The following is a 56,218-nucleotide window of genomic DNA, read 5'->3' as shown; positions in this document are numbered from 1 at the left end:
TCGGACATCGTTCTGCCCCTTCAAATGTGAGCTGCAGGCGACCGCCCGGGCGGCCGGGCCCTGCCGCGTACGGCCGGGGCGCCTGCGGAATTCAGCCGGCGAACGAACGCGACAGCTCGACCAGCTTGTCGAGCCGCTGCCGCGCGGCGCCGGATTCGATCGCTTCGCGCGCCCGCTCCACGCCGTCGCGCAGGCTGTCGGCCACGCCGGACACGTAAAGGCTGGCGCCGGCATTGAGCAGCACCACATCGCGCGCCGGCGGATGGCTGCCGTCGAGCGCGGCCAGCAGCATGTCGCGCGAGGCCTGCACGTCGGCCACGCGCAGCGTGTCCAGCGCATGCACCGCCAGACCGAAGTCGGAGGGGTGCACGGTGTATTCCTTCACCTCGCCGTCGCGCAGTTCGCCGACGAAGGTGTCGCCGCTGATCGACAGCTCGTCCAGCCCGTCGCGGCCATGCACCACCATCACGTTGCGCGAACCCAGTTCCTTCAGTACGCGCGCCAGGATGCCCACCAGATCGGCGTGAAACACGCCCATGACCTGGTTGGCGGCACCGGCCGGATTGGTCAGCGGACCGAGAATGTTGAACATGGTGCGCACGCCCAGTTCGCGGCGCACCGGCGCGGCGTGCTTCATCGCGCTGTGGTGGTTGGGCGCGAACATGAAGCCCACACCCACCTGTTCGATGCACTGCGCGACCTGGGGCGGCGTCAGGTTCAGCGTGACGCCCAGCGCCTCCAGCACGTCGGCAGAACCGCTCTGCGACGAACTGGCGCGCCCGCCGTGCTTGGCGACGCGCGCGCCGGCCGCCGCAGCGACGAACATCGACGCGGTGGAAATGTTGAAGGTGTGGGCGCCGTCACCGCCGGTGCCGCAGGTATCGACCAGGGTGGCGGTGTTATCCACCGGCACCTTCATCGACAGCTCGCGCATCACCATGGCGGCGGCGGCGATCTCGCCTACGGTTTCCTTCTTGACCCGCAGGCCGATCAGGATGGCGGCGATCAGCGGTGCCGACACCTCGCCGGTCATGATCTGGCGCATCAGCGCGGTCATTTCATCGCGGAAGATTTCGCGATGCTCGATCACGCGCTCGAGCGCCTGTTTCGGGGTGAAGCTGGTCATCGCCTGCCCTCCTCGCTCAAGGCTTGCGGAACTCGTCCAGGAAGTTCTTCAGCATCTGGTGGCCGTGCTCGGTCAGGATGGATTCCGGATGGAACTGCACCCCTTCGATGGCCAGCGTCCTGTGCCGCAGGCCCATGATTTCGCCATCGTCGGTCCACGCGGTCACTTCCAGACAGTCCGGCAGCGTGTCGCGCGACACTGCCAGCGAGTGGTAGCGGATGGCAGTGAACGGATTCGGCAGACCACGGAACATGCCCTTGTCGGCATGGTGGATGGCCGCGGTCTTGCCGTGCATCACCACCTTGGCATGCACCACGTCGCCGCCGAAGGCCGCGCCGATGCTCTGGTGGCCCAGGCAGACGCCGAGGATGGGGTACTTGCCGGCGAAGCTCTTGATCAGCGGCACCGACACGCCGGCCTCGTTTGGCGAACAGGGGCCGGGCGACACCACGATGTGGTCCGGCTTCAGCGCGTCGATCTGGTCCAGCGTGATTTCGTCGTTGCGGAACACCCGCACGTCCTCACCCAGCTCGCCGAAGTACTGCACGAGGTTGTAGGTGAAAGAATCGTAATTATCGATCATCAACAGCATGTCATTTCCCCTGCCCTGCAGTGCCCGCTTCAAGTCCGGCTTCGGCCAGTTCCGCGGCGCGCAGTACCGCGCGCGCCTTGTTCAGCGTTTCCTGCCATTCGCCTTCGGGCGTCGAATCCATCACCACGCCGCCGCCGGCCTGTGCGTGCAGCAGGCCGTCCTTGATTACCGCGGTGCGCAGCGCGATCGCGACATCCATGCCGCCGTTGAAACCGAGGTAGCCGACCGCGCCGGAGTAGATGCCGCGCTTGACCGGTTCCAGCTCGTCGATGATTTCCATCGCGCGCACCTTGGGCGCACCGCTGACGGTGCCGGCCGGGAAGGTGGCACGCAGCACGTCCATCGCGGTCAGACCCGGCTTGAGCACGCCTTCGACGTTGCTCACGATGTGCATCACGTGCGAGTACTTCTCGACCACCATGCGGTCGGTCACTTCGACCGAACCGATGGTGGCGACCCGGCCCAGATCGTTGCGGCCCAGATCGACCAGCATGATGTGCTCGGCGCGTTCCTTCTCGTCCGACAGCAGGTCTTCGGCCAGCGCACGGTCTTCTTCGGCATTGGCACCGCGCTTGCGGGTGCCGGCGATCGGCCGCACCGTCACCTTGTCGCCTTCGAGGCGGGCCAGGATTTCCGGGCTGGCGCCGACGATGTGGGTGTCGCCGAGATTGAAGAAGTACATGTAGGGCGACGGGTTCAGCGCACGCAGCGCGCGGTACACCGCCATCGGCGTGGTCGCCAGCGGCTTGCTCATGCGCTGTGACGGCACCACCTGCATGATGTCGCCGTCGAAAATGTAGGTCTTGGCCTTCTCGACCGCGGCGCAGTAGGCGTCGTGGCCGAAACCGGATTCCGCCGGCACCGACGGGCCGCGTGGCGTGTCCGGCGCCTCGAGCGGCGCCTTCAGCTGCGCGCTCAGCGCGTCCAGCCGCGCCTCGGCCGCCTGCAGCGCGCCCGGCTGGGCCGGATCGGCATAGACGATGAAGGTGAGCCGGCCCGACAGATTGTCGAACACCGCCAGTTCGTCCGACAGCAGCAGATGAATGTCCGGCACGCCCAGCGGGTCGGCCTTGTTCCAGCCCGCAGCCAGGCGGCGTTCCACGTAGCGCACCACGTCGTAACCGAAATAGCCGACCAGCCCGCCGGAAAAACGCGGCAGGCCCGGCAGGTCGGGCACGCGGTAACGGCCGAGGAAGGCCTGCACGAAGGCCAGCGGATCGCTGCTTTCCGCGGTTTCGATCACTGCGTCGTCGCGCAGCACCTCGATGCGCTCGCGGCGCACGACGATGCGGGTCTGCGCCGGCAGGCCGAGGATGGAGTAACGGCCCCAGCGTTCGCCGCCCTGCACCGATTCCAGCAGGTAGGAATACGGCGCGTCGGCCAGCTTCAGATAGGCGGACAGCGGGGTGTCGAGATCGGCCAGTGCCTGACGCGACACCGGAATGCGGTTGTAGCCGGCGCGTGCGAGCGCCTCGAATTGATCTTGATTCATGGACAGACCGGAGAGCGGGGATTGAACGGGCGCCGCGGATCTACCGCGCACGCCTGACCGGGAGCAGGCTCAGGCGCCGCGCCACAGGTACCCGTGCAGGGGCGCGCGGGCGCGGCTGCGGGCGGGTGTCTCCTTGGAAGTCAGGCTGTCCATTCAGATGTCGGTCGGAAGTGCGACCCGTTCGAGCAGGTCGGGGAGCGACGATAGTAGCCCATCGCAATCTTTTGCGTCCAGCACGCGCCCTTCGCTGTAGCCCCAGGGCACGCCCAGCACCGGCACGCCGGCATTGCGGGCGCAGTCGATGTCGTTGTACGAGTCGCCCACGTGCAGCAATGCGGATGGCTGCACGCCCAGTTCGCGCGCGGCGTGCAGCAGCGGCGCCGGGTCCGGCTTCTTCTGCGGCAGGGTGTCGCCGCTCACCACGCTGGCGAAGTGATGGCGCATGTCCATCTGTTCCAGCAGCGGCAGCGTGAAGTCGGCCGCCTTGTTGGTGACGCAGGCGAGGCGGAAGCCGGCCGCGCGAAGCGCTGACAGCGTGTCGTGCGCGCCCGGATACGGGGCCGCGCGCTCGCCGTTGCGCGCCCGGTAGCAGCGCTTGAACACCGCGATCGCCTGCTGCAGCAGCGCGGCGTTCTGCGCCCGCCCGCCGAGGCAGCGCTCGACCAGATTGGGAATGCCGCGGCCGACGAATACCCGCACCTCGTCGTCGCTGCGTGGCGGCATGCCCAGTTCGGCCGCCATGTCCTGCGCGGCGGCAGCCAGGTCTGGCACGGTGTCCAGCAGCGTGCCGTCGAGGTCGAAGCTGATGGCCGCGACCGTGAAGCGCTGCGTCATGCTCAGACCGCTTCCAGCTGGGTGCGCAGCGCGGCGATCACGCTGTCGTAACGGTGCGGGTCGCTGTCCTTGCCGGCACCGAACACCGCCGAACCGGCGACGAAGGTGTCGGCGCCGGCGCGGGCGATTTCGGCGATGTTGTCGATCTTCACGCCGCCGTCGATTTCCAGCCGGATGTGGCGGCCGGTGCGCGCCACGTATTCGTCCAGCCGGGCGCGCACCGCGCGCAGCTTGTCGAGCGAGGACGGAATGAAGCTCTGCCCGCCGAAGCCCGGGTTCACCGACATCAGCAGCACCACGTCGAGGCGGTCCATCACGTGATCGAGGTAGTGCAGCGGCGTGGCCGGATTGAACACCAGACCGGCCTGGCAGCCATGGTCGCGGATCAGCGACAGCGTGCGGTCGATGTGCTCCGACGCTTCCGGGTGGAAGGTGATCACGTTGGCGCCGGCCTTGGCGAAGTCCGGAATGATGCGGTCCACCGGCTTCACCATCAGGTGCACGTCGATCACCGCGTCGGTGTGCGGACGCAGCGCCTGGCACACCAGCGGGCCGATGGTCAGGTTGGGCACGTAATGGTTGTCCATCACGTCGAAATGGATCCAGTCGGCGCCGGAGGCGATCACGTTGCGCACCTCCTGTCCGAGTGCGGCGAAGTCGGCCGACAGGATGCTGGGGGCGATCAGGTAATCCAGATTGGTGGTGCTCACGGTACGGCTCCGTATTCTCGAAGCCGCGATTGTACCGGTGGCCGGACGGCGTCCGCCGCTTGCCGCGTCACCGCAGTTCGGTTAAATAGCGGTCATGGCCGAATCGAAAAAATACGAAGTGACGGTGAGCGTGCAGGCGCGCTACGTCGAAGACCAGTCCGCCCCGGAGGACAGCCGTTTCGTGTTCGCCTATACGGTCACCATCGTCAACACCGGCAGCGTGCCGGCGCAGCTGATTAGCCGGCACTGGATCATCCGCGACGCGCAGAACGCCGAACAGCAGGTGCGCGGCCTCGGCGTGGTCGGCCAGCAGCCGCTGCTGAAGACCGGCGAGCGCTTCGAATACACCAGCGGCTGCGCACTGAACACGCCGGTCGGCACCATGCGCGGCAGCTACCAGATGGTGGCCGAGGACGGCACCCAGTTCGAGGCGGACATTCCCGAATTCACGCTGGCCATGCCGCGCGTGCTGCACTGAGCACGCGGGCGACATGTCGCTCGCATCCTCCTACACACGGCTCGCCCCGCTGTACGACACGGTGGTCGCGGCCGCCTCGCGCGGAGCGCGGCGTGACAGCCTCGCCCACCTGCCGCGCACGCCGGCCGACGTGCTGCTGACCGGCGTCGGCACCGGCCTCGACCTGCCCTTCCTGCCGCCCGATCACCGCTACACCGGCCTCGATTTCAATGCCGCCATGCTGGCGCGCAGCCTGCCGCGCGCCTCCGGCCTGGACTACACGGCGGTGCGCGGCGACGCCATGCGCCTGCCTTTCGCCGACGCCTCCTTCGACTGCGTAGTGCTGCACCTCATCGTCGCCGTGGTGCCGGACGGTGCCGCCTGCCTGCGCGAAGCGGCCCGGGTGCTGCGTCCGGGCGGCGCCGCGCTGGTGCTGGACAAATTCCTGTCGCGCAACCGCCCTGCCCCACTGCGCCGGCTGCTGTCGCCACTGGCCGGGCGCATCGCCACCCGGCTCGACGTGGTGTTCGAGGAGGCGGCGGCCAGCCTGCCGTTCGCGGTGGTGAGCGACCAAGCCGCGGCTTTCGGCGGCTGGTTCAGGCAGATCCGGCTGCTGCGGACCTGAGCCGGCAAGGCAGCAAGCGCGGCGAGGGCGCCGCTCCCACAAGTACTGGCAGCGCCCGGCACAGATTCCCGTGGGAGCGGCGCCCTCGCCGCGATGCGGCAGTGACCCCGCACTGCCTCGGAACATGCCGCACCCGCGGCATCACCGTCAGCGGACAGCCGCTCAGCCGACCAGCCGCGCCACCCACGGCCGGCCGACCGGGCTGGTGAGCACCAGGAACAGCACGACGTTCAGCACCACGGTGACCCAGAACACGCGGCGGAAGGAGGCCTTCACCGACTTGTGGCGCAGGAACTGCTGCGCCAGCAGCGCGCCCGGCCAGCCACCGACCACCGCCATCAGATGCAGCCGCGGTTCGGGCACGCGCATGGCACCGGTCTGCGCCTGCTGCTTGTCGATCGCGTACAGCGCGAAGGTGACCAGGCTCACCGTCAGATAGAGCAGGAACCAGCCGTGCGGCGCCTGCCACAGCACGCTCACGACCACCATCAGCAGCAGGAAGACCGGAATCAGGAACAGCGTGGCGCCGCCCCACTGCGCCGCGGCCGGCGCCTCACGAACCTCCACGCGACCGGTTTTCAGTGCCGCACCGGCCAGCGTCACCCGCTGCGCGCAGGGCCGGCCCTTGCGGTCGCGGCCCGGCTCAAAGGACACCCGGTCGCCCTCGGCCGGCCGCCGGCCTTCGACGTCGAAGGCGCTGACATGCACGAACACGTCCTCGCCGCCCTCATCCGGCGTGATGAAGCCGAATCCCTTGTCGTCCTTCCACGAACGCAGCCGTCCGTCCTTGCGCATGCCTGTCCTCCGAATGAACTGCCGGAATTGCCCTGCCGGTGTCGGCAGAAAATCAGGCCGCGGACGATATCACCGCCGGCGCCCGGCCTGTTCGACGATGTGGTCCGGCCACTCGAAGGCGTCGCAGCGCGGGCAGTCGAGCAGCGCGCCGAGATGGGCGGCGCGCCCTGCTTCGCTGGTCACCCAGGGCCGGTTGATGAAGGGCGGCAGATGGCGCACGTGCTGCCGGTGGCCGCAGGCCAGCCGGGCCACCCAGTGGCCCTCCTCGTCGGTCAGATAGCCGGTGATCGGCTGCTTCACGGCGCCGGCTGCGCGCGCACCGCGCCCAGCCACGGCTCGAAGCGGCGTCCCCACGCCACCTCGGCTTCGAACGATGCGTCACCGCTCTCCAGCTTCGCGCGGTCCAGACCGTCGAAACCGCCGCGCAGCGCATGCGGCACCGAAATGTCGCCCACCGCAAGCGCGCTCAGCGTGCCGGACATGACCGTGCGCTCCGGCAGGCGGTTGACCCAGGGCCGCACCCGGCCCTGCACGATGGCGTAACGCTGCACCTCCGGATAGCGCTGCCTCAGCGCCGTGGCATCGCGCCCCGCGTCGACAGCGAACAGCCTGGACGCACGCGCGCGCTCGAACGCCAGCCCCTCCTGCGCCGACTTCAGGTCACGCGCGTCCTGTTCGCGCTGCCCGTCGCGCGCCAGCACCTCGTCGACCCGCGCCTGCGCCCGCGCCACTTCACGCGCCCATGTCGGCCCCGCCAGCTCCAGCACGACGAACACCTCGCGCTCCGGATACAGGGCCTCGGCACCGCGCGACAGGTCGAAGCCCAGATTGCGCAGCTTGGCCTCGTCCAGCCACTCGGCACCGCCATAGAACTGTTCGGCGCGGTGGCTCACCCGCCAGTTCAGCGCCAGCGAGAGGCCGCCGCGTTCGCCGTCCACCTCGAAGGCATAGGGCAGCCGCAGTTCGCGCTGGCTGAGCGTGAGCCGGCTGGTCGGCTCGCCCGAGCGGTTCCACGCCACCCCCGCCAGCACGACCGCATTCACCGCGACGATGAGCGCGACACCGCCCATGACCAGCCTGCGCTGCAGCCGGTGCGGTCGTGCCGGGTCGGGCGCGGGCGTCGCACGGCGATCGCTCACCGGCGCCTGCATGCCCACGCCGGCCGCGCGCAGCCGCTTCAGCACGAAAATGACCAGCAGCGCGACCAGGCCGAGCAGCAGGAAAAACAGGAACTTAGGCATCAGCTGCCACCACCAGTCGAACAGCTTGGTGTAGAGGAAGATGACGAAGAAGGTGACCGCGGTATGGCTCACCTCGGGCCAGCCGCGGCGGGTGCCCAGCCAGGCCAGCAGACCGCCGGCCACGAAGCCGGCGATCTGATAGACACCTTCGACCGCGCTGGCCGGAAGCGGCAGATAGCTCGCCCGCCCCCAGTTCGCCAGCACCAGCATGGGCAGGAAGAGCGCCAGCAGCGCCACGACGCGCCAGGTGGCGTCGAAACCCGGATGACGACGGTGATCGACGAAGAAGGGCACACAGAACATGGCCAGCGCGGCCGGCAGGAAATGCTCCGGGCGCTCGCCCAGATCCAGCCAGTACAGGCCGCTCCAGGTGCCGACCCGCGCCGCAATGAAGGCGGCGATGCAGATCAGGCCGGCCACCAGCAGCAGGCGCAGTTCGCAGGTGTAGGCCAGCAACAGCGCGAATGCCGCCCACGGCAGCAGCGCCTTGTCCGACGGCGTGATGTTGAAGCTGGCGCCGAGCAGGCTGAGGTTCAGCACGAAGCAGACGAAGGCCACCAGCGCGGCCAGCTTGGTGAAGTAACCGGCGCTGTCGCGGCGATGCAGCCAGGCGGTGAGGCCCAGCGTGGCGAGCGACGAGGCGGCCAACACGGCCACCTGCAGCGCTTCGGACAGCTGCGGCCAGAACTGGCGGAACAGGAAGAACACGCTCGCCGCCAGCGCGAGCGCGCCGAGAAAGGAGGCGATGCGCAGCCCGAGGGTGAGCTGCCGGTCGCGCTGCGTGGTGTCGACGTCGGGCCGCGCCGCCAGCTGCGCCAGCAGCGCCTCGTGATGCGCGGCCACCGCCGCCGCGTCGGCGCCGCCCAGCCCTTCGGCCGCCAGCCGCATCTGCTCGCGCCGCCAGGCGTGGATGTCGTCGGCGCGCTGCTGCGCTTCGGCGCGCGTCAGTTCGGCACTCATCGAAGGGCTTCCGGATGTCATCGCCGCATGATGCCATGCCGGCGCGACGTGATCGGCCGGCGGTGCATCGGGCACAATCCGTCCATGGATCAAGCCCCCGTACCGCTCGTGCGCGGCAGCCTGCGCGCACTCAAGATCATCCTGCTCACCTTCACCGGCATCGGGCGCACCCGCATGATCAACCGCACCACCGAAGGGCTGGGCCCGCAGCACTTTCTGCTCGGCGGGCTGTTCGCGGCCATCCTGGTGAATGTGGCACTGGTCAGCCTGGTGCTGTGGGCGACCGGCTGACCGCGCGGACGCCCTACTCGCCCTGGTAGCCCACCAGCACCACGTCGGCCCCGGCTTCGCGCAGCGGCACCAGCGCCTGATAGGCCGGCGAGTCGTGCCAGGCTCGTGCGCCCGCCGCATCGGCGAAGCGCAGCACCACGGTGTCGGTGCGCGGCCAGTCGCCGGCCAGCACCGCATCCACCCGGCCGCGCATCACCAGCTCGCCGCCGAAAGGCGCCAGCGTGGCGCCGACCCGGGCGCGGTAATCCGCCCAGCGCGCGGCATTTATCACCCGGATGTGGCCGATCACGAAATAGCTCATGTCGCCGCCAGCCGCCAGAGCGTGGTCACTTCCTTCGAGCGCGCCGGGTACAGCGGGTCGCTGCGGTCCATCGCCTTCGGGTGACGGGGGCGCGCGTCGAGCCGGCCGACGACCTTCAGACCGGCGGCGGCGATCAGGCCCGCCAGTTCGTCCGGCGCACGCAGGCCGAGGTGTTCGGCGAAATCGGACAGGATGAGCCAGCCCTCGCCGCCGGGCGCCAGATGCGCCGTCAGGCCGGCGAGAAAGCCGCGCAGCATGCGGCTGTCCGGGTCATACACCGCGTACTCCAGCGGCGAACTCGGCCGTCCCGGCAGCCAAGGCGGGTTGCACACCACCAGCGGCGCGCGGCGAGCCGGAAACAGATCGGCCTCGATCACCTCGACCTGCGCCGCGATGCCCAGCCGCTCGACGTTGTCACGCGCGCAGGCCAGCGCACGCATGTCCTGGTCGGTCGCCACCACCCGCGCGATGCCGCGCTTCGCCAGCACCGCCGACAGCACGCCCGTGCCGGTGCCGATGTCGAACGCGGTCGAGTCGGTCTTGAGCGCCGTCGGCAGCGGCGCCTTCGCCACCAGATCGACATATTCGCCGCGCACCGGCGAAAACACCCCGTAATGCGGATGGATGCGCGCGCCCAGCGCCGGAATCTCGACGCCATTGCGTCGCCACTCATAGGCACCGATCAGCCCCAGCAGCTCGCGCAGCGACATGACATAGGCCTCGGCCGCCTCGCCATGGGCCTGACTGCAGGCCGCCGTCACGTCCGGCGCGCGGCGCAGCGGAATCACGTGACCGGCATCCACCGGTATCAGCAGCATGCCCAGCGTGCGCGCCCGCTGCGACTGCGCCAGCCGGTGCTGGTTGAACGCATCGCGCGGCGTCGCCGCCGGCTTGCGCGGCTTGCGATCCACCCGCCGCGCCATCGCCTGCAACAGCTGCCGCGCGTTCTGGAAGTCACCGCGCCACAGCAGCGCCGTGCCTTCGCTGGCGAGGCGGAAAGCCTGATCAGCCGTCATCGTGTCGTCGGCGACGACGACCTTCTTCGGCGGAGGGACGCCGGCTTCGGATTGCCAGTGCAGGTCGTGCCCGGCATCGCCGGCGGGCAGAACGGGTCGTGAATCAGTCAAGGTTCGGATACCGGGTCAATCTGATTTGCATATATATAAGCGAAGGAGACGATCACCCGCAGGTCATCAGACGGGCGCACCGGCTTCGCGCGTCCAGTTTTCCACCACCAGCCCCGGGTAATCCGCGAAATCCGCTTCGTTATTGGTAACCAGAATGGCGTCGACGCTTACGGCATGCGCCGCAATCATCCGGTCGAGCGCGTTGCGCCGACGGTCGCGAACGGCAGCCCGCAAGGCGCCGAAGGACTGCGCGGCCGGAATGTCGAAGGGCAACACCGGAATGCGCTGAACCAGCGCCTCCAGCACGCTCTCGTCCCGCGCCCGGGTCTCCTCGCGCATTTCAAGACCGGCGCGCAACTCGGCATAGGTCACGACCGACATGACCGCGTCGCCCTCGCGCAACGATTCGAGCCGTGCAATCACCTGGGGCGGCGCCTGCTTCATGAGGTAGATGCAGATATTGGTATCGAGCATCCACGCCATAACCTAGGCGCCCTCCCTGGAAGTACCGGCAGCGCCCCAGTCCCGCTCCAGCTCCTCGTGGAATTCTCGCCCTTCGGACATGAAATCCGGACTGAACATCGCGAAAATCTCGCCCACACCGGCAAGGCTCTTGCGCTGCGCCGGCCGCACTACCAGCGTATTCCCCACCCGCTCGATCTCCACCTCTTCCGACACCCCGGCAATGGCCAGTTCCTTCGGAATGCGCACGGCGAGCGAGTTACCGCTTTTGAAGATTCGGGTTCGCATGGGATGGAAAATTGCTTAGGTGTACATACAGGATATACACCGAAAACCTGCGTCGCAACGTATTGATCTTCTTAGCGCAACAGAAGGGAATACCCGCGGGCAGCGAGCACGCCGCCCTGAACGCCCTTCCTTGGACTGCCGCAACGATAGTCGGAGGGTGCTTCTGGCTACCCCCCCCTCTCAGCTTGTGTCGTCCTTAACTCACGAAACGGAACGTCCCGGTACGCCGCTGCGCAGGGACTGCATCGACACGACGCTTGCCCGGCTCCTTCACAGCCAAGCCCCCTTAAGTACTTGATGACCGAACACCATCATCCAGATGGCCAAGAGGTTCTTTCATGTCATGAAGCTAACATCTCTACGCATATGGCAAGCCTCATGGGGATAGATGCGGGTGGCGAGAACGGTTCATATGTACTGCCTTTCATGCAGGCTCGGAATTTGAGCCCGGCGCATACAACAATGCACTCCACTCACCCGTCCGATGGTCTGACATGAACCGGCAGCCGACTCATCTCGAATACTGGGGCAAAGCGAAGCCCGACAACGACGGCCCTGCTTTCCATCGGCTGGCTTACCACTCACTCGATGTCGCTGCGGTCGGCGTCGCGTTTCTCGACCGTTCGCCAGCGATCTGTGCGTTCTTCATGAATGCCCTGCAGATCGAATCGAAATCGGCGCTTCAGTCATGGTTCGGCTTCTTTCTCGCGTTACATGACCTTGGCAAGTTCTCCGAAGCCTTCCAGAGCCAGCGTCCCGATATTTTCGCGGAGCTGAGACAGCGACAGCCCGATCCCGGAAAGCCTTATGGCCTGCGCCACGACACCCTCGGCTGGATGATCTGGGAGCAGTACCTTGCAGATATTGCCATTGAGAACCAGTGGTTCGGCGAAGACGGTGAATCGCTCATGGACGGAGTAGCCTGGTGGGTACGGGCATGTACCGGTCATCATGGCCAGCCACCGATCAGCACCAGCGCCGGGCATTGGCGACAGCACTTCAGCACGCCCCATGACGCCCAAGCCATCAAGACCTTCATAGACGAGCTGTTCGTCCTGTTCCCGCCCGAGGTATTGCGAACAGTGCCGGAGGGGATGGGCGCAGAGCGCCTCGACACGGTCAGCCGCCAACTTTCCTGGTGGATCGCCGGCCTTGCCGTCATGTGCGACTGGATCGGCTCGAACACAGACTTCTTTCCGTACTGCACCGAGCACTACGATCTCGGAAAGTACTGGATCGATGCGCAAACACTGGCTGACAGCGCGCTGACAGCAGCCGGCGTCCTGCCCCCCCCTCACACCGAGCAGTCGTTTTACGAGCTGTTCCCCGACATCCCTGCGCCCTCACCGCTGCAGGCCTGGGCGATCAAAGCGACGATTTCACCCACCTCTCAGATTCATCTGCTCGAAGACGTGACGGGTGCCGGCAAGACAGAGGCGGCCGTCACACTGACCCAGCGCATGATTGCCGGTGGCTGCGCGGACGGCTTTTTCATCGCCCTTCCGACTATGGCGACCGCGAATGCAATGTATGAGCGCATTGCCGAGGTGTATCGCAAGCTGTTTGACGGCGACCCGAGCCTCGTACTGGCGCATGGGCAGCGCAACCTGGTCGAAGCTTTCGCGGATTCGGTACTGCCCGCCACTCATGACGAAGGCGACCGCTCACAACTCGATGACACCGCGAGCGCCCGCTGCAGCGCATGGCTGGCCGATCACAACAAGCGCGCGCTGCTGGCACAGGCTGGCGTCGGCACGATAGACCAGATCCTGTTGAGCGTGCTCTACAGCAAGCATCAGTCGCTGCGCCTGCTGGGCATGCTGCGCAAGGTGTTGATCATCGACGAGGTGCATGCTTGCGACGACTACATGCAGCGGGTACTGGAAACAGTGCTCGAGTTTCATGCCCGCGCTGGCGGCAGCGTCGTGCTGTTGTCGGCCACGCTGCCGCAGCATATGAAAGATGCGCTGTTCGACGCCTTCGCCCGTGGGCGCGGCGCTCCTCTGCCCGTAGCGAGGTCTTCACTCGATTTTCCGCTCGTGACGTCCTGGCACGAGACCCTGTCCGAGCCGTCCCTGCAGGCAATCGAAGCGCGCAAAGCCGTGTGCCGTTCGGTCGATGTGCATTACGTATCGGACGAACAGACCGTCATTGCGTCGATCCGCGGGGCACTCGCCGCCGGCCGTTGCGTATGCTGGATGCGCAATACCGTCGCCGACGCGCTGGCGGCCTGCGCGCAGTTCGAACACGAACTCGACGCCGAACACCTCATCCTGTTTCACGCGCGTTTTACGCTGCGCGACCGGCTCGATACCGAACAGCGCATCCTCAAGCACTTCGGCAAATCCAGCACGCCGGAAGAACGCGCAGGGCGTCTCGTCATCGCGACCCAGGTAGCGGAACAGAGCCTGGACGCGGACTGGGATTTCGTCGTCACTGACCTCGCTCCCATTGACCGGCTGATACAGCGCGCCGGGCGTCTGCAGCGCCACCCTCGTGACACATCCGGCCAGCGCCACGCCGACCCCGCCGCACCGGACGAGCGCGGACGCCCATGCCTGTGGGTATTCGGTCCCGAGTGGACCGAAACACCGGCCCCAAAATGGTTCAAGACCTTCCTGCCGAAGGCAGCTGGCGTGTACCCGAATCACGCTCAGCTATGGCTTACCGCCAAAGCTTTGCAGTCCGGCGGTTTCACGATGCCGAGTGACGCACGCGCGCTCATCGAAGGCGTATTCAGTGAATACGGCGAGCTGCCTGAAGGCCTGCAGGCGAATGCAGGAAAAGCCGAAGGTGATAGCTACGCGAACATCAGCATCGCCATGCAGAACACCCTCAAACCGGCGGCGGGCTATGTGCGCGATGCCATCGACTGGTGGAGCGAGGCCAGCACCCCATCGCGTCTTGGCGAAGCGACGATGACCGTCGTACTCGCCCGCTGGGAGGGTGATCGGCTGCGGCCTTGGGTCGATCACGAAACCCTTCGCCACGCATGGACCTACAGCACGGTGAAGGTTGCCGAACGCCAGATCGCGGAGCGGGTGCCCGAGTCCGACCCCGTTCGCGAACAGGCAGTGCTGGATGCGATGGAGTGCCTTCCGGGCAAGGGAAATTGGTCCGTCGTCATGGTGATGAGCCCTGCGGGTACAGCTTGGCAAGGGCAGGCCGTGGCGAAAGGTATCGACAACAAGCCGGCGCTCATCAGGACATGGATCTATGACGATCGTCACGGCTTGCGGCAGCAGGACACGAGCACTCAACTCGATATGGAGTCGGCATGAATCTTCTGCACGATCAGTGGATACCCGTCCGGCGGCGCGCCGGCCAGCGCGACTGGATCTCACCACCACAGCTTTCCAACCCGGACATCGTCGCTTTTGCCGCCGACCGCCCGGACTTCAATGGCGCGCTCGCCCAGTTCGCGATCGGACTGCTGCAGAGCACCACTCCAGCCGACACCCCCGCCGAGTGGCGACGGCTGCTGACGACGCCCCCTGCAGAGCAGGAACTGTCTGCCTGGTTCGCACCGGTTGCCGAGGCCTTCCTGTTCGAAGGCGATGGTCCGCGCTTCATGCAGGACCTCACGCTGAGCGCCGACGAAGCAACGCTCAACCCCGTTGCTGCGCTGTTCATCGATTCGCCGGGCGAGAACGCGCTGCGCAACAACAGCGACCACTTCATCAAGCGGGGCCGGATCGACAGTCTGTGCCCGGCGTGCGCGGCCACGGCATTGTTCACGCTGCAGACGAATGCACCGGCAGGTGGCGTGGGCTACCGGACCGGGCTTCGTGGCGGCGGCCCGCTGACCACGCTGCTGCTCAGGCAGAAGCCGCAAAGCCTGTGGCAAGACCTCTGGCTCAACGTACTGGAAGGCCCCTTGCATCGTGCTCACAGCGGCGACGCGGAGAAAGCCGCGCTGCATTTCAGGTTCCCTTGGCTCAGGCCCATTGATCAGTTGCAGACCGGTGAGGCCATCAGCCCCGCCCAGGTTCACCCCGACCACGTGTTCTGGGCCATGCCCCGGCGCATCCGTCTGGATGTCGATGACGTGCATGCGGGCGAGTGCGACGTGTGCGGTCGGCATTCCAACACGCTGATCAGGCAGTTCATCGCGAAGAACTACGGCCTGAACTACAAGGGTGCATGGGATCACCCCCTCTCCCCGTACTACGAAGCGAAGGGCGACTGGCTGCCACTGCATCCGCAGCCGGGCGGCCTCGGCTACCGGCACTGGCTGGCCTGGTTGCTGGGCGCGGATGACACAAAGAGCAGACAGCGCCCCTCGCGCGTGGTGACCCATGCACTGAATGAACGGAAGCGTCAGATGGGCGGTGCGCTGCGCCTGTGGGCGTTCGGCTACGACATGGACAACATGAAGGCCCGCTGCTGGTACGACTCCAGCCTGCCGCTCTACGGCCTCGACGAATGCGAAGCGGATGCCCTGCGCACCGTGTCGTCCTGCGTATCAAGCTGGCTCTCCGGTGCGCAGAGCGCAGCGACCAGTCTTCGCGGTGCGGTGAAGGATGCCTGGTTCGGCGGCGACGCACGGGGCGATTTCAGTTCGGTCGATGCCGAGTTCTGGGGGCGCACCGAGGCGTCGTTCTATCAGTTGCTCAGGCAAAGCCTTGAAGCGCTGCGTGCCGATCCGCTGGCTGACGTCGACGAGTTGGCGGTTCGCCAGACCTGGCATGCCGCCCTCGTCCGCACTGCACTAGACCTGTTCGATCACGCGTTTGTCGGCACCGGCCCGATCGAACGGCAGACGCCGCATCGCATCGCGGAAGCGCGGCGGAAGCTGCTCAACAACCTGTACGGCAACAAGATGCGCGAGGCGCTGCGGCTGCCCTCGCCCGAAAAACCTGCAACCCGGCGAACGCGTGCTGCGTCCGCTCAAGCTTGAGGAGCTGCGCATGTCAGATCGATTTTCGCGTGACAACGCTATCGGCAAGGTTCTGCTGAACTGGTGGCAGGGGCTGGCTGACGACCGCGCGAGCCGCGCCGTCCTGCGCCGTGCCGGCAACACGACGGCGGTCGTGCTCAGCGCCCCCTATCAACACCTGTTCCGCCGTCTGTCCGCAGCCGGATGGAAGGAGGACGGCGCATCCCCAGCGAACGACCGCCTCGCAGCAGCCATTGGCCTGCTGGTACACGTCGAACAGGACGGCCCTCTTTCCCCGGCCAAGGCCATGAGCCACAAGGCATCAGGCGAAGAGCAGCCGGCAGTGAGCGAACTTCGCTTCATGCGTCTGCTTGAAAGCGACAGCCCCGACAGCTTGCTCACTGGCTTGCGCCGAGTACTGCCGCTGATGGAACAGCGCGTCGACGTGATCGAACTCGTCAATGACGTGCTGTTCTGGGGCGACAAAGTGAAGAAGAAATGGGCCTACGACTACGAATGGCCCGCTCGTACCTGAACCCTCAGACCACGCACACCCCTTGCCGCACCGATTCGACCAGGAGAACACCATGTCCCGTTTCGCCCAGTTGCACATCCTGACCAGCTATCCGCCCTCCAATCTGAACCGTGACGACACCGGCCGACCGAAAACCGCGCTGATGGGGGATGCCTTGCGCCTGCGCATCTCCTCGCAGAGCCAGAAGCGTGCATGGCGAACCTCCGATATTTTCGAATCCGCACTGGCGGGGCATATCGGAACGCGCACCAAGGACATCGGCAAGCAGATACACGCCGATCTCATCGCCGCCGGTGTCGCCGACAAACCTGCCCGGGAATGGGCACGCCAGATCGCAGGGCAGTTCGGAAAGCTCAAGTCGGACAAGAAATCCGACAAGGATGAAGACCTGCAGATCGAACAACTTGCCCACTTCGGCCCGGAAGAGATCGCGTCGATCAACGAACTCGCAAGCGCATGTGCCGCCCGCAACGCAGGCCCTACCGATGATGAGCTGAAGTTGCTGCGCCTGCCGCGCAAGGCCGCAGACATCGCGATGTTCGGCCGCATGCTGGCAGACAGTCCGGCCTACAACGTCGAAGCCGCCGTACAGGTTGCTCACGCCATCACCGTGCACAAGAGCGCCGTCGAGGACGACTACTTCAGTGCCGTAGATGACCTCAACGACGGTCAGAGCGACCGTGGGGCGGCACACATCGGAGAGCGCAGCTTCGGCGCCGGCCTCTTCTACATCTATGTGTGCATCGATCGGGAGTTGCTTAAGGAGAACCTCGGCGGCGACGAAGCACTGACCGGCAAGGCAATCGAAGCGCTGGTCCATGCCGTCACCAAAGTGTCGCCCACTGGCATGCAGAACAGTCACGCTTCACGCGCCTATGCCAGTTACGTTCTCGTCGAGAAGGGCGACCAGCAGCCGCGCTCGCTGGCGCAATCATTCCTGAAGCCGGTGCAGCCCCGCAACGATGGCGACATGCTGACGCTCGCAGTCAAGGCGCTCGAACAGCGGCGGGAGAATTTCGACAAGGTCTACGGTGCTTGCTCGGACGCGCACTACGCGATCAACGTGGAAACCGGCGAGGGCACTCTGGACGCCCTGGTTCAGTTCGTCCGGAGCTGACGCCATGCGTTTCCTGATCTTTCAGCTGCAGGCTCCGCTCGCGTCTTGGGGCGATACGGCAGTCGGTGAGTATCGACCGAGCCGGGACTACCCGGGGTTGTCGGCGCTGGTCGGGTTGCTCGGGGCGGCCCTCGGCATTCGAAGAGATGACGAGGCTGCCCACGCGGCGCTGCGCGACCACTACGCCTACACCGTCGGCATCCAGTCACCCGGCGATCTGCTGCGCGACTTTCACACGGCGCAAGTACCGAGTCAGGCAACGTTGAAGAAGCGCCCACATGCATCACGTCGCGACGAGCTCGTCATACCCGGCCACGATCTGAATACCATCCTTTCCACGCGCGACTACCGTCAGGGTGCTGCATGTGTGGTCGCCGTCGAGGCCGGCGAAACGGCCGGCTACTCGCTCGAGCAGCTGGCTCACGCGCTGCGCCGGCCGCGTTTCACGCTGTATCTCGGCCGCAAAAGTTGTCCGCCTGGCGCCCCGCTGTTCCCGCAGGTGATCGAAGCGGCTGATGCCGAAAGCGCTTTCGAGACGTATCTTGACCGGCTCCGCGCTGAACTCGCGCACCAAAGTCCGACACCGGATCGCCCGCTGTTTGAGCAGCCTCCGCCGCTCACCCGCCTTGCCTGGGGCGCCAATGCGACCGTCGGCCGGGCGCCGGACCTCACCACGACGCGCAAGGACCACCCGCTCAGACGCAAGGGCTGGATGTTCGGTGATCGCACCGAATATGTCGCACTGATTTCGCAGGAGGGCTGACCGTGTACTTCAGTCTCGTTACGCCCGAACCAGGCCTTGAGCGCGACGCCGCTCACGAATGGCTTCAGGGCGCATACAGCGAACATCAACTGCTGTGGCGGTTCTTTCCGTCACCACCCGGTACCCGGCGCGATTTCCTGTTCCGGCGCAGGGATGTCGATGGCGTACCCCGCTTCTATGTCGTATCCGAACGCAAGCCGGAAGTCCCCCACTCCGCGTGGCACGTACAGACACGCAGCTATGTGCCGGATCTCGCCGAAGGGACGCGCCTGAACTTCGACTTGCGCGCCAACCCGGTGATTGCGCGCGGCACCGAGGGTCGCGGCAAACGGCACGATGTGGTGATGGACCAGAAAAAGCGTCTGCTTGCGGCCAGAGGTCTCACCGACTGGGCAGCCTGGACACCGGGGCGCAAGACGGCAAACGGCGAGCACGATCCCCGCCCCGAACTGGCGGAACTGGTTGCGGGCTCCTGCACGGCTTGGCTGGAAGCCAGAGCGGAGCGGCATGGTTTCAAGCTCGACTCCGCATCGCTGCGCGTTGAGGGCTATATGCAGCACGGCGGCAAAAAGGATCGGCTGCGCTTCAGTACGGTGGACTTCAATGGAACCTTGGTCGTCACCCATCGAGAACGCTTCGCCCAAGCACTTCAACGCGGTATCGGTCGGGCCAAGGCCTTTGGATGCGGGCTGCTGTTGGTCCGTCGCGAGGATTGATCTGCTCTTTCATCTGAGGGCACGAATCAATTCGGCGCTGCACGCGGAGACCGTCGCCATCCGCGACCTTCGCGAGGGCGCCGGCGAACTCGACGAGGATCAGCCATAACGATGCTGCCAACGCTCAAACCCATTCCGATCAAGGAAAGGCTGTCCATCGTTTTCGTCGAGAAGGGGGAAATCGACGTGGTGGATGGCGCCTTTGTGGTGGTCGATCAGCAGGGCTTTCGCGTCCGTGCCGTGCTCACGCACATCCCGGTCGGCGGCGTTGCCTGCATCATGCTGGAACCGGGTACCCGGGTTTCGCACCGAGCCGCCGCACTGGCTGCACGCGTCGGAACGCTGCTGGTCTGGGTCGGCGAAGCAGGGGTTCGCCTCTACTCGTCGGGTCAGCCCGGCGGCGCGCGCGCCGACCGCCTGCTCTATCAGGCGAAGCTTGCGCTGGATGAGAACCTGCGCCTGAAAGTAGTACGGAAGATGTATGCCCTTCGTTTCGGCGAAGAGCCGCCCGCTCGTCGCAGCGTCGAACAGTTGCGCGGCATCGAGGGCGCGCGAGTGCGACGCACCTATCAGTTACTGGCGCAGAAGTTCGGTGTGCAGTGGAAAGGCCGTGACTACAACCCGGAGGATTGGGACGTATCCGACCTGCCCAATCGCTGTCTATCATCCGCCACCGCGGCCCTTTATGGAGTTACCGAAGCCGCCGTGCTGGCGGCGGGCTACGCACCCGCGGTCGGATTCATCCATACCGGAAAGCCGCTATCGTTCGTCTATGACGTAGCTGACATCTACAAATTCGACACCGTCGTGCCGGTCGCATTCAAGATCGCGGCGAGCAACCCACCCAATCCCGAACGCGCCGTGAGGCTCGCCTGTCGGGACATCTTCCGGCAGAGCCGCCTGCTCGAGCGCATCATCCCGGACATCGAAGACATGCTGGCCGCGGCCGATCTGCCGCGCCCACCTGAGCCCGAAGGACTGGTGGGCCCCGCCATCACCAACCCGGACAGCCTCGGCGATGCTGGTCATCGTAGTTGAGAACGCGCCGCCGAGATTGCGCGGGAGACTTGCAATCTGGCTACTCGAAGTGCGTGCGGGCGTCTACGTGGGCAACTACTCGCGCAAGCTCCGAGAGCACATCTGGGAGCAAGTCGAATCGGGCATCGAGGATGGCAACGCGGTACTCGCCTGGACGAGCAACAACGAAGCCGGTTTCGACTTTCAGACGCTCGGCGCAAACCGCCGCGAGCCCGTGGAATGGGATGGAGTGAAGCTCGTGAGCTTCTTTCCTCCTGCGCAAGACGACTCCGGTCTTTAACAACCAGAACAAATACCCCTGGCATGTATTTTTGCCGGTAGATTTTTTGCACTCGAAATTTCCATGGTTTTTCATGGAGATGGAGATAGTCCGTTCCCCGCATGCGCGGGGATGAACCGGCGGCATGCTGGAGGCCCGGCTTTTCGAGCCTCCGTTCCCCGCATGCGCGGGGATGAACCGGCGGCTGAGATCGAGGGCCGCATCACGCAAGACCGTTCCCCGCATGCGCGGGGATGAACCGCTGGAACACCTGCAGCCGCCTCCGGTCGCCGACCGTTCCCCGCATGCGCGGGGATGAACCGACGTATCCCGCTGCGCAGGACACAGCCCGGAACCGTTCCCCGCATGCGCGGGGATGAACCGCAGTTTCCGTCTTTCACTCGCTTTACCATTTCCCGTTCCCCGCATGCGCGGGGATGAACCGGTAGTCGCTTCTCTGATGGCGGTTTTCATATCCCGTTCCCCGCATGCGCGGGGATGAACCGGCGTCGTGGCTTAACGAGCAGCCGCGCGGCTCCCGTTCCCCGCATGCGCGGGGATGAACCGATTCGTAATGACCTTGCGCCCCTTTTCCAGCGCCGTTCCCCGCATGCGCGGGGATGAACCGGTCGCGCATGCGCCGGCTCCTTCTCGCAAGGTCCGTTCCCCGCATGCGCGGGGATGAACCGGCTCCTGCACCCTCGCGGAGGACGGCGAATCGCCGTTCCCCGCATGCGCGGGGATGAACCGTGATGCGCGATACGCGCGGGTTTGTCTGGACGCCCGTTCCCCGCATGCGCGGGGATGAACCGCATGACCAGCGACACCAGCAGGTAGGGGTTGACCGTTCCCCGCATGCGCGGGGATGAACCGCTACCGGGTCGTCTTTGCCTTTAACTAGGAATCCGTTCCCCGCATGCGCGGGGATGAACCGCCTGCGCCACCATGGCAGCGGCGGCGGCGGGCCCGTTCCCCGCATGCGCGGGGATGAACCGACGGCCTGTTCTGCCGCGCCGGCTGTCAGCGGCCGTTCCCCGCATGCGCGGGGATGAACCGCCGGGATGATCGAGCGCACTGGCGACTATCGGCCGTTCCCCGCATGCGCGGGGATGAACCGGGTTACACCATGGCTAAACTGTCCGCTGTCCTCCGTTCCCCGCATGCGCGGGGATGAACCGCTCACCCAGCCTTCGCGGATCGATTCCAGCCGCCGTTCCCCGCATGCGCGGGGATGAACCGGCTACGTGTGCATCGTCAAGGAAGCGACACGCCCGTTCCCCGCATGCGCGGGGATGAACCGGTACATACCGCTTGGGATTTGGGCGTCTCCGACCGTTCCCCGCATGCGCGGGGATGAACCGCGGCGCCGGCCATCTGCCCGGCGCCAGCCGTACCGTTCCCCGCATGCGCGGGGATGAACCGCCTGATGACCAGCAATGGGAGTGCCGAATCCGCCGTTCCCCGCATGCGCGGGGATGAACCGGTCGGAGTGTTTCCGACCGTTCTTTGCGTCGACCGTTCCCCGCATGCGCGGGGATGAACCGTTAGGACTTCAATCCACCAACCAATTGAATTCCCGTTCCCCGCATGCGCGGGGATGAACCGTAAACAGGGGGTCTCTGCCAAGAAGCACATCGACCGTTCCCCGCATGCGCGGGGATGAACCGCGGGCGGAATCGTTCGCGGCCGACTTCACGGCCCGTTCCCCGCATGCGCGGGGATGAACCGCATCAGACAAAGCCCCTAGGCTGCCGCAGTGCCCGTTCCCCGCATGCGCGGGGATGAACCGCGATTCCTGCCACGCCTTTCCGGCGTCCGCGTCCGTTCCCCGCATGCGCGGGGATGAACCGGCTGCGAACGCTGCGGCAGCGAAGCTCAACGCCCGTTCCCCGCATGCGCGGGGATGAACCTTCAGGCCCAACATACTTCAATTCTTGTCTTGGACCGTTCCCCGCATGCGCGGGGATGAACCGCGTCCGTGCCCTGGGAGGTGTAGCAGGTACAACCGTTCCCCGCATGCGCGGGGATGAACCGTTCCTGAACGGTCCGCATCTGTGCCCCCTTGGCCGTTCCCCGCATGCGCGGGGATGAACCGCTGCCGATCTTCTCCAGCAGCGGGCCCATCGACCGTTCCCCGCATGCGCGGGGATGAACCGTAGCCAAGTGCAAACAGAGTGACGAGACCGGCCCGTTCCCCGCATGCGCGGGGATGAACCGCTGCTCGGGATGTCGGTATAGGACTGGAACATCCGTTCCCCGCATGCGCGGGGATGAACCGAACCATCCGCCCGGAATACTGCGCCGCATATCCCGTTCCCCGCATGCGCGGGGATGAACCGGATCAGACGGAGCCGGCTGCGACTGCTGCTCCCCGTTCCCCGCATGCGCGGGGATGAACCGTATCGCCGTAGTCCTCGACGTGCGAGAACGGACCGTTCCCCGCATGCGCGGGGATGAACCTTGGGACGGCGCCATTCGTTCTGTCACCTGCGCCCGTTCCCCGCATGCGCGGGGATGAACCTCGTTATCGTGATCACGTCGCTTTTCCTCGCGCCCGTTCCCCGCATGCGCGGGGATGAACCGGCTCCTGCACTCTCGACGAGGACGGCGAATCGCCGTTCCCCGCATGCGCGGGGATGAACCGGCGCCGATGATGGTCGTGCAGCCCACGCTCGACCGTTCCCCGCATGCGCGGGGATGAACCGCTCAAGGGGTCGGCGCGTCGAATCGCGATCAGCCGTTCCCCGCATGCGCGGGGATGAACCGATGGCGCCGGGCTGGGCGTCGCAATCAGAGTGCCGTTCCCCGCATGCGCGGGGATGAACCGTAGTCGCCCAGCATTTCGATGCGGCGCTCGTCCCCGTTCCCCGCATGCGCGGGGATGAACCGGGCCTGTTCCAGTCGGCCGAGAAAATCGCCGCCCGTTCCCCGCATGCGCGGGGATGAACCGTGTCGTTCCCTTTGATGCAATTCCGGATAGCGCCGTTCCCCGCATGCGCGGGGATGAACCGCCGATGCGGTCGGCGCCTTGCTTGGCGTTGAGCCCGTTCCCCGCATGCGCGGGGATGAACCGATTTTTCGGCCTCGGCCGACTGGCTCCCAAGTCCGTTCCCCGCATGCGCGGGGATGAACCGGGATACCTGCCTAAGCCTGCGGTCACGGTACTCCGTTCCCCGCATGCGCGGGGATGAACCGTCGCAGGCGAGGCCCAGCAGGTGGGCGCTGGTCCGTTCCCCGCATGCGCGGGGATGAACCGACGCCGGCCGAGCAGACGGAGGGCCTGCAGCACCGTTCCCCGCATGCGCGGGGATGAACCGTGACATGGGCAAGCGTCTGCCGCCGCGCCGCACCGTTCCCCGCATGCGCGGGGATGAACCGCGCCGCCTACATGTGGGACGCCGACCCTGCCACCGTTCCCCGCATGCGCGGGGATGAACCGGTTTCCGCCGGCTGGTCCTGGCCATCCACGGCCCGTTCCCCGCATGCGCGGGGATGAACCGATTCATACGGCGTGGGATTTGGGCGTCTCCGACCGTTCCCCGCATGCGCGGGGATGAACCGGCAGCGAGCGATGCCGGACTGTTCGCACGGGCCCGTTCCCCGCATGCGCGGGGATGAACCGGCGCCTTACATCGGCGTCAAGGGTGCGTTCGACCGTTCCCCGCATGCGCGGGGATGAACCGCCGGACAATAACACTGTGGCTCGTCATCGTCCCCGTTCCCCGCATGCGCGGGGATGAACCGCGACCGTTGGCCCACTCGTAGGCCCAAGAACCCCGTTCCCCGCATGCGCGGGGATGAACCGCCTGCTGTGGTATCGGCAGACCCAAATGACGACCGTTCCCCGCATGCGCGGGGATGAACCGGCGATGGGACGCGGTGTGCATGCGCGGGAGACCCGTTCCCCGCATGCGCGGGGATGAACCGGTTGATCGCGTTGCCCGTTGCGATGTTGCTGCCCGTTCCCCGCATGCGCGGGGATGAACCGTGCGGCGCCGATCCGGTACGGGAACGGGAACGCCGTTCCCCGCATGCGCGGGGATGAACCGCATCTGGTCTTTGTTGCCAGTGCCCAGGCCAACCGTTCCCCGCATGCGCGGGGATGAACCGCACGGATGCGCTGGCGGGCGAGCGCCCGGGTACCGTTCCCCGCATGCGCGGGGATGAACCGTCAGTGCCGCTGTCGTGCTGTCCTCATTGGCTCCGTTCCCCGCATGCGCGGGGATGAACCGTACGAACGCGCCAAGGCCGACCCGGTGAAGATCCGTTCCCCGCATGCGCGGGGATGAACCGAGATCCGCACGCGCCGGCGCATCGCTACGTCGCCGTTCCCCGCATGCGCGGGGATGAACCGTATTGCGAATACCTCGAAGACGACCTGGCCGCCCGTTCCCCGCATGCGCGGGGATGAACCGCAACTTTCGACGCTCTGCACCGAGGCGATTGCCCGTTCCCCGCATGCGCGGGGATGAACCGGCCGCTCCCAGGTCGTAAGCACGGATGTTGCGCCGTTCCCCGCATGCGCGGGGATGAACCGGGTTTCATCATGGCTAAACTGTCTGCTGTTCTCCGTTCCCCGCATGCGCGGGGATGAACCGCCTGTCTGGAATACCGCCGACCAGCGGCCGGCGCCGTTCCCCGCATGCGCGGGGATGAACCGCTTGAGCGCGACAGGCAGCGCGACTTGGAAGACCGTTCCCCGCATGCGCGGGGATGAACCGGATTCCGCCCGGGCGAACAGGCCGGCCGCATCCCGTTCCCCGCATGCGCGGGGATGAACCGGCGGTCGATCCGTCGATCATCGTCACCAGCCCCCGTTCCCCGCATGCGCGGGGATGAACCGGACTGGGGTTCGGCCGCCATCGATGCGAAATACCGTTCCCCGCATGCGCGGGGATGAACCGCATCCAACGTGGGGCCTAACCCGTCATATATGGACTCCCCCCAAAATCAAGACTGACCGATAGTCTGGTTTTCCCGGGTAGATCACTTGCAGTCGTATATCCGGCATCCGTAGTAGGTTCTGAGTGACCCGTGCCGACATGGAATCTGCGCGGGGCGCGCCAATCGATACAAACGGCACGCGTTTCGCTGCCGGAAGAGTTATCGGCGTTCGTCCCCGTGGGTGTGACCCGGTTGGCCATGATGGGCGATCTGTCTCGTGGCAAGCGGTGGCGGGAGGGGGTGACTCTGCTCAGGCAGCCACGGCGAACGAAGCCCGGTCTGCCTTTCTTGCCAGCCGGGGTTGGGGTTCACCGTAGGCGGTGGCATCGCGCAGCACGCTGTAGCAGATGCGTGCGAGCTTGTTGGCCAGCGCGCACGCGGCCTTGTTGTGGTGGGTACGCGCCTGGATGTTCACCGCCCACTGGCGTAGCGCGTCCAGCTGCCGGTCGGTCCTGGCGGCGAGCGTGGCGGCTCTGAGGCAGGCGCGCGCGCCGTGCGTGAGCAGCATGCGCAGATACTTGTCGCCCTGCTTCGAGATGCGCCCGAGCTTGCGGGTCGATCCCGACGAGTGTTCGCGTGGCGTGAGCCCGAACCAGCTCGCGAAGTGGCGGGCATCCCTGAAGTGACTGACCGAGCCGCCGGTGGCCGCGACCATCGCGGTGGAGGTGAGCAGCCCGATGCCGGGAATGGTGAGCAGCCGGGTGCAGGCTGCGCTCTGCCGCGCGAGCTGCGACAGTTCCTGTTCCAGTCGCGCGATGCGTGCTTCGAGCAGACGGATCTCGTCAAGCAGCAGTTTCATCGATTCGCGGATGAGCGCCGGCAGGGCGCTGTCCGGGTCGGCCAGCAGCCGGCCCATCGTCTCCAGCCCGGTACGGGCGCCGACCGGCACGATGAGGCCGAACTCCCGGCAGAAGCCTCGCAGCGCATTGATGCGCGAAGTGCGCGTGCTCATCCACAGCGAACGGATGCGGTGCAGGCCCTGCAGCGCCTGCTGCTCGACCGACTTCACACGAACGGGAGTGATGTCGGCATTGCGGGCGGCTTCGAGCAGTGCATGCGCGTCCGCAGCGTCGGTCTTGTTGCGCCGGACGTAGGCGCGCACATAGGCCGCGGGCAGCAGGCGAACCTCGATGCCGCGCGCCCCGAGCCAGCGCGCCCAGTGGTGCGCCGAGCCGCAGGCTTCCATGATGACGAGCGAGAAGGCGCGGTTGTTGAAGAAGGCTTCGAACTGGCGACGGGTCAGCCGATGAGATTCGACCGGTTTCCAATCGTCATGGGCAACGACAAGTTGAAATACACTCTTGGCCAGATCCACTGCAACGGTCGTAGCATTCATGAATGGACTCCTCCGTGTGAAGGCCGATCCCCGTTTCCGCGAGCACCGGCTGCGCGCATTGGGCGCGCAAAGAACGGGGGAGTCCATCCCATCATTCAACCCGTTCCCCGCATGCGCGGGGATGAACCGCCGGAGCCGGCCGCTATCCAGGGGCCGGAGGTCCGTTCCCCGCATGCGCGGGGATGAACCGTGCGACGGCAACCACGGCGGGCCACGGTGCGCCCGTTCCCCGCATGCGCGGGGATGAACCGGATCAGGAGGACGACTACATCGACGCGGCAGCCCCGTTCCCCGCATGCGCGGGGATGAACCGCCGTTGCCGTTGCTGCTGGCTGCTGACTGCGCCCGTTCCCCGCATGCGCGGGGATGAACCGCGCGTCGCCGGTGAAGAGGAAGTTGCACGACTCCGTTCCCCGCATGCGCGGGGATGAACCGGGTTCAGGTCGTCATTCCACCTTCGCTTGACTCCGTTCCCCGCATGCGCGGGGATGAACCGACCATCAGCGAAATGCGCGCGCAGGGCTACGACCCGTTCCCCGCATGCGCGGGGATGAACCGGCCGCCGTCGTCGGTCTGTCCGCCACGCTGCCCCGTTCCCCGCATGCGCGGGGATGAACCGCATTCGCGCCGCCGTGCTCGCCGAGCGCGACGAGTGGCGCACCGTTCCCCGCATGCGCGGGGATGAACCGTCATCGCCAGCGTTCAGTTCGAGATTGTTGATCCGTTCCCCGCATGCGCGGGGATGAACCGGCCATTCGCAGCACGTACTCCGTCAGATGGTCCCGTTCCCCGCATGCGCGGGGATGAACCGCTACTCGCGCCAGGCGAGCACCTTACCATCGACCGTTCCCCGCATGCGCGGGGATGAACCGCCCTGAAATGACGACGGGTCCTCGGTGTAGAGCCGTTCCCCGCATGCGCGGGGATGAACCGTCGTCAGCCATCTCTGCATCTTCGCGGCTGAACCGTTCCCCGCATGCGCGGGGATGAACCGTCCTTGAACGCCTTCTGGTTCGAGGCGTTGCGCCGTTCCCCGCATGCGCGGGGATGAACCGTGGGGCAATGCGATGGTAAAGGGCGCGGCGATCCGTTCCCCGCATGCGCGGGGAGGATTCCGCATAGTCCTTTCAGACCGTGACGGGGGAGGCCAGCGCCCTCATCTTATGGCTTGATCTCAGAGGTTGAACACGGCCTGAAGTACGCCGCCTTTTCGTCCAAGCTGCAGCCTGGCCACTTCGGCCACACTGGCCGGAACCACACTGGCTTCGCGCACCATCGCGTCGTCGGCGAGGCTGCGCGCTTACAACTTGGGATCCCTGCAGATGAGCAGCGCTGGCCCCGTCAATGACCGCTGATCAGCTCCGGTAATCCGCGTTGATCTTCACGTAGTCGTAGCTGAAGTCGCAGGTCCAGCAGGTAGCGCGGGCTTCGCCGCGGCCGAGTGCGACGCGGATGGTGATTTCCGCCGGTGCCATCGCGGCCGCGCCCTGCTCTTCCTTGTAGTCCGGGTTGCGGCCACCGTCCTTCGACACCAGGAAGTCGCCGATCCACAGGCTCACTTTCGAGGTGTCGAGGTCCATCAGCGACGGATGGTTCTGGGCGGCGTTGCCGACCGCGGCCAGGATGCGGCCGAGGTTGGGGTCGGAGGCGAAGAAGGCGGTCTTCACCAGCGGCGAGTGGGCGATGGCGTAGCCGACCGCCTTGCACTCGGCCACGTCGCGGCCCCCTTCGATTTCGATGGTGATGAACTTGGTGGCGCCTTCGCCGTCGCGGACGATGGCCTGCGCCAGTTCGGCGGCCAGCGAGGTGACCGCGTCGGCCAGCGCGCGGCCGTCGGCGCTGTCGAGCGAGGTGATTTCGGCGTGGCCGGCGGTGCCGGAGGCGATCAGCATGAAGGAGTCGTTGGTCGAGGTGTCACCATCGACCGTGACGCAGTTGAACGAGCGGTCAGCGGCGTGTTTCACCAGCGCCTCCAGCGCCGCCTGCGACAGCACCGCGTCGGTGGCGACGAAGCCCAGCATGGTGGCCATATTGGGCTTGATCATGCCGGCGCCCTTGCTGATGCCGGTGATGGTGACCTTGCGGCCGTCGATCTGAACTGTGCGCGAGCCGGCCTTGGCCACGGTGTCGGTGGTCATGATGGCGTGCGCCGCCTCGTACCAGTTGGCTTCGTCCAGATTGTCCATCGCGGCAGGAATGCCGCGCTCGATGCGGTCCACCGGCAGCGGCTCCATGATGACGCCGGTCGAGAAGGGCAGCACCTGTTCCGGCGCCAGTTCGAGCGCGCGGGCGACTGCGACGCAGGTGGCACGGGCGGCGATGAGGCCCGGTTCGCCGGTGCCTGCGTTGGCGATGCCGGTATTGATGACCAGCGCGCGGATGTCGCTGCGCGACAGGTGGTCGCGGCACACCTGCACCGGCGCGGCACAGAAGCGATTGACCGTGAATACGCCGGCCACGCGCGCGCCCGGCACCAGCGAAATCAGACAGAGGTCGCGGCGGTTGGCCTTGCGGATGCCGGCCTGGGCGATGCCCAGGCGCACGCCGGCGACCGGCAGCAGGGTTTCGGCGGAAGGCGTCTGGTAATTCACGGGCATGGCGGGCTCATCCAGTCAGGCAAAACACGCAGTTTACACGCGCAGGTGCCTTGCCTTCCGCAGCGCAGCGGATGCACCGGCCATGGTCCGAACGGACCACAGGGTCTTCATGGCAGTGAAAAGCCGCCCTCCTACCGTGCGGCCTTAACGCTTTCTTGCATTTACGAAGAAGCGGACCCGACCACTGCACAGGAGCTGACCATGCACGCATCCGCCCGCCTCACCCTCGCGCTGGCCATCGCCGGCGCCCTCGGCAGCGCACACGCCGCCCAGAACACGCTGACCGGCTGGGCGATGCTGCCGGCCGCCACTTTCTCCGACGGCCCGACCTCGGGCCAGTTCGCGTTCACCAACGGCGCCAGCCCGGAAAACAATCCGCCCTACCTGAACACCCAGCCGGTGCAAGGCTTCTCCGGGGTGCTGGCCGGCCCGAACGGCAGCTACCAGATGCTGGTGGACAACGGCTTCGGCGCCAAGGGCAATTCGGCGGACGCGCTGTTGCGCATGTACGCGGTGCAGGTGAACTGGGGCGCGCACAGCGTGAGCGCAGCCGGCTTCGGCAACGGCGCCGCCCTGCCCGCCTTCGACGCCGCCTCGCGCATCACGCTGAATGACGCAAACCGTAGGCTGCCCTTCGCCATCGTGGCCGACGGCGCGACCTACCCGGGCAGCAGCATCGCGGTGGACAGCCGCATCAGCAACGGCCGCCTGCTGACCGGCGCCGATCTCGACCTGGAATCGGTGCGCCGCGACCGCGCCGGCAATCTGTGGTTCGGCGAGGAATTCGGCCCCTTCCTGGTCAAGACCGACGCCGGCGGTACAGTGCAGAACGTGTTCCGCACGCCCAATGTGCTGGGCCTGGGCAGCAACCCGTATGTGCAGTCGCCGTCCAGCCCGCTCCCGAGCGGCGCGACCAATCTGCCGGGCTCCGGCGGCTTCGAGGGCATGGCGCTGAACGCCAGCGGCACCCATCTGTACACGCTGCTGGAGCGTCCGCTCACCACCGACAGCAACCAGAAGCGCCTGCTGGTGCAGGAATTCAGCCTGGCGGACGAGGCCTTCACCGGCCAGTGGTTCGGCTACCGGCTGGACGCGGACGGCACCAATATCGGCGACATGACCGCGATCGACGACCACCGCTTCCTGGTGATCGAGCGCAACGGCGGCACCGCCACCAGCGGCACGCCGTTCAAGAAGATTTTCATGATCGACAGCAGCCAGCTGGACGCCGAAGGCTTCGCGAAGAAGACCGAACTGGTGGACCTGATGAACATCGCCGACCCGGACGACCTGAACGGCGACGGCTCGACCACCTTCACCTTCCCCTACGTGACCATCGAGGACGTGCTGCTGCTCGACGAGCGCACGCTGCTGGTGGTCAATGACAACAACTTCCCGGGCGGCGGCGGCCGCGCGCTCACCTCGGACAACACCGAATTCCTGCGCATACAGCTCGCCAACCCGGTGCCGGAGCCGGAAACCTACGCCCTGATGCTGGCCGGCCTCGGCCTGATCGGTCTGGCCGCCCGCCGTCGCGGCTGAACCGGGAGACGTCTCAATGAATAAGCTTATCCTCTCGGCCGCCATTGCGGCACTCGCCAGCGGCGCGCAGGCGGCGGATTTTTCGCTGCGCGTGATCGGCGCAACCTCGCTGCCCACCGGCACGCTGTACCAGGGCGTGGAGTTCGGCGGCATTTCCAGCATCGACCGCGCCGCCGACGGCAGCTACTGGGCCATTTCCGATGATCGCGGCGGCGAGCGCGGCACGCCGCGCTTCTACAACCTGTCGCTGGACTACGACGCAAGCGGCTTCCACGGCGTCCGCATCAACAGCCAGACCTTCATGCAGCGGCAGGATGGCTCGACCTTCCCGGCCAATGCCCGCACGGTGGATCCGGAAGGGCTGCGCGTGGCGCCGAACGGCAATCTGTACTGGTCGTCGGAAGGTAACTGGAGCGCGAATGCGGCGGCCCGCTACCAGCCCTTCGTGCGGGAAATGACGACCTCGGGCGCCTTCGTGCGCGAATTCGCGACACCGGCGATGTACAACTATGTCGATAACGCCAGCACCGGCGGCCGCAGCAACAAGCTGTTCGAAGCGCTGACCGTGGCGCCGGACGGTACCGTGTTCGTCGCCAACGAGGACGCGCTGATCCAGGACGGCAACATCACGACGCTCAATGCCGGCAGCGTGGTGCGCGTCACCGCGCTCGATCCGGTCAGCGGCGGCGCCCGCGCGCAGTACGCCTACGCACTGCCGCCGATTCCGGTCGATGCCGCCCCCGGCGCGCCTTTCGGCCCGGACAACGGTCTGCCCGAACTGCTGGCGATTTCCGACACGCAGTTCATCGCCATCGAACGGGCCTTCGCCTCCGGCGTCGGCAACACGATACGGATCACGCTGGCCGAAATCACCGCCGACACCACCGACGTGTCCGCCTTCGCCAGCCTGGCCGGCGCGGCCTACACGCCGATGCGGCGCGAACTGCTGCTGGAAATGCCCCTCACCTACCAGGGCATCACGCTGGACAACATCGAAGCGGTCAGCTGGGGCCACACGCTGGCCAACGGCCACCGCACGCTGGTGCTGGCCGCCGACAACAACTTCAGCGGCAGCCAGAGCACCCAGTTCATCGCGCTGGAAATCGCGCCGGTACCCGAGCCGGAACAGTACGCGCTGCTGCTGGCCGGCCTCGGCCTGCTCTCACTCGCCCATCGCCGCACCCGCCGCTGATCACGGAGAACATCGATGAAAACCGCCCTGAAACCGCTGGCCGCCGCCCTGCTGCTTGCGTCGGCCGCCGCCCACGCGGACACCGTCCGCTTCGCCACCTTCAACGCCTCGCTGAACCGCGACGCCTCGGGCCAGCTGCTGTCCGACCTCGCCAACCCGCTCGCCGCCGGCGTCGGCAGCGCGGTGGCCAACCGCATCCAGCAGGCGCACAACGTGGCCGAAATCATCCAGCGCGTGAATGCCGACGTGCTGCTGGTGAATGAGTTCGACTTCGACCTGAACGGCACGCCCACCGCCAGCAGTCAGGCCATGGGTCTGGGCTATTCGAGCAATGCCGCGAAGCTGTTCCAGGACAACTTCCTGTCCGCCGGCCATGGCAACGCGGTGCGCGGCCTGACTTCGGGCGTGCAGTACGCCTGGCGCTACACGCCCAATACCAATACCGGTCTGGCCTCAGGCTTCGATCTGAACAACAGCGGCACGGTGGGCGGCGGCGACGACGCTTTCGGCTTCGGCAGCTTCGGCGGCCAGTACGGCTTCACGATCTATTCGAAGTACGAAATCGTGTCGGTGCGCAGCTTCCAGACCTTCCTGTGGAAGGACATGCCGGGCAATCTGCTCACCAATGACCCGACCGGCAACCGGCTGACCGACTTCTACTCGCAGGACGAAATCAACGCACTGCGCCTGTCGTCGAAGAACCATGTGGACGTGACGGTGCGCATCAACGGTCAGGACGTGCATTTCCTGACCGCCCATCCGACCCCGCCCACCTTCGACGGTGCGGAAGACCGCAACGGCAAGCGCAACCACGACGAAATCCGCTTCTGGGCCGACTACGTGGCCGGCGCCAGCTACATCTACGACGACCAGGGCACGGCGGGCGGGCTGGCCGCCGGTGCCAGATTCGTCATCGCCGGCGACTACAACGCTGATCCGCTGGACGGCGACAGCTTCAAGGGCGTGGTCGGCGGCAAGGACTACAACGCCATCGGCCAGCTGCTGAACAACCCGCGGGTGAACACCTCGGTCACGCCTTCGGCACCGGGCGGCGTCGACGCCGCCACCCACCCGAGCAACAACGGCAACGCCAACCAGAATCACCTCGGCGATCCGGCGCAGGACACGGCCGACTTCAGCGACGCGGCGCCGGGCAATCTGCGGGTCGACTACGTGCTGCCGTCGGCCAATCTGCAGATCGAGGGCGCCGGCATCTTCTGGCCGGCCGACCCGGACCGCAGCGCGCCGAACACCACCGGCGACGCATACGATCTGGTCGGCAATTTCCGCGACCCCAGCCTGTACGCGAACTACCCGAGTTCAGACCACAAGGCGGTGTGGGTGGATGTGCAGATCGCCAGCGTGCCGGAGCCGGAACAGTACGCGCTGCTGCTGGCCGGCCTGGGCCTGATCGGCTGGGCCGCCCGCCGCCGCTGCGGCTGACGGTTCAGCGACGCGGGCCGGACTGTTCCAGCGCCAGCCCGGCCAGCCGGGCGAAGTGCAGCAGGCCTTCCTGGGTGTTTTCCGGGAACACCGGGCGAGAGGGCGCGCGGTCGATGTAGAGCACGCCCACCACCTGTCCGTGCGCCTCGACCGGTACCAGCATCTGGTGCCGGTCGCCGAGCGCGGCACGCAGCCGGGTGAGCGACGGCAGGCCGGGTGCCGGCACGAAGCCGGCCGCAACGTCGATGATGCGGGCGTGATCGACCAGTTCGGTCAGCGCGTCGCGTGGCGCGCCGGCGAGCAGGAAATTGAAATGCCGCATCAGCTGTTGCGCCCCCAGCCCTTCGGTGGCGCGGGCGGACAGCTGTGCGCGGTTGGCGGTGACCAGCGCCAGTACGGCGCGGTCGGCGCCCAGCGTGCGACCGGCGCCTTCGAGTGCCAGATCGAGCACAGCGGTGCTCGCCGCCTGCAGCGCGATCAGCGACACGATACGGCGCGCCACGTCCAGTTCCGCCAGCGGATCCGGTTCGGCGTCGCCGGCCGGGGCATCGGCGCCGGCATCCACCGCGCGACTGGCCTGAGGAATGCGCTGGGCGGCGTCCTCGCAGCCGTAGAAGCCGGCGATGCGGGCCGCCTCCTTGGCGTGGGCAGCCACCACCGGCGCCACTTCATTCACGCCCAGCTTGAGCAGCTTGGCGTAGTCGCGCACCGCGGAGCGGGCACGTTCGGAATCCCAGCCGCCTTCGGCCGCCTCGGCCAGCCGGTAGCCGGCGACGATGAGGCCTTCGCGGCTGTCAGGCCGCACACCGTCGCCGCGCGCGCTGGCCACCAGCGAGGGCAACGTCCATTCGCGCGCCAGCCGCTGGGTCAGCGAGCGGAGCCGGAAGCCCAGCATGTCCATTTCGATCTGTTCCGGCGCGCCGCGCTGCTCGCGCAGCGCCCGGTCCAGACGCAGACCCACGTCGCCGGAAAAGCACCAGAAGGCCATTTCGCCGATGTGCGACAGCAGCGTGGCGATGAACACCTCTTCCGGCGAGGTGTCGCCGCGCGCCTGCGCGGCGTGCCGGGCATGCACCGCGGCGTGGAAGCAGCGGGCCATTTCGGCCGCCACCCGTTCGCGCACCCCGCCGGCCAGGAAGGCGTCGATCAGCGCGACCGACACCGCGATATTGCGCACGGTGTCAAAACCGAGCACCACGATGGCGCGCGAAATCGTGCTGACGCGGTGGCTCTCGCCACGGAAGAACACCGAATTGGCCATGCGCAGCACACGCGCGGTCATGCCGGCATCGCGCAGGATGATGCGGCCGAGCGCGGACGCAGGACTGGCTTCGTCACCCGCCACTTCGCCAATGGCGGCCAGCGTGGCGCTGAAGATGGGCATGTCCTGGTTGCGCAGGCGCTCGATCCAGGCGGACAGCGGATCGGTGGCAGCGACAGAGGAAGCGCTCATGGGCGGAATCCGGACATGGAAATGGCTTTCATGCCCGGCTAACGGCGCGCAGACGGGAAAGCTTGAGCGCAGGCTGCCGCGCCGGGGCTGCCCGGGCGGCGGCCAGACACGCGGTGCTTACTTGACCAGCAGCACCGGGCGGTTGGAATGGTGCAGCACACCGCTGGCAATCGAGCCGAGCGCGAAGCTGGCCAGCGCACCGTGGCCGCGGCGGCCCATCACGATCAGTTCGCAGTCCTGCTGTTCGGCGTAACGGGCAATGGTTTCGGCCGGCGGGCCGACGTGCAGATGCACCACCGGCTCGATCTTCGCGTTGCGCAGGGTGTCCAGCGCGGAGCGGATCGCGTCCTGCCCCTCTTCGCGGTAGTAGTCGTTCAGCGCTTCGCGGCTCACGTGATGCTGCAGCAGGCCGCCGGGCACCGGCGCATGAACGAACAGCAGATGGATTTCCGGCGCGGCGGTGAGCTGGGAAGTCAGGCGCAGCACTTCGGCGGTGGCGCGCACGCCGTGGTCGGAGCCGTCGACGGCAAGCAGGATACGCATGGTGGTCTCTCGACGTATTGTTATAGGAAGAGCGCTAAGTATGGCAGATGAGGCCGTTCCACAGCCCGTCGCCCAGCGTCGATGCCCGCGCCAGTCCGGCCACGCCGAAGCCGAGCACCAGCAGGCCGGCCGCCCGGCGCAGCACCGGGTGCCGGGTAAGGCCGCGCAGCCGGGTCAGCAGCATGCCGGCCAGCAGCAGATTGGGCAGCGTGCCGAGGCCGAACGCGACCATGATGAGCGCGCCGCTTGAGGGCGATCCGGACAGCAGCGCCAGCCCCAGCATGCTGTAGACGAGGCCGCAGGGCAGGAAACCCCACAGCAGCCCGACCCCCAGCGCCTGGGCCGGCGAGCGCGCCGGCAGGAAGCGGCGCGCCAGCGGCTGGACGCGCGTCCACAGCGGCCGGCCGAGCGCCTCGACCGGCGCCAGCAGCCGGGTGTAGCCGGCCAGATAGGCGCCCAGCGCAATCATCATCACATTGGCCAGCACGTAGAGCGTCATCTGCACCGGTGCGGCGCGACCGGCCAGCAGGCTCACGCCGCCGACGCCACCCGCCACCGCGCCGGCCAGCGCGTAGCTGCTGATGCGGCCGCCGCTGTAGGCGAGGTGCATGGCCAGCGCCGGCAGCTGGCCGCGCCAGCCCGGGCGCCGCGCCTGCGGCACGCCGGCCGAAATGGCCGACACGATGCCGCCGCACATACCCGCACAATGCACGCCGCCGAGCAGGCCGACGACGAAAACCGCTGCAAGACCGAGATTCATTCAGGAAACACGCCGGGCCGTAAACCGCGCGGCCGCTGCCGCGCTTACACCACCTTAGAGTAGCGCACCGTTTCGCTGTCCAGACGCAGATAGCGGTCGAACACCATGCAGACGGCGCGCACCAGCAGCCGGCCACGCGGCGTGATGGCGATCCAGTCCGGCTCCAGTGTGAGCAGTCCGGCCTCTTCCAGTTCCGCCAGTTCCTGCAGTTCCGGGGCGAAGTACTTGCGGAAATCGATCGCGTAGGCGCTTTCGATCGCCTCGATCGACAGTTCGAAATGGCACATGAGCGCGCCGATCACCGCGCTGCGCACGCTGTCGTCCGGCGTCATGTCCAGACCGCGCATGACCGGCAGCTGGCCGTCGTCGATGGCCTGGGTCCAGCTTTCTATCGTGCGGTGGTTCTGCGCGAAGCTGGCGCCGACGCGGGAAATGGCCGACACGCCCAGCCCGATCAGATCGCAGCCGGCGTGGGTGGAATAGCCCTGGAAGTTGCGCTGCAGCCGGCCGTGGCGCTGCGCCATGGCCAGTTCGTCGTCTGGACGGGCGAAATGGTCCATCCCGACATGGACATAGCCGGCTTCGTGCAGCCGGTCGATGGCCAGACGCAGCAGCTGCGGCCGCACTTCGGGGCCCGGCAGCATGGATTCGTCGATGCGCCGCTGCGGCATGAACTGCTTGGGCAGGTGGGCGTAGTGATAGATGGCGACCCGGTCCGGCGCCAGCCGCACCAGGGTGGCCAGCGTGGCGTCGAAACTGTCCAGCGTCTGGCCGGGCAGACCGTAGATGAGGTCAATGCCGGTAGAGACGAAACCGTTGTCGCGCGCCGAGCGCAGCACGATTTCGGTTTCTTCCACGCTCTGGATGCGATTGACCGCACGCTGCACCACCGGGTCGAAATCCTGAACGCCGACGCTGATGCGGTTGAAACCGAGCGAGCCGAGGTGGGCGATGCGGGCTGCCGACACGCCGCGCGGATCCATCTCGATCGAGCACTGCGCGCTGTCGGACAGCCGGAAGTGGGTGCGCAGCCCCTCGATCAGCCGGGTCATCTGCGCATCGCTCAGGAAGGTGGGCGTACCACCACCCAGATGCAGCTGGGCCACCTCGCGACTGCCCTTCACCAGCGCCGCCTTCATCGCCATTTCGCGCAGCAGCGTGTCAACATAGGTGTCGGCGCGCGCGTGGTCCTTGGTGATGATCTTGTTGCAGGCGCAGTAGTAGCAGATGGTGTCGCAGAACGGGATATGGACGTAGATCGACAGCGGACCTGCGCTGGCGGTACGTGCGCCCAGACGCCCGGCGTGGGCCCGTGCGTCGTGCGAGAAATTGAAACGGTCTGCGGTGGGGTAAGAGGTGTAACGCGGCCCGGGCACGTCAAAACGACGCATCAACTGCGGGTCGAACACCAGTTCCTTTGCGACATTCATGATTTGTTGGCACACTTTGCGTTATGTTCATCATGCAAGCGCACCCTTTGTTGCGCATTGATCGCAATCAATGAACAGCGTATCGATACCCATCACGACGCAGGGACTTCAGGTCGCCTGCTCCGCCTGCAACCTCCGCGAGCTGTGCATGCCGGTCGGTCTGTCCGACGATGAGCTGGAACGCGTCGACACGCTGATCGGCGCCCGCCGCAAGGTGGCGCGCGGCATGCCGCTCTATCTGTCGGGTGAGCCCTTCCAGTCGCTGTACGCGATCCGCACCGGCTTCTTCAAGACCGAAGTCATTTCGGAAGACGGCCGCGAACAGGTGACCGGCTTCCAGATGGCCGGCGAACTGATGGGGCTGGACGGCATCGGCACCGGCAACCACAACTGCGACGCCCGCGCGCTGGAAGACAGCGAGGTGTGCGTGATTCCGTTCAACCGGCTGTCCGAACTGTCGCGCGAGATCGACACGCTGCAGCATCACTTCCACAAAGTGATGAGCCGCGAAATCGTGCGCGATCAGGCGGTCATGATGCTGCTCGGCACCATGCGCGCGGAAGAACGGCTGGCGGCCTTCCTGGTGAACCTGTCGCAGCGCTTCGCGTCGCGCGGCTATTCGGCCACCGAATTCAATCTGCGCATGACGCGCGAGGAAATCGGCTCCTACCTCGGTCTCAAGCTCGAAACCGTGAGCCGCGGCCTGTCGCGGCTGCAGGACGAAGGTCTGCTGTCGGTCAGCAACAAGAACATCCGCATCCACAAGCTGGACGATCTGAAGAAGGCGATGAGCCCGCGCTGCTGACGGTGCGGTGACGACCGTGAAAAGAAAAAGGCGCCCCAGGGCGCCTTTTTCTTTGCCGGCGCGGCGCGATGCATCCCGCGGCTGGCCCGGCGCCGCGGCCTTATCCGCCGCAGGCGCGGGCGAAATGCGCCAGCACCCGTTCCTCTGCGTCGGCGTTCAGGCAGTCAATGCGCTGATCGATCTGCATCGACCGCAACCAGGTGATCTGCCGCTTCGCCAGCTGACGCGTGGCATAGATGCCGGTGTCACGCAGCGCGGCGGCATCGATCTCACCCTCCAGAAAACTCCAGGCCTGGCGGTAACCGACGCAGCGCATCGACGGCATGCCCGGGTCGAGACGGTATCGCGCCCGCAGGGCACGCACTTCCTCGACCAGACCCTGCGCCAGCATCTGGTCGAAACGCCGCTCGATGCGGGCGTGCAGCCAGGCGCGGTCCGACGGTTCCAGCGACAGCACGGTGAGCGGCGGCAGCGGCGCATCGTCCTCGCGCTTCGCATAGCTTTCGGCCAGCGGGCGGCCGGTCAGCGTGACGATTTCCAGCGCGCGCTGGATGCGCTGCGCATCGGTGGGCTTGAGCCGGGCGGCGGCATCCGGGTCGAGTGCGGCCAGTTCGGCGTGCAGCGCCGGCCAGCCCTGCTCCGCCGCGCGGCGGTCGATGTCTGCGCGCAGCGCCGGGTCGGCTTCCGGCAGGTCGGACAGCCCCTCGCGCAGCGCCTTGATGTACAGCATGGTGCCGCCGGCCAGCAGCGGAATGCGGCCGCGCGCATGGATGTCGCCGATCAGCCGCCGCGCGTCCGCGGCGAAGCGGGCGGCGGAGTACGCCTCTTCCGGCGACACGATGTCGATCAGATGGTGCGGGCACAGCGCCTGTTCCTCGGCGCTGGGCTTGGCGGTGCCGATGTCCATGTCCCGGAACACCAGCGCCGAATCCACGCTGACCAGTTCGACCGGCAGCGCCTGCGCGATGCGGGCCACCGCCGCTGTCTTGCCGCTGGCGGTCGGACCGAGCAGCACCAGGACCGGGGGCGCAGACACAGACGGAGCGGCCATGTCAGCGACCGCGCATGAACAGGCGGTCCAGTTCGGCCATGCTGAGCTGCACCCAGGTCGGCCGGCCGTGATTGCACTGGTCGGCGCGTTCGCAGGCTTCCATGTCGCGCAGCAGCGCATTCATCTCCGGCAGCGTGAGCAGACGGTTGGCGCGCACCGCGCCATGGCAGGCCATGGTGGCCAGCAGTTCGTTGCGCCGCCGTTCGACCACCTGGCTGGCGGGCGCCTCGCGCAGTTCTTCCAGCAGCGCACGCAGCAGCGCACCGGTGTCGGCGCGCGCCAGCAGCGCCGGCACCGCGCGCACCATCAGCTCGTTCGGGCCGGCCTGACCGATGTCGAAGCCGAGCTTTTCCAGCACGTCGGCGTATTCGAAAGCGGTCGCCACTTCGCGCGCGCTCATCGCCAGCACCGCCGGGATGAGCAGGCGCTGCACCGCCGGCTCACCTTCGAGCACCTTCTTCAGCTGTTCGTACAGGATGCGCTCGTGCGCCGCGTGCATGTCCACCAGCACCAGACCGGCGGCGTTCTGCGCCAGCACATACACGCCCTGCAGCTGGGCCAGCGCGAAGCCCAGCGGCGGCGCGTCGGCCTGCTGGGCCGGCAGATCGGGGCGGGCTGCCGGCGCAAGCGCAGCCGGTGAGGTGGCAGAGCCACCCGCCGCCGGGGCGTCCTGCCGGACGAAATCGAAATAGCGCGCCAGCGGCTGCTCCAGCGCCATGCCCTGCTGACGGGGCACCCAGGCAGACGCCGGCGGGGCGAAGGACGTCGACTGCAGCTCGCTCGCCGCGGACGCGGATGCGCCCTGCATGGCCGGCACGATGGACGGCGCCAGCGCGCGCTCGACCGCATGGAACACGAACTGGTGCACGCCGCGCGAATCGCGGAAGCGCACTTCGGTCTTGGCCGGGTGGACGTTAACGTCGACCGCGCGCGGATCGAGCTCGATGAACACGACGTAGGCCGGATGGCGCGCGCCGTGCAGCACGTCGGCATAGGCTTCGCGCAGCGCGTGCGCGAGCAGGCGGTCGCGCACGAAGCGGCCATTCACGAAGCAGTACTGTGCGTCGCGGCCGGCACGCGAGAAGGCCGGCTGCGCGGCAAAGCCGCTCACCCGGATCTGGCCGGCATCTGCCTCGACCGGCCGCGCGTGCTGCATGAATTCGTCACCCAGCAGCGCGCGCACCCGGCTCGCCATGTCGCCGGCCGGCAGGCGCTGCATCAGCCGGCCGTTGTGCATGAGCTGGAAGGCCACCTGCGGCACCGACAGCGCGATGCGGCCGAACACGTCGTCGCAGTGGCCGTACTCGGTCTGTTCGGTACGCAGGAATTTCCGGCGCGCAGGGGTGTTGTAGTAGAGGTCGGCCACATCGACCACGGTGCCGGCATCGAGCGCGGCCGGTTCGACCTCGCCCTCGTTGTCGATGCGCCAGGCATGGGCACTGCCGGTTTCCCGGCTGGTGATGCTGACGCGGGCGACGCTGGCGATGGACGCCAGCGCCTCGCCGCGGAAGCCCATGGTGGCCACCGCTTCGAGGTCGTCCAGCGAAGCGATCTTGGAGGTGGCGTGGCGGGCCAGCGCCAGCGGCAGGTCCTCGCGCGGCATGCCGCAGCCGTCGTCGGCCACCCGCAGACGCTTCACGCCGCCGGCTTCCAGCTGCACCCGGATGTCGCGGCTGCCGGCGTCCAGACTGTTTTCAAGCAGTTCCTTGAGCACCGAAGCCGGGCGCTCGACCACTTCGCCGGCGGCAATCTGGCTGATCAGCAGGTCGGGCAGCAGGCGGATGGCGGGCATGACGGGGTGCGCGACCGGGCGCGCAGGACGGGATTCGGACCGCGATTCTACGGGCCGCAATACGCATCCGCTATCATCGCCGCTCGTTTTCAGCCGGCCCCGACATGGAACTGCTCGCCACCTTCATCGACCTCATGCTGCACCTGGACAAGCACCTCGCGATGCTGGTCGCCCATTACGGCGCCTGGGTGTACGCCATCCTGTTCATCATCGTGTTCTGCGAAACCGGCCTGGTGGTGACGCCTTTCCTGCCCGGCGATTCGCTGCTGTTCGTGGCCGGCGCGCTGGCGGCGGCCGGTGGCATGCATATCGGCCTGCTCATCGTGCTGCTGGTGATCGCGGCGGTGCTGGGAGACGCGGTGAACTACTCGATCGGCGCCTGGTTCGGCCCCAAGGTGTTCCGCTGGGAAAATTCGCGCTTCTTCAACCGCGAGGCCTTCGACCGCACCCATGCCTTCTACGAGAAGCACGGCGGCAAGACCGTCATCATCGCGCGCTTCATGCCGCTCATCCGCACCTTCGCGCCCTTCGTGGCCGGGGTGGCGCAGATGAGCTACGCGCGCTTCGCGCTGTTCAACGTGACCGGTGCGGTGATCTGGGTGGTGTCGCTGTCGCTGGCGGGTTACTGGCTCGGCAATCAGCCCTGGGTCAAGCAGAACCTGACCCTGGTCATTCTCGCCATCATCGCGATATCACTTGCGCCACTGGCAGTGGCCTGGGTGAAATCGAAGCTGGCCGCGAAAGCCGCGCCAGATCGGGCAGCCTGATGCGCGGCCAGCAGGCCTCCAGCGCCACGCTGTAGCGCTCGGCGCCGGCCACGATGACCACCACGCCGGCGCGCTGAACGTCGGCCAGCAGGTGTTCGGCCTTCAGGCCGGCCCGGGCGTTGGCTTCACGGCCGAAGGCCGCCTCGGCGCCCTCGCCCAGATGCAGGTAGAGCAGCGCCGCGTGTTCGCGCGCCTGCTGCAGCGAAGGCCGCCACTGCTCGGAGGTGATCGGCGCATCGTTGGCCGCTTCCAGTTCGACCCGCATCAGCGGCTGGTCGCGCAGCCGGGCCAGCGCCATCGCCAGCGCGTCGCACTGCACGTCCTGACCGCCGCAGATGAGCACGCCGCCGTGATCGACACGCGCCAGCGTGCGCAGCAGCTGGCCGAAACGCCGGCTGCCTGCCTTCACACCGGGTGCGCGTACGCGTTCGAGCGGTTCCATCTTCATTGCGGCTTCGATTCCTTCTGAGGCCGGGGTGGCGCCGATATCCGCCTTGCGGCGCAGCCCCACACACTGCCCGGGTTGTCGTACGCTGTCGGTCATGGACCTTATGACAGCCTGCAAGTCGATTCTGCGCGCGCTCTGTTGCGCCGCGATAGCCAACTTGATCACGGGCTGTTCGGGCACCGGCCAGAAACCCGCGCCAGTGGCCGATTCCATGCATCCTAAACAGATTGTTAAAAGTGACATCGACCGGGTTCTGGAGGCTCATCACCGGGAAGTGTTCGCCAGTCTGGAGCGGCTGGCCGACAAGCTGTACCGGCGAAACCCGCGCGAATGGCGGCGTGCAGGGCTGGACAGCCGCGAAGCGGCGATGGCCCGGCTGTTCGCCACCCAGCACGACTGGCGGCTGAAGGAATTCGACGGCCGGCGGGGCATCGAAGTGATGCGCATGGCCTTCGCCAGCGACTTCGGTGGCGACCGGGTGGCCGCGCTGATCGCCGGGATGGGCGGCATGATCCAGACCGCCTGGGGCGACCGCAGCGAACTGTTCATCATGGACGAGCTGGATCCGCAGTCGCTGTCGAACTGCGCGCGCAACCTCGAGATCGCCGCCTGGAAACTGGCCCAGTCGCGTGACGAGGCTGGTCATCCGCTGTTGCTGTCCAACGAGATCGGCGCCGACGGCACACGCAACCTCAGTTTCGAGCGCGAGATCGGCAAGATGATCGGCTGGCTCGACATGAGCTCGACCATCGTCGCCGACAAGAACCGGCGGGTGGTCACCCGCATCCTGCAGTCGCTGGCCACCGCGGTCTTCCTGCCGGTCCGCTGAGCGGGGACGCCAGCGGCCGGGCGGCTGGGCGATAATCGCGCCTTGATCCACCCGATCCGGCCCGGTGCCGGCGCCCCATGAAATCCGTCGTCATCCTCATTTCCGGCCGCGGCAGCAATATGCGCTCCATCGTCGAGGCCGGTCTGGCCGCCGACATCCGTGCGGTGATCAGCAACCGGCCGGACGCCGCCGGTCTGGATTACGCCCGCGAGCGCGGCATCGCCACCGCGGTGGTCGACCACCGGAACTACCCGGACCGCGCCCACTTCGACCGCGCACTGGCCGCCGAAATCGACCGCCACGCCCCGGATCTGGTGGTGCTGGCCGGCTTCATGCGCATCCTGACGCCGGAATTCGTCGATCACTACAGCGGCCGCATGATCAACATCCACCCGTCGCTGCTGCCCGCCTTCACCGGCCTGCACACCCACCGGCGCGCGATCGAGGCCGGCTGCCGCGTGGCCGGCGTGACCGTGCACTTCGTGACCGGCGAACTGGATGGCGGTCCCATCATCGCCCAGGCGGCGGTGCCGGTCCTGGCCGGCGACGACGAGAACACGCTGGCCGCCCGCGTGCTGAAGCAGGAACACGTGCTCTACCCGCAGGTGGTGCGCTGGTTCGTGGACGGCCGGCTCAGCCTGCGCGACGGTCGCGCGGTGCTGACCGGCGACGCGTCCGCCGGCGACGCCGCGCTGTGCGTACCGGGTGCGGATGACTGAGCCGCTGTCCCGTCCGCGGCTGGCGATCGCGCTGGCCGCGTCGCTGCTGCTGCACCTGCTGCTGTTCGGCGGCCTGCACGGCATCGAACACAGCGCTGAACCGGACGATGGACCGGTGATCCACGCTGCGCTGGTCGCCCCTCCGCCGCCGCCCCCGCCACCCGAGCCCGCACCGGCGCCCGCGGCCCGCCCGGTGCCGAAGGCCCCGCCGCGGGTGCGCCAGCCCCGCCCTGCGCCCCCGGTCAGCGAACCCTCCGCCAGCACCGCGCCGGCCACACCGGTCAGCCCGGCCGAACCGTCGGCCACGAGCGAGCACGCGCAGGCCGACGCCGGCACCGGTGCGCGCGACCAGGCCGGCGAAGACCACATGCCGCCGCCGGTCGACGACGCAGTGGCGGTGAAGCCGCAGGACGTACTCCCGGGCGAGGCAAAGCTCGAGTTCGACGTGTATCGCGGCGACGCGCTGCGCATCGGTGAAACCCGCTACCACTGGGTGCATGACGGCCAGCGCTACCGCATGGATACGGTGACCGAAACCACCGGTCTGGCCGCGCTGCTCAAGCCGTTGCGCATCGACCAGCGCAGCGAGGGCGAGGTCACCGACGACGGCCTGCGGCCACAGCGTTTCAGCCAGACCTCGTCCTCCGGCAAGCCGGCGGACGAAACGGTGCTGTTCGACTGGGCCGGCAGTCGGGTTATGCTCCGCAGCGGCGCGAAAACCGCGGACGAGGCGCTGACGCCCGGCGCGCAGGACATGGCCAGCCTGTGGCTGGAAGTGATCTGGCGTGCCCAGTACGGCGGAAACTTCGATTTCGCGGTGGCCACCGGCCGTCGCTACAGCCCGCGCTGGTTCGTGCCGGACGAGGACAGCAGCAGCCTGGACACCGGCCTCGGCCGCCTGCTGGTGAAGCGGGTGGCCATGCGCGCGCCGCCCGGTGACAACCAGATCGAGGTGTGGCTGGCCCCCGATCTGCGCTGGCTGCCAGTGCGCATCCGCTACACCGACCGCAAGGGCGATGTGTACGACCAGCGGGTGCGCCGCATCGAATACGACCAGCGGACGCTGACCGCCACCGCGTCCGCCCCCACAGGCAGCACGTCGCCCTCCGGCGCCGCGCCCGCCCCCGATTCAGACCTTCCGATCTTCCTGCGATGAAACCGAACGAAAAACTGATTGATGCCACCGCCGACGTGCTGGGCCGACTGCTGCGCTTCGAATACCCGGCCGATGGCGTGCTGTCCGCCTACTTCCGCGAACAGCGCGCGCTGCAGTCACGCGACCGCGCCTTCATCGCCGAGCACGCCTATCTGGTGCTGCGCCGGCTGCGCTGGCTGCGCGCCATCGCCGGTGAGCATGCCGGCGCGCGCAAGCTGCTGATCGCCGCGCTGGCCCGCATCCAGGGCCTGGGCGTCAAGCAGCTGGCGCCGCTGGTATCGCGCAAGGAAGCGGAATGGCTGGAAACGCTGGCGCAGAGCAAGGCGGACGAACTGTCGCTGGGCGAGCGCACCGACCTGCCGGACTGGGTGATCGAGCGCCTGTCGGCGCAGATGGACGAAGCCGCGCTGCTGTCACTGGCGCGCGCGCTGAACCAGCAGGCGCCGCTGGACCTGCGCATCAACCTGATGAAGACCGATCGCGAGGCCGTCATGGCCACGCTGGCGAACAACGGCCTCACCGCCGAGCCGGGCCGTTATTCGCCGTGGGCGCTGCGCCTGAACGAGCGGCCCTCGCTGTCGAAGAATCCGCTGTACGAGAAGGGCATCATCGAGGTGCAGGACGAAGGCAGCCAGCTGCTGGCGCTGCTGCTGGCCCCGCGGCGCGGCGAGATGGTGGTCGATTTCTGCGCCGGCGCCGGCGGCAAGACGCTGGCGATCGGCGCGATGATGCGGTCGACCGGCCGGCTGTACGCCTTCGACGTGTCGGAAAAGCGGCTGATCAAGATGCGGCCGCGGGTGGCGCGCTCCGGTCTGTCCAATGTGCATCCGGTGCTGATCGACAGCGAAGCCGACACCAAGGTGAAGCGTCTGGCCGGCAAGATAGACCGGGTGCTGGTCGATGCGCCCTGCTCCGGCCTGGGCACGCTGCGCCGCAATCCGGACCTGAAATGGCGGCAGACGCCGCAGGCGGTGACCGAACTGGTGGCCAAGCAGCGCGCCATCCTGGCCGGCGCGTCGCGTCTGGTGAAGGCCGGCGGCCGGCTGGTGTACGCCACCTGCAGCCTGCTGAACGAAGAGAACCGCGGTGTGGTCGATGACTTCCTGGCCAGCCACCCGGATTTCGTCCGCGTGCCGGTCAATGAGCTGCTGGCGGCGGCGCGGATCGAACTCGACACCGGCATCGATCTCGAGCTGCGGCCCGATCTGCACGGCACCGACGGCTTCTACGCCGCAGTGCTGGAGCGCCGCGCCGCCGACGGCAAACAGGAACAGAAGAACGAGGAGTGATGCGTGAGGAGTGATCTGCGTGGCGCGCTGTTCGCCGCCCTGCTGCTGGCAGCAGCACCGCTGAGTGCCGGCAGTACCCTGCCGGCGGAAGGCAAGGTCGAAGTGGCCTTCGCCCCTTGGGACGACGTGGAACGGCTGGTGATGGACCAGATCGATGGCGCGCGCCAGGCGATCTACGTGCAGGCCTATACGCTGACCAGCCGCAACATCGCGAAAACCCTGATCGCCGCAGCCGAGCGCGGCGTGAAGGTGGAAGTGCTGGCCGACCGCGACAAGGTGCTGAAGGACGAACGCAGCGCGGTACCGCGCATGGCCGGCAACGGCGTGACCGTGTGGCTGGACGGCAACCACGCCGCCGCACACAACAAGGTGATGGTGGTCGATCCGGACGGACGCGAACCGGTGGTGCTCACCGGCTCGTACAACTTCAGCTACTCCGGCAAGAGCGAGAACGCGGAGAACGTGCTGGTGGTGAGCGGCCACCGCGCGCTTGCGCGGACCTATCTCGAGAACTGGAAGCGCCACCGCGCGAAATCGGTCAGCTTCAACGACGCGGTGATGGCGCATCAGGCGGCCGAGCGCGCCGGGGAAGCCCAGGCGCAATGACGGAAATCTCGTTTGAAGCGCTGATGCGGCTGCTGGGCCAGAACAGCACACGCATCGAGCTGGCGGTCATCGCCGGCTGCCTGCTGCTGGCCGGTCTGCTGAGCCGGCTGATCAAGCGCCGCCAGCGCGCCAAGACCGATTACGACAGCCTGAGTGCAGCCGCGCGACTGGGCGTGGACGGCCTGCAGCGCCTGCTGTTCCCGCTGACCGGCGTGGCCACGCTGAGCGCGGCCCGCGCCCTGTACGGCGCGCTGCACCAACCGCCGGTGCTCATGCATCTGGTGATCGCGATGCTGGTCGCCATGGGCGTGATCCGGATGACCGTCTATGCGCTGCGCCAGGTGTTCTCGCCGGCCGGCTGGCTGAGCACCTTCGAATTCCTGATCGGGCTGACCATCTGGACCGCCTGGGCGCTGCACGCGCTGGACATCCTGCCCGAGGTGATCGACTGGCTGGACCACCAGCAGGTGGCGCTGGGCAAGCAGAAGCTGTCGCTGTGGGCGCTGATGCAGGGCGGCGCCTGGGTGCTGGTGACGCTGATTGTCGCCATCTGGCTGTCCGGTTCGGTCGAGCGCAAGCTGATGCGGGCGCCGCTGGACAGCAATCTGCGCATCGTGCTGGCGCGCCTGTCCAAGGTGGCGCTCATGTTCCTGGCGCTGATGATCACGCTGCCGCTGGTCGGCATCGACCTGACCGCGCTGTCGGTGTTCGGCGGCGCGCTCGGTGTGGGCCTCGGTTTCGGCCTGCAGAAGATCATGGCGAACTACGTGTCCGGCTTCATCATCCTGCTCGACCGCTCGATCCGCATCGGCGACCTGATTTCGGTCGGCAGCGACCGCGGTCAGGTGCAGCAGATCACCACCCGCTACACCGTGCTGCGCAGCCCGTCCGGCGTGCAGTCCATCGTGCCGAACGAAACGCTGATCAGCTCGGTGGTGCAGAACGAAGGCCTGTCCGACCGCGAGGTGAGGCTCGCGGTGACGGTGCAGGTCGGCTATGCGGACGATGTCGAGCGGGCGCTGTCCATCCTGGAGGAATGCGCCCGGGTGCACGAGCGGGTGCTGCCTGAACCGGCGCCCCGCGCCTTCCTGCATTCCTTCGGCGATTCGGGCATCAACCTGGAACTGGGCATGTGGATCACCGACCCGGAAAACGGCACGCTGGGCATCCGCTCGGCGGTGCAGCTGGAAATCCTGCGGCGCTTCCGGGCCGAGAACATTGAAATTCCCTTCCCCCAGCGCGAGATACGTGTGCTGAATCCGGCCGACAACGTTGCACTTTGTGACGCAAAGACTTGACGCTGCGCAAATTGACCGCTAGCCAAGGTCGCGTAGAATCCGCATCTTCAAATACGTGTATCAAGGAAAGTCCTGAATGCTGACTGGTCTTATCGACCTGCCCTGGTGGGGCTATATCGTCGTCGCGCTGGTGTTCACCCACATCACCATCGCATCGGTCACGATCTACCTGCATCGCCACCAGGCGCACCGCGCGCTCGAACTGCATGCCATTCCGAGCCACTTCTTCCGTTTCTGGCTGTGGATGACCACCGGCATGGTCACCAAGGAATGGGCCGCCATCCACCGCAAGCACCACGCCAAGTGTGAAACGCCGGAAGACCCGCACAGCCCGCAGGTCCTCGGCATCAAGAAGGTGCTGCTGGAAGGTGCCGAGCTGTACCGCGCCGAAGCCAAGAACGCCGAAACCATGCGCCGTTACGGTCATGGCACGCCGGATGACTGGGTCGAGCGTCACCTCTACACCGGCCGCTCGGCACTCGGCATCCGCCTGATGCTCATCATCAACGTCGTTCTGTTCGGCCCGATCGGCCTGACGATCTGGGCGGTGCAGATGGCGTGGATCCCGATCTGGGCCGCCGGCGTGGTGAACGGTCTCGGCCATTACATCGGCTACCGCAACTACGACTGCAACGACGCGGCGACCAATCTGGTGCCCTGGGGCATCATCATCGGCGGCGAGGAGCTGCACAACAACCACCACTCGTTCGCGACCTCGGCCAAGCTGTCGTCCAAGTGGTACGAATTCGACATCGGCTGGATGTACATCCGCATCCTGGAAATCCTCGGTCTGGCCAAGGCCAAGAAGACCATTCCGCAGCCGCGTTTCGAAGCGCGCAACGTGGTCGATACCCAGACCCTGGAAGCCATCATCACTCATCGCTATGACGTGATGACGCGCTACATGAAGTCGCTGCGCTCGATCTACAACGAAGAGATCGAGAAGCTGCGCAGCAACAACGCGGCGCTGGCTGACAGCGAACGCTTCCAGCGCTTCAAGGGCTGGCTCACCCGCAGCGAGAACGCACAGCCGGCCAGCGACGACGCCGAGATGGAATCGATGCTGTCGAGCAGCAGCCGTCTGGCTACGGTGCATGCCATGCGTCAGGAACTGACGGCGCTGTGGGCCCGCTCCACCGCCTCCAGCGAACAGCTGCTGAAGCAGCTGCAGGACTGGTGCGCACGTGCGGAATCCAGCGGCATCAAGCAGTTGCAGGAGTTTTCGCTGCGTCTCAAGACTTACGCGATCTGATCCGCATACGCCGCACCCGAAAGCCGGAAGTGCTCTGCACTTCCGGCTTTTTACTTGGGTCAAACCAAATGCCGGTGTTTGACTCAAAATAAGGTGTGCCGAGCCGATAGAATCTGCAGGAGCCATGCAGCAGTCTCAGCACGACCGACACCGTGGCGGTGGCGGTCGATAACAACGAGAAGGAGTCCATGATGTTTCGCCACGTACTCGTACCCATCGACGGTTCCGATCTTTCCCGGGCGGCTGTCAAGCACGCCATCTGCTTTGCCAAGGACGTGAAGGGCCGCGTCACCTTCCTGTACGTGATGAAGGATTATCACGTGTCGGCGCTGCACAGCGAACAGGACGAGGAGAACATCGACCCGATCGCGCCGAACGATTTCAGTGACGCGATGCGTACCCACGCTGACCGCATCCTGCAGGCAGCCCGCGCGGAAGCCACCGACGAAGGCGTTCAGGTGGATACGCTGGCCGTCACCAATGACGAACCGCACAAGGCCATCATCGAGGTGGCGCTGAAGCGCGAAGCCGACGTGATCTTCATGGCCTCGCACAGCCGTCGCGGTCTGGCCAGCCTGCTGCTGGGTAGCGTGACGCAGAAGGTGCTGTCGAACTCGAAGATTCCGGTGCTGGTGTATCGCTGAAACGCGACACTGCACCGCATAAAGGAAACGGGGGCCGCGAGGCCCCCGTTTTCATTTGCGCCCGACGCAGCGGTCGGCGCAGGCCGGCATCTTTTCCGCCATCCAGGACGAGATGAGGCTGGACGCCCCCGCCACGCACCAGAAGCCGAAGAAGCCGATCGTATAGGTGGCGAGCGGCGAGAAATGCACCGGCTCGCCGAGCAGGTACAGTTCCTGCGGATTGATCAGGCTGAAAAAGGCGGTTTCCGCGACCGCCGCAACCAGGAAGGACGGCCAGGACACCAGGGCGAACAGTCGCCCGAAACGACCCGGCACGCGGCGGGTTTCCACCGCCTCGAAATCGACTTCAGCCACCGCTCGCCTCCACCGTCAGACTGTCCTGCAAACGCCAGGCTTTCGCTTCGTCCTCGATCACCAGCTTCCAGTGGGTGGTCTGCAGCGCCTGCACCACGCCGCTGTAGCGCCCGCCTTCGCCGTCGAACAGCAGATCGCGGTCCAGTTCGCTGCGGGTCGGGTGGATGAGCTGCACATGCACCCGCTGCGGCAGCTTCGCAGCGTCGGCCATCGCAAGCTTCAGCTCGATGCGGGTGGCACCGCCAGCGGCCGGCGTCGCCGACAGGCTGGCCTGCACGCCCAGGTCGGCCGCCGCCTTCTCGCGCTCGATCACGCGGTTGATGGTCAGACCCTGCTTGTAATAGTCGTCGGCCACCAGCGCGGTATTGCCGGTGGCCGCCAGCCAGGTGGTGATGGCGCCGGCCACGATGACGATGGCCGGGCCGGACATCAGCAGCCAGGGCCAGCGGTGACGGTACCAGGGCGCCTGAACGGACGGATCATGGAGCATGGTGTTTACCTCGGCTGCAGGAAGGAGGTCTTTTCATGCACCCGGACATCCGGTGCATCGACCGCCTGCAGATTGAAATGGATTTCGTGCGAACCCGGCTCCAGCGCTTCGGCATCGACCCGGACATGGGCCGGCAGGTCGACCGAGCCGGTGGCCGGCACGTCGATCTGTTCCAGATCGGCGATGGCGGCGCCCGGAATGCCGTCGACCGTCAGCACGAAGCGGCGGTCCACCTCGGAGGTGTTCATGACGCGCAGCCGATACACGTTCTCGATCTTGCCGCCCTCGACCTCGCGCGCCAGCGTGGCGCGGTCGCGCAGCACATTCATCTTGACCGGGGTGCGGGTGAACAGCGACCAGGCGAAACCGGACACGATGAACAGCAGCAGGCTGGTATAGAGGATGACGCGCGGGCGCAGGATGTGCGCCATCACCTCGCGCCAGCCCTCGTGCGCCGGCTTCTTGTCGAGCAGCGTGCGTTCGGTGGTGTAGGCGATCAGGCCACGCGGGCGGCCGAGCTTGTCCATCACCTGGTCACAGGCGTCGATGCACAGCGCACAGCCGATGCACTCATACTGCAGGCCGTTGCGGATGTCGATGCCGGTCGGACAGACCTGCACGCACCATTCGCAATCCACGCAGTCGCCCACGGTCTGGCCTTCACGCGCCTTCTTCTTGCTGCCGCGCGGCTCGCCCCGATTGACGTCGTAGCTGACAATGAGGGTATCCGGGTCGAACATGACGCCCTGGAAGCGGGCATACGGACACATGTACTTGCACACCTGCTCGCGCAGGTGGCCGGCGAACACGTAGGTGAAGGCGGCGTAGAAGAACATCCAGAAGGTTTCCCAGGAGCCGAGTGCCCCGCTGGCAACCTCCGAACCCAGTTCGCGGATCGGCGTGAAATAGCCGACGAAGGTGAAACCGGTCCACAGCGCGATGGCCGCCCACACCCCGTATTTCGCGCTGCGCAGGCCGAGCTTGCGCGCACTCAGCGGCGCGGCGTCCAGCTTCATCCGCGCCGAACGGTCACCTTCGATCTTGCGCTCCACCCACATGAAGATTTCGGTATAGACCGACTGCGGACAGGCATAGCCGCACCAGATGCGTCCGGCGACCGCGGTCACCAGGAACAGCCCCAGCGCGCTGATGATGAGCAGGAAGGTAAGGTAGAGCACGTCCTGCGGCCACAGGACCAGCCCGAAGATGTAGAACTTGCGCTCGACCAGATGGAAGAGCACGGCCTGACGGTCGTTCCAGGGCAGCCAGGCCAGGCCGTAGAACACCAGCTGGGTGATCCATACCATGGCCCAGCGTACGGTGTTGAACCGCCCCTGGATGCTGCGCGGCTGTATCTTCTTCCGCGCAGCGTAGAGAGACCCCTCGTCCGGCGCGACCTCGGTGATCGGAATCACCCGCGCCCGTTTCGTATCAGCTCCGGGCGATGGCTCGCCAGGAGAGGGGTTTGATGCCATTTACTTCGCTCCGGCTGCGTTGTTCGACAGACCCCACACATAGGCGGTCAGCAGATGGATCTTCTTGTCGCCCAGCAGTTCGCCGTGTGCCGGCATGTGACCGTTACGCCCCTTCTGCAAGGTCTGGGTGACCAGCGCTTCGGTGCTGCCGTACAGCCAGGTCGCGTCGGTCAGATTGGGCGCACCGACCATCTGGTTGCCCTTGCCGTCCGCGCCGTGGCAGGCCGCGCAGTTCGCCGCGAAGGTGGCCTTGCCGCGCTGCACGCGGACGTTGTCCGTGGTAAGGCCCGACAGCGAGCGCACGTAATGCACCACGTCGCGCAGCTGTTCGCCATCCAGCGTGGTGCCGAAGGCCGGCATCGCACCGTTGCGGCCATTGACCAGCGTGGTCTTGATCGCTTCCGGCGTACCACCGTACAGCCAGTCGCCATCGGTCAGGTTGGGGAAACCGCGCGAACCGCGGGCGTCGGTGCCGTGGCACTGCGCGCAGTTGTTCAGGAACAGGCGCTGGCCCATGGCGCGCGCTTCCGGATCGGCGGCGACCTGCTGCACGTCCATGCCGGCATAGCGCTCGAACAGCGGCGCGACCTTGGCTTCGGCGTCCTTCACTTCCTTGTCGTAGGCACCGGTCGACGACCACGCCAGCTTGCCGCCGAAGTTGCCCAGGCCCGGATAGGCGGCCAGATACACCACCGCGAACACGATGGTGATCCAGAACAGCCACACCCACCAGCGCGGCAGCGGGTTGTTCCACTCGGCCAGGGTTTCATCCCACTGGTGACCGTGCAGCTCCACCGGCCCGCTGGAGCGCGCCGCCTTGTTCGACATGATGATGAAGGCACAAAACAGCAGGCTGGCGATGACCAGCACCACCACATACATGTTCCAGAAGTTGTTGATGAAGTCGCTCACTTTTGTTCTCCGGTTTCGGTGTGCGCACGGTCATCGTCGGCGAAGGGCAGCATGGCCGCCTCCTGATGGGCGCGCTGCGCGCCCGGACGCCAGGCCATGACCACGATGGCGACGAAGCAGGCAAAGCCCGCGACAGTGACCGCCGAACGCAGCATATTGATGTCGAGTTCCATGTCTGCCGACCTCAGTTCACCCGCTTGATCGCGGTACCCAGACCCTGCAGGTAGGCGATCAGCGCATCCATTTCAGTCTTGCCCTTGAGCGCCTCCGGCGCGGACTTGATCTGCTCTTCGGTGTAGGGCGTGCCGACCACGGTCAGCGCGCGCATGCGCTGCTCGATGGTGCTGGCATCGACCGGACGCTCCAGCCAGGCGAAGGCCGGCATATTGGATTCCGGCACCACGTCACGCGGGTTGTTCAGGTGAACCCGGTGCCACTCGTCGGAGTAGCGGCCACCGACCCGGGCCAGGTCCGGACCGGTACGCTTGGAGCCCCACTGGAACGGACGGTCATAGACGAACTCGCCGGCCACCGAATAGTGGCCATAGCGCTCGGTCTCGGCACGGAACGGACGGATCATCTGCGAATGGCAGTTGTAGCAGCCTTCGCGGACGTAGATGTCACGTCCGGCCAGACGCAGCGGGCTGTAGGGCTCTACGCCCTTCACCGGCTCGGTGGTCGAGTGCTGGAAGAACAGCGGAACGATTTCGACCAGACCACCGATGGCGATGGTGAGCACCGTCAGGATGGCCAGCAGGCCTACATTGCGTTCGATTGCTTCGTGCTTGGATGCAGCCATGATGTCTTTCTCCAGTGATCAGGCGTGCGCGGCAGCAGGCGCCACCACCGGTGCGTTGTAGGGCTTCTGGCCGGCGATGGTCTTCCACACGTTCCAGGCCATCACGAACATGCCGGACAGGAACAGCAGGCCACCGACGAAGCGGATGGTCCAGAACGGATAGCTGTCCTTGACGCTTTCGACGAAGGTGTAGGTGAGCGTGCCGTCATCGTTGATCGCGCGCCACATCAGGCCCTGCATCACGCCGGCGATCCACATCGAGGCGATGTACAGCACCACGCCCAGGGTCGACATCCAGAAGTGCAGGCTGATGGCCGGAATCGAATACATCTTTTCCTGGCCGAACAGGCGCGGGATCAGGTAGTAGATCGAGCCGATCGAAATCATCGCCACCCAGCCCAGCGCGCCCGAGTGCACGTGGCCGACCGTCCAGTCGGTGTAGTGCGACAGCGCATTGACGGTCTTGATCGACATCATCGGACCTTCGAAGGTCGACATGCCGTAGAAGGACAGCGAGGTGATCAGGAACTTGAGGATCGGATCGGTGCGCAGTTTGTGCCAGGCGCCCGACAGGGTCATGATGCCGTTGATCATGCCGCCCCAGCTCGGTGCGAGCAGGATGAGCGAGAACACCATGCCCAGCGACTGGGTCCAGTCCGGCAGCGCGGTGTAATGCAGGTGGTGCGGGCCCGCCCACATGTAGGTGAAGATCAGGGCCCAGAAGTGCACCACCGACAGACGGTAGGAATAGACCGGGCGCTCGGCCTGCTTGGGCACGAAGTAATACATCATGCCGAGGAAGCCGGCGGTCAGGAAGAAGCCGACAGCGTTGTGGCCGTACCACCACTGCACCATGGCGTCCTGCACGCCGGCATAGGCCGAGTAGGACTTCCAGAAACCGGCCGGAACCGCGGCGCTGTTGACCAGGTGCAGCACGGCGACCGTCAGGATGAAGGCACCGTAGAACCAGTTCGCGACATAGATGTGCGAGGTGCGGCGCTTGGCGATGGTGCCGAAGAACACGACCGCGTAAGCCACCCATACCAGCGTGATCAGCACGTCGATCGGCCACTCCAGTTCGGCGTATTCCTTGCCCGAGGTGTAGCCCAGCGGCAGCGTGATCGCCGCCAGCACGATCACCAGCTGCCAGCCCCAGAACACGAAGCTGGCCAGCCAGGGCGCGAACAGCCGGGTGTGACAGGTGCGCTGCACCACGAAAAACGAGGTCGCCATCAGCGCGCAGCCGCCGAAGGCAAAAATCACCGCATTGGTATGCAGCGGCCGCAGACGGCCGAAGTGGAACCACTCACCGACGTTCAGTTGCGGCCAGACGAGCTGGGCGGCGATCACCACCCCGACCAGCATGCCCACGATGCCCCATACGACCGTCATCAGTGCGAACTGCCGCACCACCTGATAGTCGTAGGTGCCGTGAACGGACCCCATTGCTTCTGTTTTCATTTTCACCTGCTCCCACATTGAAATTGCACCGCCACGCCCTCACGGACGCACGCACGCATGATCCGGCCGGAAGGTTAGGTGTTCGCCCGTACCGGGGTCTTGACCCACGTCAAGCGGCCGGCCGATCGACGACCGGCCGCGTGCATCGTCCATTGATGCCCACCGCATGATTCACCCGCAATCATATTGCACCCCCTGCAATTCCGGAATGAAACTCCGATCA

At 66.6% G+C, this 56,218-nt stretch carries 53 protein-coding genes and 2 CRISPR repeat arrays (1 of these 55 cut by a window edge); of the genes, 24 read left to right on the top strand and 29 right to left on the bottom strand.

Translation table 11 applies throughout. The features are described from left to right. From trpC to rpe, 6 genes are all read right to left on the bottom strand, one after another. On the bottom strand, positions 1-8 hold the 5' end (the start) of the coding sequence (gene trpC / locus METUNV1_RS12610; protein ID WP_008062312.1) for an indole-3-glycerol phosphate synthase TrpC. The gene continues 829 nt to the left of window position 1, outside the view; the window shows 8 of its 837 coding nt (coding positions 1-8); the start codon lies at positions 6-8; its stop codon lies beyond the left edge, outside the window. A gap of 83 nt (positions 9-91) precedes the next feature. Further along, positions 92-1,126 carry an anthranilate phosphoribosyltransferase gene (trpD, locus tag METUNV1_RS12605; RefSeq protein WP_008062311.1) on the bottom strand — a complete coding sequence of 345 codons (1,035 nt, stop codon included), beginning with the start codon at positions 1,124-1,126 and terminating at the stop codon, positions 92-94. A 16-nt stretch (positions 1,127-1,142) separates the two neighbouring features. Continuing rightward, positions 1,143-1,718 (bottom strand): anthranilate synthase component II, encoded by a 576-nt coding sequence (locus tag METUNV1_RS12600; protein ID WP_043359810.1) that lies wholly within the window; start codon positions 1,716-1,718, stop codon positions 1,143-1,145. Between the two features lies 1 nt (position 1,719). Further along, entirely contained in the window at positions 1,720-3,210 is a 1,491-nt protein-coding gene (gene trpE, locus METUNV1_RS12595; RefSeq protein WP_008062309.1) for an anthranilate synthase component I, read from the bottom strand. Between the two features lie 153 nt (positions 3,211-3,363). After that, positions 3,364-4,044 (bottom strand): phosphoglycolate phosphatase, encoded by a 681-nt coding sequence (locus tag METUNV1_RS12590; RefSeq protein WP_008062300.1) that lies wholly within the window; start codon positions 4,042-4,044, stop codon positions 3,364-3,366. A gap of 2 nt (positions 4,045-4,046) precedes the next feature. Continuing rightward, positions 4,047-4,754: a ribulose-phosphate 3-epimerase gene (gene rpe, locus METUNV1_RS12585; protein WP_008062298.1), complete on the bottom strand. Its 708-nt coding sequence runs from the start codon at positions 4,752-4,754 to the stop codon at positions 4,047-4,049. A 94-nt stretch (positions 4,755-4,848) separates the two neighbouring features. Here rpe and apaG point away from each other — a divergent pair, with 94 nt between their 5' ends. Together apaG and METUNV1_RS12575 are read left to right on the top strand one after the other, a co-directional pair. Then, on the top strand, positions 4,849-5,232 hold the full coding sequence (gene apaG, locus METUNV1_RS12580; protein WP_008062292.1) for a Co2+/Mg2+ efflux protein ApaG: 384 nt from the start codon (positions 4,849-4,851) through the stop codon (positions 5,230-5,232). A gap of 13 nt (positions 5,233-5,245) precedes the next feature. Then, positions 5,246-5,836 (top strand): class I SAM-dependent methyltransferase, encoded by a 591-nt coding sequence (locus METUNV1_RS12575; protein ID WP_008062291.1) that lies wholly within the window; start codon positions 5,246-5,248, stop codon positions 5,834-5,836. A 162-nt stretch (positions 5,837-5,998) separates the two neighbouring features. On the opposite strand, the gene METUNV1_RS20225 is transcribed toward METUNV1_RS12575, so the two are convergent. The 3 genes from METUNV1_RS20225 to METUNV1_RS12560 all read right to left on the bottom strand — a co-directional run bounded on the left by METUNV1_RS20225 (position 5,999) and on the right by METUNV1_RS12560 (position 8,832). Further along, positions 5,999-6,631 carry a cold shock and DUF1294 domain-containing protein gene (locus tag METUNV1_RS20225; RefSeq protein ID WP_008062290.1) on the bottom strand — a complete coding sequence of 211 codons (633 nt, stop codon included), beginning with the start codon at positions 6,629-6,631 and terminating at the stop codon, positions 5,999-6,001. A gap of 69 nt (positions 6,632-6,700) precedes the next feature. Next, entirely contained in the window at positions 6,701-6,931 is a 231-nt protein-coding gene (locus tag METUNV1_RS12565) for a DUF3565 domain-containing protein (protein ID WP_008062289.1), read from the bottom strand. Continuing rightward, entirely contained in the window at positions 6,928-8,832 is a 1,905-nt protein-coding gene (locus METUNV1_RS12560; protein ID WP_008062288.1) for a DUF4824 family protein, read from the bottom strand. The genes METUNV1_RS12565 and METUNV1_RS12560 overlap by 4 nt, the downstream gene beginning before the upstream one ends. 84 nt (positions 8,833-8,916) lie before the next feature. Between METUNV1_RS12560 and METUNV1_RS12555 the strand changes: the two genes are divergently transcribed. After that, on the top strand, positions 8,917-9,123 hold the full coding sequence (locus METUNV1_RS12555; protein WP_008062287.1) for a DUF2970 domain-containing protein: 207 nt from the start codon (positions 8,917-8,919) through the stop codon (positions 9,121-9,123). 13 nt (positions 9,124-9,136) lie between these two features. Here the strand turns inward: METUNV1_RS12555 and METUNV1_RS12550 are convergent, their stop codons facing one another. From METUNV1_RS12550 to METUNV1_RS12535, 4 genes are all read right to left on the bottom strand, one after another. After that, positions 9,137-9,424: a DUF1330 domain-containing protein gene (locus tag METUNV1_RS12550; protein ID WP_008062286.1), complete on the bottom strand. Its 288-nt coding sequence runs from the start codon at positions 9,422-9,424 to the stop codon at positions 9,137-9,139. After that, positions 9,421-10,551, bottom strand: coding sequence for a methyltransferase (locus tag METUNV1_RS12545; RefSeq protein ID WP_051165232.1), 1,131 nt, complete (start codon positions 10,549-10,551; stop codon positions 9,421-9,423). Before METUNV1_RS12545 ends, METUNV1_RS12550 begins: the two co-directional genes overlap by 4 nt. Before the next feature lie 66 nt (positions 10,552-10,617). Beyond that, the gene (locus METUNV1_RS12540) at positions 10,618-11,025 is read right to left on the bottom strand and encodes a type II toxin-antitoxin system VapC family toxin (RefSeq protein ID WP_139026355.1); all 408 of its coding nucleotides are present in this window, start codon (positions 11,023-11,025) and stop codon (positions 10,618-10,620) included. Positions 11,026-11,037: 12 nt separating this feature from the next. Beyond that, entirely contained in the window at positions 11,038-11,301 is a 264-nt protein-coding gene (locus METUNV1_RS12535) for an antitoxin (protein WP_043359808.1), read from the bottom strand. Between the two features lie 494 nt (positions 11,302-11,795). Here METUNV1_RS12535 and METUNV1_RS12530 point away from each other — a divergent pair, with 494 nt between their 5' ends. The 8 genes from METUNV1_RS12530 (at position 11,796) to cas2e (ending at position 20,629) form a co-directional block, all read left to right on the top strand. Continuing rightward, positions 11,796-14,582 carry a CRISPR-associated helicase/endonuclease Cas3 gene (locus METUNV1_RS12530; RefSeq protein ID WP_008062266.1) on the top strand — a complete coding sequence of 929 codons (2,787 nt, stop codon included), beginning with the start codon at positions 11,796-11,798 and terminating at the stop codon, positions 14,580-14,582. Further along, entirely contained in the window at positions 14,579-16,201 is a 1,623-nt protein-coding gene (casA, locus tag METUNV1_RS12525) for a type I-E CRISPR-associated protein Cse1/CasA (RefSeq protein WP_008062265.1), read from the top strand. The genes METUNV1_RS12530 and casA overlap by 4 nt, the downstream gene beginning before the upstream one ends. Then, positions 16,179-16,715, top strand: coding sequence for a type I-E CRISPR-associated protein Cse2/CasB (casB, locus tag METUNV1_RS12520; protein ID WP_008062258.1), 537 nt, complete (start codon positions 16,179-16,181; stop codon positions 16,713-16,715). Before casA ends, casB begins: the two co-directional genes overlap by 23 nt. 52 nt (positions 16,716-16,767) lie before the next feature. Then, positions 16,768-17,832 carry a type I-E CRISPR-associated protein Cas7/Cse4/CasC gene (gene cas7e / locus METUNV1_RS12515; protein ID WP_008062256.1) on the top strand — a complete coding sequence of 355 codons (1,065 nt, stop codon included), beginning with the start codon at positions 16,768-16,770 and terminating at the stop codon, positions 17,830-17,832. Positions 17,833-17,836: 4 nt separating this feature from the next. Next, a complete protein-coding gene (cas5e, locus tag METUNV1_RS12510) occupies positions 17,837-18,595 on the top strand; it encodes a type I-E CRISPR-associated protein Cas5/CasD (RefSeq protein WP_008062254.1) in 759 nt (252 codons plus the stop codon). Between the two features lie 2 nt (positions 18,596-18,597). Continuing rightward, positions 18,598-19,311 carry a type I-E CRISPR-associated protein Cas6/Cse3/CasE gene (gene cas6e / locus METUNV1_RS12505; protein WP_008062252.1) on the top strand — a complete coding sequence of 238 codons (714 nt, stop codon included), beginning with the start codon at positions 18,598-18,600 and terminating at the stop codon, positions 19,309-19,311. 111 nt (positions 19,312-19,422) lie between these two features. Beyond that, positions 19,423-20,349: a type I-E CRISPR-associated endonuclease Cas1e gene (gene cas1e / locus METUNV1_RS12500; protein WP_008062250.1), complete on the top strand. Its 927-nt coding sequence runs from the start codon at positions 19,423-19,425 to the stop codon at positions 20,347-20,349. Beyond that, positions 20,330-20,629, top strand: coding sequence for a type I-E CRISPR-associated endoribonuclease Cas2e (cas2e, locus tag METUNV1_RS12495; RefSeq protein WP_008062245.1), 300 nt, complete (start codon positions 20,330-20,332; stop codon positions 20,627-20,629). The genes cas1e and cas2e overlap by 20 nt, the downstream gene beginning before the upstream one ends. Positions 20,630-20,719: 90 nt before the next feature. Beyond that, a CRISPR array of direct repeats spans positions 20,720-25,512; the repeat unit is 29 nt; unit sequence CCGTTCCCCGCATGCGCGGGGATGAACCG. 290 nt (positions 25,513-25,802) lie between these two features. Here cas2e and METUNV1_RS12490 read toward each other — a convergent pair. Together METUNV1_RS12490 and argJ are read right to left on the bottom strand one after the other, a co-directional pair. Continuing rightward, positions 25,803-26,888: an IS110 family RNA-guided transposase gene (locus tag METUNV1_RS12490; protein ID WP_008062240.1), complete on the bottom strand. Its 1,086-nt coding sequence runs from the start codon at positions 26,886-26,888 to the stop codon at positions 25,803-25,805. Positions 26,889-26,988: 100 nt separating this feature from the next. Then, positions 26,989-28,004: a CRISPR direct-repeat array (repeat unit 29 nt; unit sequence CCGTTCCCCGCATGCGCGGGGATGAACCG). Between the two features lie 239 nt (positions 28,005-28,243). After that, a complete protein-coding gene (gene argJ, locus METUNV1_RS12485; RefSeq protein WP_008062236.1) occupies positions 28,244-29,485 on the bottom strand; it encodes a bifunctional glutamate N-acetyltransferase/amino-acid acetyltransferase ArgJ in 1,242 nt (413 codons plus the stop codon). A 201-nt stretch (positions 29,486-29,686) separates the two neighbouring features. On the opposite strand from argJ, the gene METUNV1_RS12480 reads away from it, so the two are divergent. The 3 genes from METUNV1_RS12480 to METUNV1_RS12470 are packed head-to-tail and all read left to right on the top strand — an operon-like array spanning position 29,687 to position 33,662. Further along, entirely contained in the window at positions 29,687-31,027 is a 1,341-nt protein-coding gene (locus METUNV1_RS12480; protein ID WP_008062235.1) for an esterase-like activity of phytase family protein, read from the top strand. A gap of 16 nt (positions 31,028-31,043) precedes the next feature. After that, complete coding sequence (locus METUNV1_RS12475) at positions 31,044-32,219, top strand: esterase-like activity of phytase family protein (protein ID WP_008062234.1); 1,176 nt, start codon at positions 31,044-31,046, stop codon at positions 32,217-32,219. Between the two features lie 15 nt (positions 32,220-32,234). Beyond that, positions 32,235-33,662 (top strand): endonuclease/exonuclease/phosphatase family protein, encoded by a 1,428-nt coding sequence (locus tag METUNV1_RS12470; RefSeq protein WP_008062233.1) that lies wholly within the window; start codon positions 32,235-32,237, stop codon positions 33,660-33,662. A gap of 4 nt (positions 33,663-33,666) precedes the next feature. On the opposite strand, the gene METUNV1_RS12465 is transcribed toward METUNV1_RS12470, so the two are convergent. From METUNV1_RS12465 to hemN, 4 genes are all read right to left on the bottom strand, one after another. After that, positions 33,667-35,115, bottom strand: a complete 1,449-nt coding sequence (locus tag METUNV1_RS12465; RefSeq protein ID WP_008062232.1) for an HDOD domain-containing protein — start codon at positions 35,113-35,115, stop codon at positions 33,667-33,669. A gap of 117 nt (positions 35,116-35,232) precedes the next feature. Beyond that, positions 35,233-35,658: a universal stress protein gene (locus tag METUNV1_RS12460; protein ID WP_008062231.1), complete on the bottom strand. Its 426-nt coding sequence runs from the start codon at positions 35,656-35,658 to the stop codon at positions 35,233-35,235. 34 nt (positions 35,659-35,692) lie between these two features. After that, entirely contained in the window at positions 35,693-36,418 is a 726-nt protein-coding gene (locus METUNV1_RS12455) for a sulfite exporter TauE/SafE family protein (RefSeq protein ID WP_043359805.1), read from the bottom strand. A gap of 44 nt (positions 36,419-36,462) precedes the next feature. Continuing rightward, positions 36,463-37,848: an oxygen-independent coproporphyrinogen III oxidase gene (gene hemN / locus METUNV1_RS12450; RefSeq protein WP_008062229.1), complete on the bottom strand. Its 1,386-nt coding sequence runs from the start codon at positions 37,846-37,848 to the stop codon at positions 36,463-36,465. 70 nt (positions 37,849-37,918) lie between these two features. Between hemN and fnr the strand changes: the two genes are divergently transcribed. Then, complete coding sequence (gene fnr, locus METUNV1_RS12445; protein WP_008062228.1) at positions 37,919-38,653, top strand: fumarate/nitrate reduction transcriptional regulator Fnr; 735 nt, start codon at positions 37,919-37,921, stop codon at positions 38,651-38,653. Between the two features lie 100 nt (positions 38,654-38,753). Here fnr and miaA read toward each other — a convergent pair whose 3' ends face one another. Both miaA and mutL read right to left on the bottom strand, forming a co-directional pair. Further along, entirely contained in the window at positions 38,754-39,704 is a 951-nt protein-coding gene (miaA, locus tag METUNV1_RS12440) for a tRNA (adenosine(37)-N6)-dimethylallyltransferase MiaA (RefSeq protein WP_008062227.1), read from the bottom strand. 1 nt (position 39,705) lies between these two features. Continuing rightward, positions 39,706-41,496, bottom strand: coding sequence for a DNA mismatch repair endonuclease MutL (gene mutL / locus METUNV1_RS12435; protein ID WP_008062226.1), 1,791 nt, complete (start codon positions 41,494-41,496; stop codon positions 39,706-39,708). 104 nt (positions 41,497-41,600) lie between these two features. Here mutL and METUNV1_RS12430 point away from each other — a divergent pair, with 104 nt between their 5' ends. Further along, complete coding sequence (locus METUNV1_RS12430; protein WP_008062225.1) at positions 41,601-42,263, top strand: DedA family protein; 663 nt, start codon at positions 41,601-41,603, stop codon at positions 42,261-42,263. On the opposite strand, the gene METUNV1_RS12425 is transcribed toward METUNV1_RS12430, so the two are convergent. Beyond that, a complete protein-coding gene (locus METUNV1_RS12425) occupies positions 42,178-42,711 on the bottom strand; it encodes a hypothetical protein (protein WP_008062224.1) in 534 nt (177 codons plus the stop codon). The two genes, METUNV1_RS12430 and METUNV1_RS12425, sit on opposite strands and share 86 nt — an antisense overlap. Before the next feature lie 274 nt (positions 42,712-42,985). On the opposite strand from METUNV1_RS12425, the gene METUNV1_RS12420 reads away from it, so the two are divergent. The 8 genes from METUNV1_RS12420 (at position 42,986) to METUNV1_RS12385 (ending at position 50,504) form a co-directional block, all read left to right on the top strand. After that, complete coding sequence (locus METUNV1_RS12420) at positions 42,986-43,540, top strand: hypothetical protein (RefSeq protein ID WP_232416213.1); 555 nt, start codon at positions 42,986-42,988, stop codon at positions 43,538-43,540. A 77-nt stretch (positions 43,541-43,617) separates the two neighbouring features. Continuing rightward, positions 43,618-44,259 (top strand): phosphoribosylglycinamide formyltransferase, encoded by a 642-nt coding sequence (purN, locus tag METUNV1_RS12415; protein WP_043359801.1) that lies wholly within the window; start codon positions 43,618-43,620, stop codon positions 44,257-44,259. Continuing rightward, positions 44,252-45,415 carry a DUF3108 domain-containing protein gene (locus tag METUNV1_RS12410; protein WP_008062219.1) on the top strand — a complete coding sequence of 388 codons (1,164 nt, stop codon included), beginning with the start codon at positions 44,252-44,254 and terminating at the stop codon, positions 45,413-45,415. The genes purN and METUNV1_RS12410 overlap by 8 nt, the downstream gene beginning before the upstream one ends. After that, on the top strand, positions 45,412-46,704 hold the full coding sequence (locus METUNV1_RS12405) for an RsmB/NOP family class I SAM-dependent RNA methyltransferase (RefSeq protein WP_008062218.1): 1,293 nt from the start codon (positions 45,412-45,414) through the stop codon (positions 46,702-46,704). Before METUNV1_RS12410 ends, METUNV1_RS12405 begins: the two co-directional genes overlap by 4 nt. Positions 46,705-46,707: 3 nt before the next feature. Beyond that, the gene (locus METUNV1_RS12400) at positions 46,708-47,310 is read left to right on the top strand and encodes a phospholipase D family nuclease (protein WP_008062217.1); all 603 of its coding nucleotides are present in this window, start codon (positions 46,708-46,710) and stop codon (positions 47,308-47,310) included. Beyond that, on the top strand, positions 47,307-48,608 hold the full coding sequence (locus METUNV1_RS12395; RefSeq protein ID WP_008062216.1) for a mechanosensitive ion channel family protein: 1,302 nt from the start codon (positions 47,307-47,309) through the stop codon (positions 48,606-48,608). The genes METUNV1_RS12400 and METUNV1_RS12395 overlap by 4 nt, the downstream gene beginning before the upstream one ends. 76 nt (positions 48,609-48,684) lie before the next feature. Further along, complete coding sequence (locus tag METUNV1_RS12390; protein WP_008062215.1) at positions 48,685-49,860, top strand: DesA family fatty acid desaturase; 1,176 nt, start codon at positions 48,685-48,687, stop codon at positions 49,858-49,860. Between the two features lie 188 nt (positions 49,861-50,048). Continuing rightward, the gene (locus METUNV1_RS12385; RefSeq protein WP_008062214.1) at positions 50,049-50,504 is read left to right on the top strand and encodes a universal stress protein; all 456 of its coding nucleotides are present in this window, start codon (positions 50,049-50,051) and stop codon (positions 50,502-50,504) included. 51 nt (positions 50,505-50,555) lie between these two features. Here METUNV1_RS12385 and METUNV1_RS12380 read toward each other — a convergent pair whose 3' ends face one another. From METUNV1_RS12380 to ccoN, 7 genes are read right to left on the bottom strand one after another with little or no spacing between them, the layout of a single operon-like run. Next, a complete protein-coding gene (locus tag METUNV1_RS12380; protein ID WP_008062213.1) occupies positions 50,556-50,858 on the bottom strand; it encodes a hypothetical protein in 303 nt (100 codons plus the stop codon). Next, on the bottom strand, positions 50,851-51,348 hold the full coding sequence (locus tag METUNV1_RS12375) for a FixH family protein (protein ID WP_008062212.1): 498 nt from the start codon (positions 51,346-51,348) through the stop codon (positions 50,851-50,853). The genes METUNV1_RS12380 and METUNV1_RS12375 overlap by 8 nt, the downstream gene beginning before the upstream one ends. 5 nt (positions 51,349-51,353) lie before the next feature. Next, on the bottom strand, positions 51,354-52,763 hold the full coding sequence (gene ccoG, locus METUNV1_RS12370) for a cytochrome c oxidase accessory protein CcoG (RefSeq protein WP_008062211.1): 1,410 nt from the start codon (positions 52,761-52,763) through the stop codon (positions 51,354-51,356). 60 nt (positions 52,764-52,823) lie between these two features. Then, complete coding sequence (gene ccoP / locus METUNV1_RS12365) at positions 52,824-53,735, bottom strand: cytochrome-c oxidase, cbb3-type subunit III (protein WP_008062210.1); 912 nt, start codon at positions 53,733-53,735, stop codon at positions 52,824-52,826. Next, on the bottom strand, positions 53,732-53,908 hold the full coding sequence (locus METUNV1_RS12360) for a cbb3-type cytochrome oxidase subunit 3 (protein WP_008062204.1): 177 nt from the start codon (positions 53,906-53,908) through the stop codon (positions 53,732-53,734). Before METUNV1_RS12360 ends, ccoP begins: the two co-directional genes overlap by 4 nt. 11 nt (positions 53,909-53,919) lie before the next feature. Further along, positions 53,920-54,534 (bottom strand): cytochrome-c oxidase, cbb3-type subunit II, encoded by a 615-nt coding sequence (gene ccoO, locus METUNV1_RS12355; protein WP_008062203.1) that lies wholly within the window; start codon positions 54,532-54,534, stop codon positions 53,920-53,922. A gap of 18 nt (positions 54,535-54,552) precedes the next feature. Then, positions 54,553-55,980: a cytochrome-c oxidase, cbb3-type subunit I gene (gene ccoN, locus METUNV1_RS12350; RefSeq protein WP_008062202.1), complete on the bottom strand. Its 1,428-nt coding sequence runs from the start codon at positions 55,978-55,980 to the stop codon at positions 54,553-54,555. Positions 55,981-56,218: the final 238 nt, after the last annotated feature.

The organism is Methyloversatilis universalis FAM5, from assembly GCF_000214035.2.
Taxonomy (GTDB): domain Bacteria; phylum Pseudomonadota; class Gammaproteobacteria; order Burkholderiales; family Rhodocyclaceae; genus Methyloversatilis; species Methyloversatilis universalis.
The sequence above is the reverse complement of the archived record's forward strand: the minus strand, read 5'-3'. Positions and strand labels throughout refer to the sequence as shown.

Bases quoted from the DNA above. Each gene is read 5' to 3' on its own strand.
- trpD (WP_008062311.1), bottom strand. From the start codon at position 1,126: ATGACCAGCTTCACCCCGAAACAGGCGCTCGAGCGCGTGATCGAGCAT.
- METUNV1_RS12600 (WP_043359810.1), bottom strand. From the start codon at position 1,718: ATGCTGTTGATGATCGATAATTACGATTCTTTCACCTACAACCTCGTG.
- trpE (WP_008062309.1), bottom strand. From the start codon at position 3,210: ATGAATCAAGATCAATTCGAGGCGCTCGCACGCGCCGGCTACAACCGC.
- METUNV1_RS12590 (WP_008062300.1), bottom strand. From the start codon at position 4,044: ATGACGCAGCGCTTCACGGTCGCGGCCATCAGCTTCGACCTCGACGGC.
- apaG (WP_008062292.1), top strand. From the start codon at position 4,849: ATGGCCGAATCGAAAAAATACGAAGTGACGGTGAGCGTGCAGGCGCGC.
- METUNV1_RS12575 (WP_008062291.1), top strand. From the start codon at position 5,246: ATGTCGCTCGCATCCTCCTACACACGGCTCGCCCCGCTGTACGACACG.
- METUNV1_RS20225 (WP_008062290.1), bottom strand. From the start codon at position 6,631: ATGCGCAAGGACGGACGGCTGCGTTCGTGGAAGGACGACAAGGGATTC.
- METUNV1_RS12560 (WP_008062288.1), bottom strand. From the start codon at position 8,832: ATGAGTGCCGAACTGACGCGCGCCGAAGCGCAGCAGCGCGCCGACGAC.
- METUNV1_RS12555 (WP_008062287.1), top strand. From the start codon at position 8,917: ATGGATCAAGCCCCCGTACCGCTCGTGCGCGGCAGCCTGCGCGCACTC.
- METUNV1_RS12550 (WP_008062286.1), bottom strand. From the start codon at position 9,424: ATGAGCTATTTCGTGATCGGCCACATCCGGGTGATAAATGCCGCGCGC.
- METUNV1_RS12540 (WP_139026355.1), bottom strand. From the start codon at position 11,025: ATGCTCGATACCAATATCTGCATCTACCTCATGAAGCAGGCGCCGCCC.
- METUNV1_RS12535 (WP_043359808.1), bottom strand. From the start codon at position 11,301: ATGCGAACCCGAATCTTCAAAAGCGGTAACTCGCTCGCCGTGCGCATT.
- METUNV1_RS12530 (WP_008062266.1), top strand. From the start codon at position 11,796: ATGAACCGGCAGCCGACTCATCTCGAATACTGGGGCAAAGCGAAGCCC.
- casA (WP_008062265.1), top strand. From the start codon at position 14,579: ATGAATCTTCTGCACGATCAGTGGATACCCGTCCGGCGGCGCGCCGGC.
- cas7e (WP_008062256.1), top strand. From the start codon at position 16,768: ATGTCCCGTTTCGCCCAGTTGCACATCCTGACCAGCTATCCGCCCTCC.
- cas5e (WP_008062254.1), top strand. From the start codon at position 17,837: ATGCGTTTCCTGATCTTTCAGCTGCAGGCTCCGCTCGCGTCTTGGGGC.
- cas1e (WP_008062250.1), top strand. From the start codon at position 19,423: ATGCTGCCAACGCTCAAACCCATTCCGATCAAGGAAAGGCTGTCCATC.
- cas2e (WP_008062245.1), top strand. From the start codon at position 20,330: ATGCTGGTCATCGTAGTTGAGAACGCGCCGCCGAGATTGCGCGGGAGA.
- METUNV1_RS12490 (WP_008062240.1), bottom strand. From the start codon at position 26,888: ATGAATGCTACGACCGTTGCAGTGGATCTGGCCAAGAGTGTATTTCAA.
- argJ (WP_008062236.1), bottom strand. From the start codon at position 29,485: ATGCCCGTGAATTACCAGACGCCTTCCGCCGAAACCCTGCTGCCGGTC.
- METUNV1_RS12480 (WP_008062235.1), top strand. From the start codon at position 29,687: ATGCACGCATCCGCCCGCCTCACCCTCGCGCTGGCCATCGCCGGCGCC.
- METUNV1_RS12475 (WP_008062234.1), top strand. From the start codon at position 31,044: ATGAATAAGCTTATCCTCTCGGCCGCCATTGCGGCACTCGCCAGCGGC.
- METUNV1_RS12470 (WP_008062233.1), top strand. From the start codon at position 32,235: ATGAAAACCGCCCTGAAACCGCTGGCCGCCGCCCTGCTGCTTGCGTCG.
- METUNV1_RS12465 (WP_008062232.1), bottom strand. From the start codon at position 35,115: ATGAGCGCTTCCTCTGTCGCTGCCACCGATCCGCTGTCCGCCTGGATC.
- METUNV1_RS12460 (WP_008062231.1), bottom strand. From the start codon at position 35,658: ATGCGTATCCTGCTTGCCGTCGACGGCTCCGACCACGGCGTGCGCGCC.
- METUNV1_RS12455 (WP_043359805.1), bottom strand. From the start codon at position 36,418: ATGAATCTCGGTCTTGCAGCGGTTTTCGTCGTCGGCCTGCTCGGCGGC.
- hemN (WP_008062229.1), bottom strand. From the start codon at position 37,848: ATGAATGTCGCAAAGGAACTGGTGTTCGACCCGCAGTTGATGCGTCGT.
- fnr (WP_008062228.1), top strand. From the start codon at position 37,919: ATGAACAGCGTATCGATACCCATCACGACGCAGGGACTTCAGGTCGCC.
- miaA (WP_008062227.1), bottom strand. From the start codon at position 39,704: ATGGCCGCTCCGTCTGTGTCTGCGCCCCCGGTCCTGGTGCTGCTCGGT.
- mutL (WP_008062226.1), bottom strand. From the start codon at position 41,496: ATGCCCGCCATCCGCCTGCTGCCCGACCTGCTGATCAGCCAGATTGCC.
- METUNV1_RS12430 (WP_008062225.1), top strand. From the start codon at position 41,601: ATGGAACTGCTCGCCACCTTCATCGACCTCATGCTGCACCTGGACAAG.
- METUNV1_RS12425 (WP_008062224.1), bottom strand. From the start codon at position 42,711: ATGAAGATGGAACCGCTCGAACGCGTACGCGCACCCGGTGTGAAGGCA.
- purN (WP_043359801.1), top strand. From the start codon at position 43,618: ATGAAATCCGTCGTCATCCTCATTTCCGGCCGCGGCAGCAATATGCGC.
- METUNV1_RS12410 (WP_008062219.1), top strand. From the start codon at position 44,252: ATGACTGAGCCGCTGTCCCGTCCGCGGCTGGCGATCGCGCTGGCCGCG.
- METUNV1_RS12405 (WP_008062218.1), top strand. From the start codon at position 45,412: ATGAAACCGAACGAAAAACTGATTGATGCCACCGCCGACGTGCTGGGC.
- METUNV1_RS12395 (WP_008062216.1), top strand. From the start codon at position 47,307: ATGACGGAAATCTCGTTTGAAGCGCTGATGCGGCTGCTGGGCCAGAAC.
- METUNV1_RS12390 (WP_008062215.1), top strand. From the start codon at position 48,685: ATGCTGACTGGTCTTATCGACCTGCCCTGGTGGGGCTATATCGTCGTC.
- METUNV1_RS12385 (WP_008062214.1), top strand. From the start codon at position 50,049: ATGATGTTTCGCCACGTACTCGTACCCATCGACGGTTCCGATCTTTCC.
- METUNV1_RS12375 (WP_008062212.1), bottom strand. From the start codon at position 51,348: ATGCTCCATGATCCGTCCGTTCAGGCGCCCTGGTACCGTCACCGCTGG.
- METUNV1_RS12360 (WP_008062204.1), bottom strand. From the start codon at position 53,908: ATGGAACTCGACATCAATATGCTGCGTTCGGCGGTCACTGTCGCGGGC.
- ccoO (WP_008062203.1), bottom strand. From the start codon at position 54,534: ATGGCTGCATCCAAGCACGAAGCAATCGAACGCAATGTAGGCCTGCTG.
- ccoN (WP_008062202.1), bottom strand. From the start codon at position 55,980: ATGGGGTCCGTTCACGGCACCTACGACTATCAGGTGGTGCGGCAGTTC.